The following is a 56696-nucleotide window of genomic DNA, read 5'->3' as shown; positions in this document are numbered from 1 at the left end:
AAGGACAAGGCAACGACCCGATGCAAAGTTCTGAAAGTGTTTATGGAAAACAAAATCAGTTCGATACGCCAGAACAAAGCATCGAACAAGGTGTTTCCTATTTAGCTGAGTTGATTGAAAAAGCCGAGCAAATGAACTGTGATCTTTGGACCGCCGTACAGGCGTATAATTTTGGTACAGATTATATTGATTATGTCGCTGCCCGAGGGGGAGTGAACACCTTAGAGTTAGCAGAAACATATTCCAGAGAGGTTTTATCTCCATTGTTAGGCAATGATACGGAACAAACCTATCGTTACTGGGGCATCCAATCCGTTTTTTATAATGGTGGTCACCTGTATCATAACGGCGGCAATTTATTCTACGCTGATTTAATAAAAATGAATCAATGGAAGATCAATGTTACGGCGCGTTTCTTTTCATAAGCGTTGTAAAATAACTGAAACAAAAAAGCTTGAAATACAAATAAAATATGGTAAAATCATTATGAGTGATTCTGTCTAATTATTCTTCGCACTGATATCTATTAGTGCGTTTTTTTACCTAGTAAACCGATGAATACTTACCAAATGGAGGTGAGTGGATGGCACGAATTCCTCAAACAGTCATTGACGACATTCGCGAACGTAGCAATATCGTCGATATCGTGGGACAGTATGTCCAGTTAAAGAAGTCTGGAAAAAATTATTTTGGTTTGTGTCCGTTCCATAATGAAAAATCACCTTCTTTTTCCGTTGCAGAGGACAAACAAATTTTTCATTGCTTTGGTTGTGGTCGTGGTGGAAATGTGTATGGTTTCTTGCAGGAGCTTGAAGGGATCAGTTTTCCAGAAGCAGTCGTCAAAGTAGCAGAAATGAATGATATTCCTCTTGATCCGCAATATCAGCAGTCTGAAGGCATCAATGAAGCGACCTCACAAACGAGTCAATTGATTGCGTTACATGAAAAAGCCGCCGAAGTCTATCATCACATGTTGGTGAATACGGCTGCTGGACAAGAAGCGCTTGATTATTTATTAGATCGTGGATTGACGATGGCACTGATCGAAGAGTTCAATATTGGCTTTGCACCGAATGAACGCTCGTTTTTGGAGAAAGTTTTTTTGAATGAAAAAGCCAAAGCAGAGTTTTTTCCTGATACAGGACTCTTTGTTCAGCGCAACGATGGCTCACTGGCGGATCGCTTTTACCAGCGAATCATGTTTCCGATCCGCAATCCTCAGGGGAAAACGATTGGTTTTTCTGGTCGGTGGTTAGCAAGCGAAAAAGTCGGTGATCAAGACCAACCAAAATATTTAAATAGTCCTGAAACGATTCTTTTCAATAAACGCGAGGTTCTTTTCAACTTTGACAAAGCGCGACGAGCGATGCGTAAAGATGGCCAAGTGTATTTATTTGAAGGATTTATGGACGTGATCGCCGCTTGGCAAGCAGGGATCGAAAATGGGATCGCCTCGATGGGGACCAGCCTGACCAATCAGCAGATCGCTCACATCGAGCGAGTGGCACAAGAAGTGATTCTTTGTTACGATGGAGATAGTGCAGGGGTTGAAGCCACGAACCGTGGGATCGATCTTTTGCAAAACAATAGCCGCTTGAAATTATCTGTGGTTCGAGTGCCGGAACGGATGGACCCAGATGACTATTTGCGCAAATATGGGACAGAAGCTTTTTATAAATTAGCTGTACATGGGAAAGAAACCGTCTTTGCTTTCAAAATGGATTACCATCGAGCAAATCGAAATTTGGCCAATGAGAAAGAGCAGCTAGATTATGTCCAAGTCGTTTTAAAGGAATTACAGCGGGTGGATTCTTTGCTGGAGCAAGACCGTTATTTGACTCAGTTGTCCACAGAGTTCAACTTGAGCCGTGAGACCTTGCAGCAGCAGCTCAAGCAAAACCGGCAAGAGCAGCAGCCGCGGCAAGATGCACCGCCGCCAGCGCCAACAACCAATAATCCTATGGTCTTTACGCCGCCAACGCGGCAGCAGCCCAAAACACAGGTAGAAAAAGCACAAGAATTATTATTGTACCGTTTGTTTCATGACAGTACGTTAAACCATCGCTTTCGAGCGAGTGGCATATCCTTTATCCATGATCGTTACCAACAGCTTTATCTGCTGTTTGATGCGTATATGGAAACAGAAGAACACTTTGTTTTAGCAAAGTTCTTAGATTTTTTAAAAGAAGATTCAATGAAAAAAATGGTGATCGATATTGCAGATCTTAAAGCTTCTGAGGAAGGGACTGAACAAGAATTTCAGGACATTCTGCAGGTATTTCAAAAGTCGGGCATTGCTGAAGAAATCAATCAAAAACGAATCCAGCAGCAAGAAGCAAGACAAAAAGGAAACCAGCAATTAGAACTTGAACTTGCGATCGAAATCATTGATTTAACCAAACGGTTGAAACAAGCTAAATAGCGAACTGAAAGGGGCTTTCTTTCATGGCAGAAGAAACAAAAAAAACGTATGACAAAGCAGTTGCCGAATACATCCGAGAAAACAAAACAAAGGGGCAAGTTGTTTACGATGACATTACGAATCGTTTAGCAACGCCGTATACTTTGGATGCTGATGCAATGGACAAATTAATTCAAAAACTGGAGGATTCAGGCATCAGTGTCGTGGATGAAAATGGAGAGCCTTCAGTCCATAGTCTAAAGAGCAATGAAAAACGACAAGAAACACAACCTCAAGAAGATCTGTCTGCACCAACTGGTGTGAAAATCAATGACCCCGTTCGGATGTACTTGAAAGAAATCGGTCGTGTGCCGTTATTGACCGCAGAAGAAGAAGTGGCGCTCGCACTGAAAATCGAAGAAGGCGATCAAGAGGCAAAACAGCGTTTGGCAGAAGCCAACCTACGTTTGGTCGTTAGTATTGCCAAACGTTATGTGGGTCGAGGAATGCAATTCCTTGATTTGATCCAAGAAGGAAACATGGGCTTGATGAAAGCCGTTGAGAAATTCGACTACCGCAAAGGGTTCAAATTCTCGACGTATGCGACCTGGTGGATCCGTCAAGCGATCACCCGTGCGATCGCTGACCAAGCGCGAACCATTCGTATTCCTGTGCATATGGTGGAAACCATCAACAAATTGATCCGTATTCAACGGCAATTGCTGCAAGACTTAGGGCGCGAACCGACACCAGAAGAAATCGGCGCAGAAATGGATCTGCCGACGGAAAAAGTTCGTGAAATCTTGAAGATCGCTCAAGAACCTGTTTCATTAGAAACACCGATCGGTGAAGAAGACGATTCTCATCTAGGTGATTTTATTGAAGACCAAGATGCCACAAGTCCAGCAGAGCATGCGGCTTATGAGCTGTTGAAAGAGCAGCTAGAAGATGTACTGGATACGTTGACTGACCGTGAAGAAAACGTGCTGCGCTTGCGTTTCGGAATCGATGATGGTCGTACTCGGACATTAGAAGAAGTCGGCAAAGTCTTTGGGGTAACGAGAGAACGGATTCGTCAGATCGAAGCAAAAGCATTACGGAAACTACGCCATCCATCTCGTTCAAAACAATTGAAAGATTTCTTAGAATAATCAAGGTTTATCGACTTTCCAAAGGAACCCTTTGGAAAGTCTTTTTTATTCAGATTCTGTCCTCTCGACACAAGATTGGTAAAGAACTTAATAAAAACGTAACCAAGCAAGTGTTGGCTAATTGCCAAGAATGTGATAAATTTAATTTTGTGCATCTGCATCAAAACGTAACAAACAACGAAGTGTCAAAAAAGACCCATTATTTGCTGGTCTAAAAAAAGAAGCAGTAGGTACAGCAAGCGTCTGATGAAAGAGGCGACTGCTTCATAAAAGGAAATGCAAAAAACAAAAGGAGTCAGTTTGAATCAATGAAGAAGACATGTCCTGAATGTGGATTTCAAGCAATAGAAGAAACACCCGTTTGTCCCAATTGCGGGTTCCAATGGAACCAGGCAAAGGAGAATGAACTGGAACCAACATCTGACTCTTCCGTTACGCCAGAAGAGCCACAGAATAAAAATGATGATATTCGCTGGTCAGACTTTAAAAACGTCCCGATCGGAAAAATGGAGGAGCACTTAGGTGATCGGCCATCCTCAAATGAAGAAACGATCGACCTCGCGCAGCAAGGGACTTTTTCCGATGAGCAACATGTAACCCCCACATCAGCCTCTAAGAAAGAAGCTGAGGAAAAAACGGAAGTAGAAAGTTCTAGCGCAACGCAAGAGCATGCGACATCAGCCAGTGAGGAAGCAAGTGAAACCGATGCACTAAGTACGGAGGAACAGCATGACGCTGATATTTTGGCTGCTTATATCCGCCAACACAAACTTGATGAAGAAGAAAAAGCCGCTGCTCTAGAAGCAGAAGCCGCCACTGATGATTTGTCTGCTACTGAAGAAGAAAGTCAGGAACAAGCCAGTGAGGAACCTCTACTGATAAGCGAAGATGAACCAGTGACGGATCCAGTCATTGAAGAAGCGAAGAAGCAGCCAGAACCAGTGATCGATCCAATTCCTGAGCCGATCACCGCAGCGGATGAAGCACCGAAAAAGGCGACTACTGAAGAAAAAACGTCGACGCCTAGCGAAAAAAAGAAGAGTCCTCGCAAAGCACTCTATATTACAGCGGCTTGTTTATTAGTGGCAGCTGGTGGCGGTTGGGCGTATTACTATCAACAGCAGCAACAAGAAACAGCCCGAGAAACGCAACTGGCGCAGGAAAACCGTACACTCGATCAAATTGAAAATGAGCTGAATGATTTTTATACAAATGATGAACGAGTGTTCATTAAAAACGACAAAACATCAGAACAGCTGACGGCTGTGACGAATCAGTTGGCAGAGTTTCAAGACCATGAACGGTACGATGCCTTGTCACAAGAAGCTGCGACGATCGCTGACAAACTAGCAACTTTGACCGAGATCAACAGCTATTTTAGCAGTCCTGCCGTTGTGGAAGATCAATTGGAAGAAGTCTCATTGAAAGAAGCGGCTGCCGTCACAATGGCGAAGCGTGAGAACGGGGATGCCTTTGATGAGTTGATCAATCAAGCCATCGACATGGGACAAAAAGAGTTCAGTGCGATCGAGGAAGTTCAAAATGCGGTGAAGAGCATGGTGGCTTTAAGTGGTGATGGTGAAGCACCTGCAAGTGTCACCCGTGAGAACTACAATGCCTTGATGAAAAAAGTTCAAGCTTTACCGATCGATTCATTGGTGGAAAGTCTCACTGCTGATCTGCGCAAAGTCGATACTGCGTTGACGAAGCGTGAAACCGCTACGCAAGAAGCAGCGGCACAACAACAAGCGGCCCAAGAAGCAGCACAAGCGGCGGCTTCTGAGAACAACGCTTCCGCTTCGAGCGGCGGTTCTACAAGCGCTGCGACGCCTGCACAAAGCACGTCTGAAGAAGAGTATGTGCTTTCGCCAAATACGCCAACAAATACCAATAATCAGCCAATTATTCCAGCCCGTCAAAGTGATTTGAATGATGTAAACAATAGCGCTTGGGTGTGGGCAGATGGTGTCCAAGAAAAAATCATTGCCACAGCGATTGCCCGTGGTTACGTGGTTGATGGTGGTTATACTTTTGAACGCGTGCGGATCGTCAACGGCGAAGGCTATTACAATTTTTATGCGACAAATGCCCAAGGCAGCTTGCTTAAAGGAACGGATGATTCAGCGTTCCCGCTATACTTATTTACGGTAAACGCCAAAACTGGCTATTTCAGAGGCAATGGGAACGATCACACCGTTCGCTAAGTCTCCTGAGTCACTAGAAAACTTTCAGAGTTATTACATGCACATGTGAAAAATACTTGTTTCCCCTCCCTGTTTTCGATATGATGAAAGATAATCGTTCACACAGGGAGGGTTTTTTGTGCAGAAAATAGAAAGATATGATCGCTTTGAAGATGGGGTCATTGCTTGTGTACCAACGATTCTTGGGTACTTAGGGATTGGTTTTGCGATGGGGGTCGTAGGAAAAGGTGTTGGGTTGTCGATTCTTGAAATTATTTTAATGTCTATTATTGTCTATGCAGGCAGTGCTCAATTTATTATTTGTGCATTACTCGCGATTCAAGCACCTTTCATGACGATCGTCGCAACCGTCTTTTTAGTGAATTTACGACATTTCTTAATGAGCTTATCAGTGGCTTCCTATTTTAAAAAGACTCCTTTGCTTTCTGCTATTGGGATTGGGACGCTTTTGACTGATGAGTCCTATGGCGTTTTGACGACGGCACTGCAACAAGACAAACCAGTCACAGCGAAATGGACCCATGGGTTGAACGTGATGGCGTATTTGAGTTGGATCTTCGCAACCTTTTTGGGCGGACTATTAGGCTCGTTTATTCCAGATCCAGAAGCGTTAGGCTTAGATTTTGCCTTGGTAGCCATGTTTGTTGGTCTTTTTTTATTTCAAGTAGAGCGACCCCTCAAGAAGAAAACCCAGCAAACGCTCTTAGTACTCGGGGCAGTTGTGGGGACATTGATTTTATTTATGCGTTTTTCTACTGCTGAGATCGCGGTAATTGCTGCGACATTGGCAGGATGTTTGGTTGGGACGGTGACACATCATGACTAATTTTGTTATACTAATGCTAGCATGTGGGTTGGTTACTTGGATTCCGCGGATCGTTCCTTTTTTATTTTCTAAAAAGCTCGTATTTCCGAAACCTTTCACCATCTTTTTGAGTTACTTGCCGTTGTGTATTTTGGCGGCATTGTTGGTTCAAAATTTGCTGATCTTTCGAGAAGGGCAATTTCCCATCTTGAAAGTCAAAGAAACTATTGCCTGTATCCCAGCATTGTTGGTGGGGTATTATACAAAAGATTTGATGAAGATCGTTATCACAGGCGTTATTGCTATGGCACTGCTGCGTTTCTTTTTCTAGCAACGGGCAGTTTTTATGAAGAAGGAGAGAATAGATGAAAGACTTATTAGCATCCGTATTTAGCGGATTGATCATTGATGAAAATGAACAGAATTATTTTGTTCAAAAAGGCGGGGTTACCTTCCGACTAGCCAAGGAAGAAGGTGAACATCATTTAGGTGAAGCCGTCGAAGGGTTTGGCTATCAAAACCAAAAGCAAGAAAATGTACTCACTACGAATATTCCGAAAAGCCGCAAAGGGCATTATGCCTTTGGTACAGTCACAGGAAGCCGTCGCGACTTAGGCGTTTTCGTCGATATCGGTTTAAAAGACAAGGACATGGTGGTCTCATTAGATGAATTGCCAACAATGCGGGAACTTTGGCCCAAAAAAGGCGATCGTTTGATGGTCAGCTTGCGCGTCGACGACAAAGAGCGTATATGGGCTTCGTTAGCAGATGAGAAAATCTTCAAGGCACTGAGTAAGAATGGTACGGAACAGATGAAGAATCAAGATGTTACAGGTACCGTGTATCGCTTAAAACTAGCGGGAACCTACTTATTGACGGATGATTTTTATATTGGCTTCGTCCACCCATCAGAGCGCTATCAAGAGCCGCGTCTTGGGGAAGTTGTCAAAGGACGAGTGATTGGGGTTCGTCCAGATGGGGTCTTGAACCTTTCGTTGAAACCAAGAGCTCACGAGGCGATTTCAAATGATGCCGCCATGGTCCTAACCTTTTTAGAACGAGCACCAGAAAATAAAATTCCTTTTACCGATAAATCAGCACCAGAAGAGATTTTACAAACGTTTGGTATTAGTAAAGGCCAATTTAAACGGGCGTTAGGAACCTTGATGAAACAGCGTTTGATTGAGCAAAAAGATGGCTTTACGATTCTTGTTAAAAAACCTAATTGAGAATACTTGTTTCTTTTGCTGTTCTAATTTATAATGATTACAATGTTTGTCTTGGGTGATTCTCACTCAAATTAGAATCGTTATAAATTAGCGGCATACGGAGGCAACTATGAACACAACAGCAGCGTTAAAAAAGACCAAGAAACAATTGCACGAGTCGGGGTTCAAATTAACTCCTCAGCGAGAAGCGACGTTGTTGGTCTTATTAGAAAATGAGAAAGATCATTTATCCGCCGAAGAGATTTTCTTCTTTGTGCGCAAAAAAAATTCTGAGATTGGCTTAGCAACCGTCTATCGAACATTGGAGATTTTGACGGATTTGAAAATCGTCGATAAAGTCAGTTTTAATGACGGTGTCGCTCGTTATGACCTACGTAAAGAAGGCGCCAAACATTTCCATCATCACTTGTTGTGTTTGGAATGCGGCAATATCGAAGAGGTTGAAGAGGATCTGTTGGGCACAGTCGAAGAGATCGTCGAACAAAAGTACCATTTTTTAGTAAAGGATCATCGGTTGACATTTCATGGTGTCTGCCAAAAATGCCAAAACAAAGCCTAGTGTCTGTAGCTGGGTAATTTGAAAAAAATTTGTTATCACCCGAATGATAGTCAGATGGTTTCGATAGGAAGAGTGCTCTTTTTTCCAATTTGAAAGAAACCAAAAAATCTGCTATGATTCGGGTGTTTCCTTGGGCAAAAGATACGGGTAGATGCCTCTTTTTTGTTGGCAAGCTACTATCTAAACGAGCCAGAATTTGATATGATAAAAAAGCTGAAAGTAGAGGAAGCCCCATGAACGAACAAATTATTGATTATCTTCATTATTTGACCATTGAGCGCGGGCTATCCCAAAATACCCGTGCCAGCTACCAGCGGGATCTGCAACAGTATCTTGCGTTTTTACAAAAAAAACAAGTGACGCAGTGGCAACAGATCGACCGAGTGATCGTTTTGTCTTTTTTGCAAAGTTTGCAAGAGGCGGGAAAATCCTCGGCAACCGTGATTCGGATGGTTTCCAGTTTGCGAAGATTCCATCAATATTTGCGTCAAGAACGGTTGACAGATCATGATCCGATGCAACATATTGATTCGCCGAAAAAACAGCAGAAGCTACCTGACACTTTGAGTTTGCAGGAAGTGGAGCGCTTGATCGAAACACCAGATACTCGAGCGGTGTTGGGCATTCGCGATCGAGCGATTTTGGAAGTGATGTATGCGACAGGTTTGCGCGTCAGCGAGTTGATCGGTTTGAAATTGAATGATTTGCATTTAAGTATGGGCTTGTTGCAAACAACTGGGAAAGGCGACAAAGAACGGATCGTCCCATTAGGGGATCTAGCGATTCAATGGATCGAAACGTATCTCAGCGATGCACGTCCGTATTTGACGAGAAAAACACCGGATGAAAGCCACCTGTTTGTAAACAACCATGGCACGCAGCTGTCTCGTCAAGGAATCTGGAAAAATTTAAAAGCCTTGGTTCGACAAGCTGGGATCACCAAAAATGTGACTCCCCATACGTTGCGCCATAGTTTTGCGACCCATCTATTAGAAAACGGGGCAGATCTGCGAACGGTTCAAGAGCTGTTAGGACACGCAGATATCTCGACCACTCAGATTTACACGCATATAACGAAGAAACGGATGACGGAAGTGTACAAGCAGCACTTTCCGCGCGCCTAGAAATCGAGGATGGAATGGAAGAAATCAAAATAAAATTAGCTGTCTTTGAAGGACCGTTGGATTTGCTGCTTCATTTGATCAAAAAACTGGAAATCGATGTTTATGACATTCCAGTTGCAACCATCACCGAACAATACATGCAGTATATCCATGCCATGAAAATTTTAGAATTAGAAGTCGCTGGTGAATATTTAGTCATGGCGGCAACTCTGATGGCGATCAAAAGTCAGATGCTGTTACCGAAACAAGAGCTGATTGCTGAAGTGGAAGAGTACGAAGAAGATCCACGGGATATGCTGGTGGCACAGCTGCTAGAATACCGCAAATTTAAGTATGCAGCCGAGCAGCTTTCCGAAAAAGCGGAAGAGCGAAGTTTGTATTATACGAAAGATCCGATGGATGTCGATGAATACAAAGAGGAAGAAGATCAGTTAAGAGCCAATCAATTCAATACGATCGATCTCTTTTTGGCTTTTCAAAAAATGATCGAGAAAAAGAAAAATCGCCAAGTACTAGAAACCAAAATTTCTCCTGATGAAAGCACCATCGATGAAAAGATGGCGGCGATTCAGCTGGAGATGCAACATGTCAGTGCTAAAAAAGGCCGCAGCTTTGATTCGTTTTTTACGACCTACAATAAAACAGAAGTTGTGGTAACTTTTATGGCACTGTTAGAATTAATGAAAAAAGGAACGATTCGAGTAGAGCAAACAGACAATTATGCGTCGATTCTGCTCTATCCAACAGGTAAAGAAGATGAGTAAATATAGTGAATTAGAAGCGATCTTATTCGTCGTCGGTGATGAGGGGATCGGACTTGAAGAATTGAGTTACTTAGTCAAAAGCAATACTGCCAGTGTCTATCAGCATTTGCAGGAACTAAATCAGCAATATGAAGAAAATGAACATACTGCGTTGCATATTCTTGAAGTGGGCAATCATTTTATTTTGACCACCAAGAAACAATTTGCCCCTTTATTGAAGAAATATGCTGAATCACCGATGGGCAGCTCGTTGTCTCAGGCCGCTTTAGAAACGTTGTCGATTATTGCTTACAAGCAGCCGATCACTCGGATGGAAGTAGAAGAGATCCGCGGCGTCCAATCTAGCGGATCGGTTCAAAAATTGGTGGCAAAACGACTGATTGAAGAAAAAGGCCGCGTTGACGGACCAGGACGAGCGATCCTATATGGTACGACGGAATACTTTATGGATTATTTTGGCTTAAAAAGTTTGGCTGAATTACCCGATATCCAATCCATGGAAGATGAACTTGAAGAAGATGCACCGTTTGATCTTTTTTACGACCGCTACAAACAAGCAGAAACAGAAGGAGAATGAAGATGGAACGTTTGCAAAAAGTGATTGCCCATGCTGGCATCACCTCAAGAAGAAAAGCTGAAGGATTGATAACCGAAGGCCGAGTGCGTGTCAACGGGCAAGTGATCAAAGAATTAGGGGTCCAAGTTAGCTCAAAAGATGTTGTTGAAGTCGATGGTGTACCAATCGAACAAGAACAACACGTCTATTATCTATTCTACAAACCTCGTGGTGTGATCTCAGCTGTAACGGATGATAAAAAGCGCAAAGTCGTTTTGGATTATTTTGCTGAAGTTCCTGAACGGGTGTATCCCGTCGGGCGCTTGGACTATGATACCTCTGGTTTGTTATTGCTGACAAATGATGGGGAACTGTCACAGACACTGATGCATCCGAAACACGAAGTCGACAAAGTGTACGTTGCCAAAGTCAAAGGGATTGCGGATAAAAAGCAGCTGCTCCCATTGACAAAAGGGATTCGGATCGAAGGTCGTAAGACGGCACCTGCTCGCTTTGAGATCTTGTCGACAGACCAAACAGCGCAATCTAGTATTGTGCAATTGACGATCCACGAAGGACGCAACCATCAAGTCAAAAATATGTTAAAAGCAGTTGGTTTGCCTGTGCAAAAATTAAAACGGGAAAATTATGGTCCGTTAGATTTGAAAGGTCTTCGTCCAGGGGAATACCGAGAGCTGACGAAGAAGGAAGTCAGCCAGCTGAAAAACAGTGCAAAATAATTGAAAAGTATCTGAAAACGTAACTATTGTTAATTTTTAGATTTTGTGTATAATAGAACATGTAATAAATAGAATAAAGGTTCGTCTTCAGGGGCAGGGTGCAATTCCCGACCGGTGGTTATAGTCCACGACCTATTTCTTCGGAAATAGCTGAATCGGTGAAATTCCGATACCGACAGTACAGTCTGGATAAAGAAGATAGAGCGTATTTGATTTGCTTATGGCTATTTCGAGTGCCCTCTTTTTTCCCTGTGGAAAAAAGAGGGTATTTTTTGTCTGGCGCCGACAAGAAAGCCGAGGAAATTTAATAGGTTCGTTTGAAGAGGAATCCTGAGCTTAGGAGGATTTATACTGATGAACAACAAAACAAGAAAAATGGTGACGATCGCCATGTGTGCTGCTATGGGAACAATTTTGCAATTTATCGCTTTTCCGATTTTCCCAGCATTCAGCTTTTTAAAGATCGATTTTAGTGATATTCCCGTGATGATCATGATGTTTTTATTTGGTCCTTGGAGCGGGGTATTGACTGCTTTCATTCGTTCGGTGCTGCATTTATTCTTATCTGGTTTTTCACCTGCTGATATGGTGGGGGATACGGCAAGCTTTTTAGCATCATGTGCCTTTACTTTGCCAATGTACTACTTTTTCCGCAAAGGTATTCACACCAAAAACAAAATGGTTGGTGTCATCAGCGGTATCTTGTCGGTAACGATTTTTATGAGTGTGGCGAACCTATTTGTGATCACACCGCTTTACCTGCGCTTTTTCGGGGTCACAGCCGATCAATTTTTAGGAATGTCTTTGCCGCAATATGTGGCGATCGGGATCTTACCTTTCAATTTGGTCAAAGGCGCAATCGTCAGTGCCGTTTTTTTAGCACTTCACGCCAAACTGCTGCCATGGTTGGCTCGTAAGCAGCCCCATCATTCTGCTATAGGAAAATAAAAAAATGAGCCGACTTGCTGTTGCAGACGAAAGGTCTGTTAATAGCAAGTCGGCTTTTTTTATTTTTCCATGATAATCGCACGGGTAGGGCATTTGCGATAAGCAGTTTTGACTTTTTCTTGTTGGTCTTCTATGATAAACTGTTGCCGAGCATTCGGTTCTTGGGCAAATAAAACGATCCCGTCTTCATCATAATCGAAGATCTCGGGGGCATAGATCGCACATAGGCCACAAGCAATGCAGCGCTCAGGAATAATTTTACAGCGTTGTGACATTTTTTAGTCCTTTCTGGAGGGGAAATATGGATTCTTTTATTTTAGCGCTGTTTTCTGATACTGACAAGCTGCGCCCATCAACACTTTATCAAATTCTCATTGGTAAGCGTACTAGCTCTGTCTTGAGTTATGCCTTTTTTTATGATCGCTTAGGTCTCTTTCAATCGTTGCCCCAGTTGAATGAGAAAGCGTATCAACAGACGCTCGCTGACTTGATCCAACGAGGGGCTCTAAGTCGAGATTCAGATGGTCTGCTGCTCAAAACGACCGCTAGAAACAGCCAGCAGCCAGGTGAACGATTGTTGCGTTATGCGAATTACTTTCGTTATGGACGAACGACGGAGGAGTCTTGGCGTTTTGTTCGGCTGCTGGTTCAAGCAGCTGCGTATCAAGGCGTGACCAATCAGTATATTCCCGTTGAAAACACGCCACTCTATACAGAACCTGTCCGTCAGCTGATCCGTCACAATCCTGAGATCAAAAAGTGCCTGTATCAAGAGCTATCAGCAATTTTTGACCAGCTTCCCGCAGAAGTGGCAGATTTTTTAGCGGGCACCTTATCGGGTCCAGATATTCTAGGGCAGGCGTTTTTTCAGCTTTTACCAGAAAATGTTCAAAGTAAGCCTTGGGACACTCTTTATGTAGGAGCTTCGATCCATCAATTTTTAACCTTGATCGAAAAAACGCCCCAGACGATCCTGTTTCGAGGATTGTCGCCTTTTCTGAAGAGAAATTTAAACCAAAGCATGGTGGAAAGCCGAGCATTGTTTTTGCGAGGCGATTCTGTCGAGCAGATTATGGAAAAAAGAAGGATCAAACGAGGAACTGTTAATGATCATTTGATTGAGTGGGCATTGCTTGATCCCACGTTTCCTTTTCAGCGCTTTGATACAGCGTTGTTGAAAAAGCTGCCAGAAGCTTCTTGGAAAAATAGCTATCAAGAATTACAGGCGCTTCTTACGACTGATTTTTTGACGATTCGTTTGTTACAGATTGCTCAGAAGCGGGGGATTCGATGTTAGAAGATGCACTGAATCAGTATTTTGGTTTCAAAACATTCCGCCAAGGACAAAAAGAAGTCATCGAAAGTGTTTTAGCACAGCAAGATACGTTAGCGATTCTACCTACTGGGAATGGCAAAAGTCTGTGCTATCAGCTGCCAGGGTACCTAGTAGACGGGATCGTGATCATTATCTCGCCGTTAGTCTCTTTGATGGAAGATCAAGTCTACGGCTTACAAAAGCAAGGGGAAAAACACGCGATTGCGTTTAATAGTCAATTGGACCTTGCTGATCGCCAGTATGTGATGCAGCATTTGCAGAAGTACAAGTTTTTGTTTTTAAGTCCAGAAATGATCGTACAAGAAGCTGTTTTGCATCAATTGGAACAGGTTAAGATCGCCATGCTCGTGGTGGATGAAGCCCATTGTGTTTCGCAATGGGGCATTGATTTTCGACCAGAGTACTTGCAGCTTGGTGAAGTAAAGAAACGCTTGAAGGCACCCGTCACATTAGCCTTGACGGCTACTGCAACAGCACAAGTGGAAGCAGACATACGGCAAGTATTATTAGCAAAGAACGCCAATGTCTACCGTTATTCGATGAACCGCAGCAATATCGGCTTGTTCGTAGAGCAAACGACAGACAAAGATGCGGCATTAGCAGACTATCTCAGCCGCTTAGGCGGGGCTGGGATCATCTACTGTTCCACAAGAAGCAAAGTCGAAGAAGTCTATAACAAACTGCGTCAGCGCTATTTGGTAGGCTATTATCATGGTGGTCTCGCGAGTGATCAAAGAAAAACGTTGCAGCAGCAGTTTTCTCAGAATAAATTAAAATTACTCGTTGCTACCAATGCGTTTGGGATGGGGATCAATAAGGAAGATATTCGCTTTGTGATCCATTATGATCTACCTGATTCGTTAGAGAATTACAGTCAAGAAATCGGGCGAGCTGGTCGTGATGGCAAACAAAGCAATGCGATTTTGCTTTATCAGGAACATGATGAGCAGATCCATTACTTCTTTCAGCGAGAAAATAAAGAAGAACGCCTTGCTTTAGAACGAATGATTCAGGAGAAGAGGAAAGAACCCTTGACACCGTTGCAAGAAAAGTGGCAGCAAAAAATGAAAGAGTTGGGGACTTCCTTTTGGCTGGAAACATTAAAACGCAATGAACAGCAAAAACAAGAACAATTACAGAAAATGTTGGCTTATATTCATTTTACAGGTTGTCGCCGACAATTTTTACTGGCGCATTTCGGAGAGGAAGCCCAGGAGAATCCTTATTGTTGCGACAATGACGGGATCGAAATAGCGGGTGAAGAACAGCTGCCCGAGAAAAAGGAAGCCCATCATTGGCAGGAACGTTTAATAAAAATTTTTAAAGATATAAATTGAATCGTATTTTGTAGGACAGTTTTTATTTACCTATGGTATAATACATCGGAAGGAAACTAGGAGGGAATACGAGTGAGCAAGAAAGACAATGACTACAATTCAGAAAATCAAGAACCGTGGGAACAACCAATCTATGATACAGAATACGATGATTCTGCATCAAGATCCCAACAAAGAAAACAAAAGCGTGGGAATTCACTCTTTTTGACGATCGTTTTAGTTTTGCTTTTCTTGATCGTGGCAATTCCGGTTGGTGCCGGTATTTGGGTATTGAACCATAACAATGATGCCCCAACCACAGCAAGTTCGAGCAGTACTGTAGATAGTACGACAGAGTCTTCAACAACCGAAGCATCAACGACGGAATCATCCACTACGGAATCGACAAGTGAAACGAGTTCGTCAACAAGTGAATCAAGTTCTTCTAGCAGTTTTTCTGCGCCAGCTTCATCAACACCTTCAAGCAGTGAGCCGGCACAAGAACAAAACAATGCTGGACAAGATACTACCCAAAATAACCAAGGGCAAGGCGCTGCTGGTACTGAACAGTATACCACTGTGCAAGCAGGTGAAGGTCCTGAACAAGTGGCAGCCCGTACAGGCATCTCAGTTGAAACCCTATATCAATTAAATGGGATTGATCCGAACAACTACATGCTTTACCCTGGCGACACGTTAAGAGTTAAATAAAAAACCGCTTTGGCGGTTTTTTTTCTTGAAAGAGATAAGCCAAGGTGGACGATAAGCAGAAACGATGAAGGAATACACATCGTTGGGAAACGAGGAGTAAGAAAAATGAAAAAAATCAACATCGCTATTGATGGTCCTGCGTCATCTGGGAAAAGCACAGTGGCAAAAATCATCGCGAATGACCTGGGATTTATTTATACGGATACTGGTGCCATGTATCGAAGCATCACGTATTTAGCTTTAAAAACGGGCTGTTCACTTGAAGATGAAGCGGCGATCGCTGCTTTGATCGATCAATACCCCATCACTTTTGAACCGACTGAACACGGTCAAGAGGTCTTTGCAGGAGGAGAGCAAGTCACCGAAGCGATCCGTCAGCCAGAAGTAACCAACGCAGTTTCGAAGGTGTCGGCATACCCTGCGATCCGTGAAAAACTCGTCCAACAACAGCAGTTGATCGCTAAAGATGGCGGTGTCGTGATGGATGGCCGCGATATTGGCACGGCGGTTTTACCACAAGCAGAAGTCAAGATTTTTCTGGTAGCAAGTGTGGAAGAACGCGCACAGCGCCGTTTTAAAGAAAATCAGCAAAAAGGGATCAAAACCGATTATGAGACGTTGAAAGAAGAGATCCAGCAAAGAGATTATCTGGATTCTCACAGAGAAGTCTCCCCTTTGAAACAAGCGGAGGATGCGGTTCGAATCGATACGTCTGGTTTAACGATCGAGCAAGTCGTCGAAGCAATCAAAAAAACCATCAAAGAAAAAATTGATTAACAAAAACAATGGGTGTTCCCCATTGTTTTTTTATTTTTTGAAACCAAAAGATGAAAGTGAGTAAGAAAACAGAGGTGAAAAGACTTTTTTAACGAAAAAACCGTAGTTTTTTAGGAAAATAAGAGAAATCGCTTTATTTTTTTTTCATTCTATTTTAAACTAAAAGATGTAGTGCAATTATTGCAGAATTGTTGGTTAGGAGGACATGAGAGATGACAGAATTTGAAAATAATCAGGTTGAGAGTGGAAATGAATCAATGGAAGCCGCTTTAGACAATTTCCAAGAAGTAAAAGTTGGAGATATCGTTAAAGGTGAGGTATTGGCCATTGAGGATAAACAAGCGATCGTAGGGATCGAAGGCGCCGGCGTTGAAGGCGTTGTTCCTGCAAAAGAATTATCAACTTTACCTGTTGAAGACATCAACGAAGCAGTCAAAGTTGGGGATGTCTTAGAATTGGTTGTGATTTCAGCAATTGGTAAAGACAAAGAAAACGGCAGCTATCTCCTTTCTAAACGTCGCTTAGACGCGAAAAAAGTTTGGGAAGATATCGAAAAAGATTTCCAAGAAGGAAAAATCATTGAAGCACCAGTCACCAACGTCGTTAAGGGCGGGTTAGTGGTTGATGTAGGTGTTCGTGGGTTTGTCCCAGCATCAATGGTCGAAGACCATTTTGTTGCGGATTTCGAAGATTACAAAGGGAAAACATTGACCTTCAAAATCGTTGAGATCGAGCCTTCAGAAAACCGTTTGATCCTTTCTCATAAAGCAGTTGTCGAAGCAGAAAAAGCAAAACAAAAAGAAGCTTTATTAGCTGATTTATATGAAGGACAAGAAGTAGAAGGAAAAGTAGCGCGTTTGACCGACTTTGGTGCCTTCGTAGACCTTGGCGGCATCGATGGACTTGTCCATGTCTCTGAAATTTCTCATGGACATGTTGGCAAACCGAGTGACGTTTTATCTGTTGGCGATACCGTCAATGTGCGTATCTTATCTGTTGATGCAGACAAAGAACGTGTGTCACTTTCGATCAAAGACACATTGCCTGGACCTTGGACCAATATTGAAGAGCAAGCGGCTGTTGGCAGTGTCTTGACAGGGACTGTTAAACGCTTGACAAGCTTCGGTGCGTTTGTGGAAGTCTCCCCAGGTGTTGAAGGGCTGATCCATATTTCACAAATCTCCCATAAACACATTGCGACACCACATGAAGTCTTACAAGAAGGTGATGAAGTGCAAGTGAAAGTGCTTGAAGTGAACCCTTCAGAACACCGAATCGCATTAAGTATCAAAGCATTAGAAAAAGCCGAAAACACCAATGAAACACAAGAGGTTTCAGAGGACGACTATCAATTGCCAGAAGAATCAACTGGTTTTACTATGGGTGATATCTTAGGTGATGCCTTAAAAGACAGCGACGAAGAGTAATTGTATGCCATCAGCTTATAACGATTCGATGTTTGAATTTGTTATAAGCTGGTTTTTTGTTTGCCAGGAAAGCTTGCAACTTTCCATGGCTTTAGGTAAACTAAGTAAGATTGAATACAAGAAGCAGCGTACAAGGACTGCTTTTTTAAATGGAGGGTAAAAAATGTCAAATCCAACAATAGCGATCGTTGGACGTCCGAATGTGGGGAAATCGACCATTTTCAACCGGATAGCTGGAGAACGAATTTCGATCGTTGAGGATACTCCAGGAGTGACCAGAGATCGTATTTATGCCACTGGTGAATGGCTAGGCCGTGAGTTTAGCGTGATCGATACAGGTGGGATCGATTTAAGTGATGAGCCGTTTATGGATCAAATCAAGCATCAAGCAGAAATCGCCATCGATGAAGCAGATGTCATTGTTTTTATTACGAGTGCTCGTGAAGGAGTAACCGATGCTGATGAGCTTGTGGCTCGTTTGCTGTACAAAAGCAACAAACCCGTGATTTTAGCCGTCAACAAAGTTGATAATCCCGAGATGCGTACCGACATCTATGAATTTTATGGTTTGGGTCTAGGCGATCCATACCCAATCTCAGGAAGTCATGGATTAGGGATCGGGGATGTTCTTGATGAAGCAGTCAAACACTTCACCAATGAAGCAGAAGAAGAAGATGATTCCATCATCAAGTTTAGTTTGATTGGTCGACCAAATGTCGGTAAATCCTCTTTGATCAATGCAATTCTAGGGGAAGAGCGAGTGATCGTTTCTGATATCGAAGGAACGACTCGTGATGCGATCGATACCCATTTTACCAGCGAAAGCGGTCAAGAGTTTACCATGATCGATACCGCCGGGATGCGTAAAAAAGGGAAGGTCTACGAGTCTACTGAAAAATACAGTGTGATGCGGGCGATGCGGGCCATTGAACGCTCAGACGTCGTCTTGATGGTCTTGAACGCCGAAGAAGGGATTCGCGAGCAAGACAAACGGATCGCTGGCTATGCCCATGAAGCAGGCCGAGGAATCATTATTGTTGTCAATAAATGGGATACATTGAAAAAAGAAACGAATACGATGCGTGATTTTGAAGAAGAAATCAGAGACGAATTCCAATATTTGGATTACGCGCCAATCATTTTTGTTTCCGCAGTGACGAAACAGCGCTTGAATAAGCTGCCGCAATTGATTGAAGAAGTCAGCATGAATCAAAACATGCGTATTCCATCTGCGTTGTTGAATGACGTCATTATGGACGCTGTGGCGATCAACCCAACCCCAACAGACAAAGGCAAACGTTTGAAGATTTTTTATGCGACGCAAGTAGCTGTCAAACCGCCAACTTTTGTTATTTTTGTCAACGAAGAAGAACTGATGCATTTCTCTTATGCACGTTTCTTAGAAAATCAAATCCGCAAGGCATTCACTTTTGAAGGAACGCCGATTCGGATCATTCCTCGCAGAAGAAAATAGAGATTTTATCATACTTTGTTTCTTTTTACAAAGAAATCTGTCCTTTTCTAGAAAAATGGGAAAAAACCAAAAAAAAACCCCCTAAAAACGTTAAAATCCTTGATATTACAAGGTTCTTATGATAACGTTATATCAGAATATTGATGGTAATCAATATTTGACAAAAACCTTGGACCACTCAAGATTTTTGTTGATGCATGACATCAAAAAAAATATCAGGAGGTGAAACCATCCATGGCAAATAAAGCAGAATTAATCGAAAAAGTTGCAGCAGCTACTGACTTAACTAAGAAAGACGCAACTGCAGCAGTAGACGCTGTATTCTCAACAATTCAAGACGCTTTAGCTAACGGTGAAAAAGTTCAATTGATCGGCTTTGGTAACTTTGAAGTTCGTTCTCGTGCAGAACGCAAAGGACGCAACCCACAAACTGGTGAAGAAATCAAGATCCCTGCTAGCAAAGTACCTGCATTCAAACCAGGTAAAGCTCTTAAAGACGCAGTGAAATAATTGAGTCTTGTAGAAACCCTTGAGTAATCAAGGGTTTTTTCTTTTGTCTAACTAGGGACTGCCACCATGCAGGCGGATCGCATGGGAAAAGAAACGGTTATTATTGTCAGAAAATTCAAAAATATTTTTTGTTTTTCTTTTGGTCTAAAAAAAACAAGGGTTGCGGGCACACTTTAATTCTCAAGCAAGAATAAAGGTGATTTAAAAGTCATTTTTATCAAAAGAAGCAAGCGATTAAATGACATCTAATGTGAGGAAGGGTTCCTTGGAATTGTCATTATTGAAAAAAAATTCAGAAAATTCGTTGACAAGTGTTTTTGCAAAGGGTATATTGGTAAACAATTACAAGAACGTTACTATTTCTAATGAAGGAGCCATTTTCTATGCGCAATTTTAATCAATATTTATTAGTCATTATTATTGATACCAGGACTTAGAACACGGAAGCAAAAATTATCCGTTTGTTTGAGTCCTATTTGCGTAAGTAAAATGGGATTCTGGCAAAGCATCCCAGTTTTTTATAACCGGGATGCTTTTTTTTATTCCAAAATGCAGGAGATGATGAGTGTGAGAAGTGATCAGATTAAAAAAGGGATCGATGCAGCGCCAGCTAGGAGTCTGCTCTATGCCACAGGACAAGTAAAAAATATCCATGACATGAACAAGCCATTTATTGCGATATGTAATTCCTATATCGATATTGTGCCTGGACATGTGCATTTACGGGAGTTAGCAGATATCGCTAAGGAAGCGATTCGTGAAGCTGGCGGCATCCCTTTTGAGTTCAATACGATCGGTGTGGATGATGGCATTGCGATGGGCCATATTGGCATGCGTTATTCGCTACCCAGCCGAGAATTGATCGCTGATTCCGCAGAAACCGTGATCAATGCTCACTGGTTTGACGGCGTATTTTATATCCCGAATTGCGACAAGATCACTCCTGGCATGATTTTAGCAGCGATGCGGACGAACGTACCGGGGATCTTTTGTTCTGGGGGTCCGATGAAAGCCGGTATTGATCCACGGGGCCACCAGATAACCTTGTCTTCCATGTTTGAAGCCGTGGGGACTTACAAGACTGGCAACATGACGAAAGAAGACTTTGAATTTATGGAGCAAAATGCCTGTCCGACTTGCGGTTCCTGTGCAGGGATGTTTACTGCCAATTCAATGAACTGTCTCTTAGAGATCTTAGGATTGGCAATGCCAGGCAATGGTACGATTCTTGCCGTGTCTGAAGAACGACGAGAACTAGTTAGACAAGCCGCCTTTAAGTTGATGGATCTTGTTGAAAAACAAGTGAAACCTCGAGACATCGTGACCAAAGAAGCTATTGATGATGCCTTCGCTTTAGACATGGCGATGGGGGGTTCCACCAACACAGTGTTGCATACCTTAGCGATCGCCAATGAAGCTGAGATCGATTATGACTTAAGACGGGTCAATGAAATCGCTAAAAGAGTGCCTTATCTCTCAAAAATCGCGCCATCATCAGCCTATTCGATGCACGATGTTCATGAAGCTGGCGGCGTTTCGGCAATCATAAGGGAGCTTTGTGATATCGAGGGAGCGATTCATCCTGATCGACCGACTGTCACAGGCAAGACGTTACGAGAAAATGTCGCTGAAGCGAAGATCCACAACGAAGAAGTTATTCATCCCAAAGAAAACCCTTATAGTCCTGTGGGTGGTCTATCGATCTTGTACGGTAATATCGCCCCAGAAGGCAGTGTCATCAAGGTCGGTGGGGTCGATCCAAGTGTCCAAGTGTTCAAAGGCAAAGCGATCTGTTTTGATTCACATGATGAAGCAGTTGCTGCCATCGACAATCATACCGTACAAAAAGGACATGTTGTAGTGATCCGCTATGAGGGACCAAAAGGAGGACCAGGTATGCCAGAAATGTTGGCGCCTACCTCAAGCATCGTTGGACGTGGGTTAGGCAAAGATGTCGCCTTGATCACCGATGGTCGCTTTTCAGGAGCGACCCGAGGAATCGCCGTTGGCCATATTTCGCCAGAAGCCGCTGCAGGGGGTCCATTAGGCCTTGTCAACGATGGCGATGAAATCATTATCGATTTACCAAATCGAACGCTGAATCTGCAAGTATCCGATGAAGAGCTTGCCCAGCGTGCGCAAGAACGACCGAAGTTTCGTTCAAAAGTGAAAAAAGGATGGCTTGCACGTTATACCGCTTTAGTGACTTCTGCCAATACGGGCGGGATTATGCGAGTACCTGATGAGGAGGAGTAGCAATGGAAAATATCGAGTATCAAGCATCGCATCTAAGGACTGGCGCACAAGTATTAGTGGACAGCTTACAAGAGCAAGGCGTCGAAATGATCTTTGGCTATCCGGGCGGCGCCGTCCTGCCGTTATATGATCAATTATATGATGCAGCGATTCCGAATATTTTGACGCGTCACGAGCAAGGCGCGATCCACGCCGCTGAAGGCTATGCCAAAGCTACTGGCAATGTTGGGGTCGTTTTAGTGACGAGCGGACCAGGTGCTACAAATGTCGTCACGGGCATTGCCGATGCTATGAGTGATTCCGTACCATTGGTAGTTATCACGGGACAAGTGGCGGTACCAGGAATTGGCAAAGATGCCTTCCAAGAGGCGGATATTCTGGGTATCACGTTGCCGATCACGAAGCACAACTACCAAGTCCGCTGTGTCGATGAGCTGCCAAAAGTGATCGCTGAAGCCTTCCATATCGCTTCCACAGGGCGAAAAGGGCCGGTTGTCATCGACCTTCCGAAAGATATTACATTACAAGAAACCGCTGAAACCTGCTCATTGCCGATCACAAGGAAAAGTTATCAGCCGACGGCAGAGCCATCCCGTCTGCAAATCGAAAAACTGATGCAAGTCTTGGAAAAAGCTCAGCGACCAGTGGTACTGGCGGGTGCAGGCGTGATCGCTGCTGCAGCTGCAGCTGAACTAAATGCATTTATTGCCAAGTACAAGTTGCCGACAGTGACAACGTTGCTTGGCTTAGGCTTACTGCCAAGTGATCATCAATTTTTCTTAGGCATGGGCGGTATGCATGGCACCTATGCGGCGAACATGGCTTTATCAGAAGCCGATTTGATTATCAATATCGGCTCTCGCTTCGATGATCGCCTAGCAACGGCCGGCAGTCAGTTCGGCAAGCAGGCGATCGTTGCTCATATCGATATTGACCCAGTGGAGATCGGAAAGATCGTAACGACAAAGATCCCAATCGTCGGCGATGCCAAGGCTGCTTTGCAGCAAATGCTGCGGTACCCACCAACAAGAGGAACCTGGACGACTTGGTTGGATCTATGCCAAAAACGGAAAAAGGAAAAACCTTATCGCTATGATCGCACTCAGACACAAGAGATCAAACCACAAAAAGTCATCGAAGAAGTAGGGCGTTTGACCAAAGGAGAGGCTTACGTCATCACCGATGTTGGTCAGCATCAAATGTGGGTCGCGCAGTATTATCCTTTTCGCTTTCCCAAACAATTGATCACCAGTGGCGGACTAGGGACGATGGGCTATGGCATCCCTGCAGGAATCGGCGTTCAATTTGCTCATCCAGAAAAAATGGTCGTGGTGTTCGTTGGCGATGGTGGATTTCAAATGACGAACCAAGAATTTGCGATTTTGAATGAGTATGGCTTGAATGTCAAATTTGTGTTATTGAACAACTGCTCTTTAGGAATGGTTCGCCAATGGCAAGAAACATTCCATGGCAAGCGGCGCTCTGCCTCCGTTTTTGCGCAGCAGCCTGATTTTGTCAAACTGGCACAGGCTTATGGCATTGAAGGCTGTCGGATCGATGCCCCAGAGCAACTGGTTGATCAATTGGCAGCAGCTTTTTCTCAAGCAGGGCCGCAGCTGATCGAAGTAATGGTCTCACCATCTGAGCATGTGCTGCCGATGATCCCACCGGGGAAAGCCAATCATGAAATGATGGGGGTCTAAGGGGATGAAACGGGTATTAGCAGCAATCGTCCATAATGAAGCAGGTGTTTTGAGCCGTATCACGAGTGTCTTGAACCGTCGTCAAGTCAATATCGAGAGTATCTCTGTCGGTACGACAGAACGACCAGAGTTTTCACGTATGACGATCATTGTCAACGTGAACGATTTGGCAGAAACAGAACAAGTGACTAAGCATCTGAACAAGCAGATCGATGTCTTGAAGGTTTCTGATATTACAGAAGTTCCTCATATCGAACGGGAGCTGGTGCTGATCAAAGTCAATGCGCCAACCACAAGCCGTTCGGAGATCCAAGCAGTGATCGATCCATTTCGAGCACACATTGTCGATGTGGCACTAAAAACAATCGTTGTGCAAGTTGCTGGCGATACGAAAAAGGTAGAAGCGTGCATCGAGGTTTTACGTCCATACGGCATCAAACAATTGGCACGGACGGGTGTCACTGGCTTTACAAGAGGGTAAGTGCAATTTTGAATTGCTTAAAATAAAGAAAGAATTCGGAGGAAACAAGTATGGTAAAAGTATATTACAACGAGGAAGTTACAGATAATTTAGGAGACAAGAAGATTGCGATCGTCGGCTACGGCTCTCAAGGGCACGCTCATGCGCAAAATTTACGGGACACAGGTCATGAAGTCTTTATCGGCATTCGTGAAGGAAAATCAGCGGAAGCCGCAAGAAACGATGGATTTGAGGTTTTCCCAGTAGCCGAAGCCGTTCAAAAAGCGGATGTAGTCATGATCTTGGCACCCGATGAGATCCAAAGATCGTTGTATAAAAATGAGATCGAACCGAATCTTTCTGCGGGCAATGCATTAGCATTTGCTCATGGTTTCAATATTCATTTTGATGTGATCGCGCCACCAAAAGAGGTGGATGTTTTTCTAGTTGCGCCAAAAGGACCAGGTCATTTGGTGCGTCGAACCTTTACCGAAGGGTTTGCGGTACCAGCCTTGTTTGCAGTTTATCAAGATGCGACTGGTAACGCACAAGCAACGGCTTTATCCTATGCAAAAGGCATCGGTGCCACACGGGTCGGCGTTTTGGAAACGACCTTTAAAGAAGAGACCGAAACCGATCTTTTCGGTGAGCAAGCCGTACTTTGTGGCGGTTTGACCAGTATGATCGAAGCGGGATTTGAAACATTGGTAGAAGCGGGGTACCAACCGGAATTGGCTTATTTTGAAGTTTGTCATGAATTGAAACTGATCGTTGACTTGATTTATGAAGGAGGCTTCAAAAAAATGCGCCATTCGATCTCGAATACGGCTGAGTATGGTGACTACGTTTCTGGTGCTCGGGTGATCACTGCACAAGCCAAAGAAAACATGAAAGCCGTATTGACAGACATCCAAAACGGCCAATTTGCGAAAGGATTCATTGAAGACAATCAAAACGGCTTCCCTGAATTCCATAAAATGCGTGAGGAAAACGGCAATCATCAAATTGAAAAAGTCGGCAGCGAGTTACGGAAAATGATGCCGTTTGTTGCGAAAGATTAGGAGGGACGCGTTTGTTGGTGACAGTTTCTGCAATCGAACAAGCCTACGAGCGACTGCGGGGAGCAGTTAGTCATACGCCGCTGCAGTATGATCGCTTTTTATCTGAGAAGTATCAAGCGACGGTCTTGTTGAAGCGAGAGGACTTGCAAAAAGTCCGCTCCTTCAAATTACGCGGTGCCTACTATGCGATCACCCAGGCAGATCCTGAACTGACTCGTCGTGGCGTCGTCTGTGCCAGTGCCGGAAACCATGCGCAAGGTGTTGCTTATACCTGTCAAGAACAGCAGATCCGAGCGGTTATTTTCATGCCGACAACGACGCCACAGCAAAAAATCGCGCAAGTCCTCTTTTTCGGTGGAGATTATGTCAAAATCGAATTGGTGGGAGATACGTTTGATGCGGCAGCCCAAGCGGCTAAACACTTTGCAAAAGAACAGCAAATGGCTTTCATTGCTCCCTTTGACGATCCTAATATTATCGCAGGACAAGGAACCGTTGCTGTGGAGATGCTGGCGGATGCTGAAAAAAAACAAGTAACGATCGATCTGGTCGTGGCAGCGATTGGCGGGGGCGGCTTGATCAGCGGAACCGCAGCCTATTTGAAAGAAAAGCAACCGAAGATAAAAGTTGTTGGAGCAGAACCTGTAGGGGCAGCCTCGATGCAAGCCGCCTTTGATCATCAAGGACCAGTGACACTGGAGCATATTGAAACCTTTGTGGATGGTGCAGCGGTCAAACAAGTCGGAGCTCAAACCTATGCCCATGCCAAACGCTACGTGGATCAATTGGTAGCTGTGGAAGAAGGCGCAATCTGTCAAACCATTCTGGAATTGTACAGCAAGCAAGCGATCGTCGCTGAACCAGCTGGTGCCTTGAGTGTGGCAGCTTTGGATCTGATCAAAGAGCAAATCAAAGGCAAAACAGTCGTCTGTATTGTGAGTGGCGGTAACAATGATAGTTCCCGTATGGCAGAGATCGAAGAGAAATCACTGATCTATCAAGGATTGAAACATTATTTTATCGTCAATTTCCCACAACGTCCCGGTGCGTTGAAGGAATTTGTTAGCCATGTATTAGGTCCCGATGATGATATCACTAGGTTTGAATATACAAAAAAAATCAATCGTGGAACAGGACCAGTAATGCTGGGAATCTTGTTGAAACACAAAAAAGATCTCCCCGCATTACTGTCACGAATTGAACAGTTTGACAAAAACTATATTAACCTTCAGCAAAATCAATCACTCTACTCACTTTTGGTTTAAGAAAAAACATGATTTTCCTTTGGAAGAAGAGGAAATCATGTTTTTTGCTTTTTATCGGATCGTTGAACCAATCACAGGAAAATACTTCCTAATCATTAGCGATTTAGTAGGTGTTTAAGCTCCTTCTTGTTATAATAGGAAGTAGTAGCAAAGGAGTGAGCCGATGGAAGCTGTTTTTTTCCGAAATGAACAAGAAACCCAAATTTCTTATGGTGAAACACTAGCATCGGTCATGAGAGAACAGTCGATCGAGCCGCAGCAGGTGATCATTTTGACGAATCAGCGCTATTATGACCGCTTTTCAGAAAAATTGACCCGCCTGTTTTTGCCACGAGAGGTCAATTGGTATATTTGTACCAATCAAATGTATTGCAACAACTTTAGCGAGTTTAAAGCTGCAATGGATTTCTTCGGTCGCTTTTCAAAACAAGAGCCGCTGTTGATCGTCGGTTTTGGGAATGAAGGTGTGTTGGCATTGAGCAGTTTTATCCACGCGACGTCGGTTCTGACGACACAGCTTTGGCTGATTCCCGTTTCCTTGCGGGCCTTAGCTAAAAGTGTGAAAGAAACAGCGATCGTTGTGAAAAAGCCAGATATCCCGATGCTGGAAAATCCTAATACACCCGAATTTGTTATTTACGATCAGACGATCGCAGAAAAACAGATCGATGGGAAATTGGTCGATTTTTTGACTCTGATTCGTTGTGGCGTGCTTGCCGATAGTGAGTTTTTAAAAGAGCTTTATCGAACCTATCCCAGTCATCAGGCGTTGATGAGACATTCGTTGGCTGCGTATACCGATCGGTTGATCCAACTATACCAGCAATCAGGCAGCGAATTGGAGGAGTTTGGCCAACTCTTTGCTGATGCTGCTTATCGAACGGAAAATGGGCACTTGCTGTCTGATGCGATGAAATTATTCTTTGGCTTTTTGTTTCATTTTATGTGGACCGTCCAGCAGCAGCAATTGACTGTCGATCTGCCCGTGTTCTGCCAATGGCTTGCCCGATTGGGTTTTCCTATCGAATTGCCCGAGTCTTTTTCATTAAGCGAATATTTCAGTCATGTACTGGAATTGCAGCAAAAAGAAAAAAAACTGTTATTTTTGGCAAAAGTTGGTACAATAGGGGGCAGAACAAAAATCGAGGAAAAAGATCTCGTCCAGACGATGGAGACTTATCAGCGATTAATCAATGAGATTCGAGGGGTTTAAATGGAAACATATAGTGAAAAAATGTTAAAAGCATTAGCCGCGGAAGAACTGGCTGAAGCACAATTAAATTTTACCGAAGCTCTGCAAAAAGATGATGATGAGACATTAGGCGCTTTAGGTGATGAACTATTGCAGATCGGCTTTTTGGAAGAGGCGAAAACGTTATTTGAAACCTTGCAGCAACGACATCCTGATAATGAAGCTTTGCTGCTTCCTTTAGCAGAAATTGCGATGGAAGAAGACCAGATCGAAACGGCTTTTGCCTATATTGATCAAATACCACCGACCAGTGAAGCGTATTTGCAAGCCTTGCTATTGAGTGCGGATCTTTACCAATTGATCGGTATCCCTGAAGTTAGTGAAGCCAAACTAAAAGAAGCGCAAAGCATTGTGCCAGATGAACCTTTGATACGGTTTGCCTTAGCTGAGTTAGCCTTTTCGACTGATCGCTATCAAGAAGCCGTTGACCTTTATCAAGGATTGCTGGAAGAAGAAATCACGGATATTTCGGGGATCTCGATCGTTGAACGGACTGGTACATCATTGAGTATGGCGGGCAAGTTTGAAGAGGCATTGGAATATTTTGAAGCAAGCCTAGAAGACGAACAGACCGATGAGCGTCTTTTTCAAACAGCTTTAGTCTATTTGCAGCTAAAAGAAAATGAACAAGCGATTCGCTACTTGCAGCAGTTGCGGGTCATGAATCCGCAATACCGTGCCTTGTATCTTTATCTTGCAGAAGCATTGCAAGAAGAAGAGCAGCTGGAAGAAGCGCAGCGTGTGATCGAAGAAGGGATTCATGAAGATCCATATCAAGTGGATTTCTATCATTTTGCTGCCGAGAATGCTTACCGACTTCATGACAGTGAAGCAGCAGAATCATTTTTACTAAAAGCATTGGAGACTGGTGACAAAGAAGATGATACGTTACTGACCTTAAGTAATTTATACTTGAATGAAGAGCGTTGGCAAGAAGCGATCTTGACCATCGAACGAATGGAAGACAATGAGCAGCCGCATGCCCTTTGGAATTTGGCGCAAGCGTATAATGCGCTGGAAGATTTTGACAAAGCAGCAAACTATTACGAAGAAGCCAATGCTGATTTGCACCATGAGCCAGCATTTATGAAAGAATATGGCATTTTCTTACGTGAAGAAGGGCGTTTACCTGAAGCACTTCATTTGCTGCAACATTATTTGGCGCATGAGCCAGGTGATTTAGAAGTACAGTCGATCGTGGAGGACTTATTAGAAAGATAGGTGAGAGAAATGAACATCAATGTACAAGAAAAGAAAAAGTTTCTTAATTGGTTAGTTTCGACCGTTTCCTTCAGCCGCCGAGAAGTCTCTTGGGTGTTAAACTATCTGGCGAACCATGAAGCGATCTTGACCAATGTTCATTTTGTAGAAGGGGCAGCCGCAGCCAAACGGGGCTTGAGTGTCCGCAGTACAGAAATTGGGGGCGAACCGTTTGTCTTGAGCATCGAAGGGCAGACCTTTTATGACATTGATCAGATTTTTCATGAGATTCGCATGAATTGGAAACAACCCTTGTATCTTGAATGTCTCTTCCCAGATTCTTGGTCGCAATCCTTTTATTTAGCAGTTTTAGAAGACAATCCTTATGAACGTTGGAACGACCACTTGGATCAAGAAATGACCCAACATGTTACTCAGTATCTTGAAAAAGAAGAAACAAAAACCAAAATCGATACCTTGTATCGGCAAATCGATCTAGCCTTGGAAAATGGGGATCGTGATGCCTTCTTAGAACTTTCCGATGAAGTAAATCGACACTTGCTCCAGCAAAAAGAAGAAAGCCGGTAACAAGCAAAAAGCAGCCCTTTAACCGGGGCTGCTTTTTTCAGTCTCTATTTTGTTTTAGAAACAGCGGTTTTGCGCTGTAAGAACCGCGACTTAGGTCTTAAGTAGGTAAAGCCTTCACCTTCGACTTCATGGACATTAATGACAGAAACAAACGCTTGCGGATCAAAGTCATGAACGATGCGCTTGACTTCAGAAATCTCCCGCCCGCTGACCACCATATAAATGATTTGTTTCGACACTCTTGAGTAAGCCCCTTCGCCCTGTAAAAACGTGACGCCTCGTTCTAATTCATCCATTAAAACAGGAGCCATCTCTTCGCTGTGATTGCTGATCACTAAGATCCCTTTGGCTGAATAGCCGCCATCTAGGATCGAATCGATCACGCGAGTGAAGACATAAGAAAAAATCAAGGTATACATCATGCGGTTCAAATCTATATAAGTCAAAGAAAGCAACAGGACGAACACATCAAAGATCAAAAGCGAACGACCGATCGTCACCCCAAAGTTTTTCTCTAAAATACGTGCCAATACATCGACTCCACCAGTCGTTCCCCCGACTTTGTAGACGATCCCACTACCGATCCCTGCAATCAAACCAGCCAAGAGCGCAACGATCAGCAGATCGTGCTGCAGATCGATCAACAGGGGAACACTCTGCCAAAATGCCAACCAAAAAGACAAACCAAAAGTTCCTAAAATCGTATACACTAATGAGCGTCGACCAAGAATTTTGCCACCGATCAAAATGATCGGAATATTTAAGATCAGTGTACTGATGGCAGGATTGATTCCCCATAAGGCTCGCAGGATCAAGGTGATCCCCGTCACACCGCCTTCTGCTAAGTCATTTGGGATATTTAGATAGACTAGACCGAAGCCATAGATACTTGTACCAAAAATAATCAAAACAATATCGCGAATCGTTCGCCATGAAAAAAATGCCCGCATCCTGTTTCCTCCGTTATTCAACTTCCACAAGTATCAATGTAGCACGAAATCATTGAATGCACAACAAATCCTGAAGGGGGCTCTATCTAGGCAGGCAGCCATTCTTTTGGTAAGATAAACGAGAAAGGGTGGAGAAAATGACAGAAAAACGTTCTTTGGCATCGATGCAAGAAGAAGTCGATGCGTATATTCAGCAATTCAAAACTGGCTATTTCAGCCCCCTCGCCCAAATGGCTCGTTTGACCGAAGAAGTCGGCGAATTGGCGCGAGAAGTGAATCACTATTACGGGGAAAAAAATAAAAAAAGCGATGAAGTTGAAAAAACAGTGGCAGAAGAACTCGGTGATGTACTCTTTGTGACGATGATCATGGCCAATTCACTTGACATCGACCTGACTGAAGTGTTTGAGGAAAATATGGCAAAATTCAATCAGCGGGATGCGTATCGTTTTGAAAGAAAAGATGGGAAAGTAAATGAAACTGACTAAACTACCAAAAGAATTTGCAGAAGCTGCACCGCTTTTAAAAAAAATCGAAGCCGCAGGCTATGAAGCATACTTTGTCGGTGGCAGCGTGCGAGACACAATCTTAGGCCAGCCGATTCATGATGTCGATATTGCTACCAGTGCATTTCCAGCCGAAATCAAGGCACTTTTTCCTCGAACCATTGACATTGGCATCGAGCATGGGACGGTGTTGGTTTTGTGGGAGCAGGCGCAGTATGAGATCACTACGTTTCGAACGGAAGCAGCCTATCAAGATTACCGCAGACCCGACAAAGTGGATTTTGTCCGTTCCCTGAAAGAAGATCTAAAACGGCGGGACTTTACCATCAATGCGTTGGCACTTCAAGAAGATGGTGTCATCATTGATCTTTTCGATGGTCTGGCAGATATCGATAATCAGATTTTACGAGCAGTGGGTCACCCCCAGGAACGTTTCCATGAGGACGCCCTACGAATGATGCGGGGGCTGCGTTTTGTCAGTCAATTGGGCTTTGTTTTAGAAACAGAAACATTGGCTGCTATCCATGCGAATCATGCCTTGTTGGGAAAAATCTCTGTTGAACGGATCATGATTGAATTCGTGAAATTGCTGTTAGGCAATCATCGGAACCAAGCACTACGGGCGCTAGTAGAAACCGAATGCTATATCTATTGCCCAGGCTTGCGGGAATACGGTGAGGCGTTACTGCGGATGGCAGACCTGCCAGCGATCCCATTAGAAAACGAAACGGCGGCCTGGGTTTTGCTCATTGACCAAATGGGTTTAGCGCCAGAGGCAGTCCGCAGCTTTTTAAAAGCTTGGAAATGTTCCAATGACTGCATCCGCCAAGTACACACGGCTTATCAAGCACTGCTCGCGCGTCGAAACGGCGAATGGAATGACCTAGTGTTGTATCAGTTCGGTCTAGAAGCAACCTGTTTAGCCGAAGGATTATTGCGTTATGACAATCAGCCCAACGATCCAGCAAAAATCAGTCAGCGCTATCAGCAGCTGCCGATCCATTCACTGAAGGAGTTGGCGATCAATGGACGTGATTTACTGCAAACGATCGATCGTTCTTCTGGTCCGTGGCTCAAAGAAGTCTTGACCGCTGCCGAAGCTGCAGTCATCACACGAAAAATCCCTAATGAAAAAGAAGCACTATTAGCGTTTGTCCAAGCGTATTTAGCAAAGGAGGGATAACTGAAGAATGGAAAGCAAAAAAGAATTTATCGTGGGACAGCAAGACACTGCGGCTGTTTTGGGTTCTGGAGGATTAGACGTTTTAGCAACCCCGCGATTGGTAGCAATGGTGGAAAACACCTGTTGGGAAGCCCTTGAGCCTACTTTAGATAAAGGGTTTACTACCGTCGGTACAAAGTTTTCGATCAATCATTTGAAGCCTTCACCAGTTGGAGCGACAATCACAGTTCTTGTGCAGTGGGAAAAAGAACAGGGGCTCCAATTTCATTATCAGGTAATAGACGCGAAACAACAGATCATTGCCAATGGGACGCATCAACGAGCAGCAGTGGAAATCTCTCGGTTCATGAAAAAAGTCAACGAAAAACAAAGTTAATTTGTGTCCCGATGGCGACTATGTGTTAGAATTAAAGTGTATTACTAATAAAAAGGAGCGTTTTGTCATGGCTAGAGAAATGAAAGCTTTAAAATTTTATTTCCGTAATGGAGAAACATGGACGATTGAGCGCCGTTACATCGGTGACTTGTGGATCAAACAAATCACGACCAGTTTTGGCCGCATCCACGGAAGCGAATTTGTTGAGATTCATCCATGTGCTGGGTTCAAAATTGAAATCTTCCAAGAAGGCGATCATGTGGCAACGCATGACATCAACTTAGGTGGGCTTGAATTAGGGATGTTTGCCCGTGCGTTGAAATATGAAGATATCGAACGGATGGAAATTCTTTACCGTAACGGTACACCGGATCTTGTGTATTTCCCATATAAGGACAAAGATACGGAAGGATTGGATAACGTATACCAATCAACAAAAATCAGTGAGAAAACGAAGAGCCTTTATATCGTAATCGACCCGAACCAGACAGTCGATGATGTTTATAAAGAACATTTCGAAGAATAAGAAAAACGCAGAACCAGTTGGTTCTGCGTTTTTTTTAGAATGATTCTTGGAACATATCCGTATACTTTTTTAATAAAAGATAATCTTCGGCATATTCATCTTTTAAAACGATCGTATCGCCAAAGAAACTCTTACGCGCATGTTGGATGATACGATGCTGAATATCTTTTTCTAAAAGGTAATCGATCTCAGACTGTTTCAGGTTTTGTGCAGCAGTCGCCCGATTCTTTTCTAAATATTGCAGCAAATCGTACTCAAGGTGTCCCGCACCGTTGATGACTCGTTTGTATTCGATTTTGTCAATTTTCATCTGCTCACACTCCTTGCTATTAAAGTACCTTAGAAAAGAACAAAGGGGGAGGTGGGCGAATCGAAATTACATAAATCTTTAAAAAATGGACCGTTTGTTAATGTTATCTTAAGATTTGTCAGCAAAAAGGAAAGAAAAACGAATCAAGTGCCAGTATTTTTCGAACCATCAGCAAACGGTTCTTTTTCCTTTTGCTGATGGACGGGTCCTATATTAGCGATCCCATCTAGACCACCGGCATGTCCGCCGACTAATTTGCTGCGAGCAATGGCGCGAGCGCCTTCCATTCGGCTTGTGGCATGAACGATCGAAGTGAAGCCATATTTCTCACGAATCTTATCGATGATCAAATCTAATTTACGCTGGCGCAACTGCGCTTCTGCTTGCTCAAAAAGATCCAGCTGGACATTTTCTGTATAAACCAATTTTGAATAGGTAATACCAATGTGGCGAACGACTTGCCCCGTATAAAATTTTCGAAAGAGAAACAGGCAATGAGCCACAAGTTTGCGGGTATTGTCAGTTGGCGGGATCTTCATTTGTCGGGAAAAACCAGAGGCAGTTTCACCAAAGGCTACGCCGATGTAAACATTGATACAAGCGGTCTGACAATGATGACGGCGAATCCGAGCGGCAACTTGCTCCGCCATTTCCTTGATGACGATCTCGATTTCTTCTTGTAAATAATAATTGCGATGTAGGACTTGGCTATTGCCGTAGCTTTTTTCCATCACTTGTGGTGTCGGTTCAGATAAAATCGTGCGATCAATGCCATGGGCGTGATGATAGAGCTGCTCGCCAATTATCCCCATGCGACTGCGTAAAAGATCAGGACTGGCGTGAGCCAATTGCTCGATCGTTTCAATCCCCATCAAGTGAAGTCGTTTTTCTGTGCGCCGACCGATCCCCCAAAACTCTGTCATAGGGGCGATCTGCCAAACTTTTGTCGGTACATCGTCATAGGTCCATTCAGCGATCAAGGAACGATTGTGTTTGGATTCGTTATCTAAAGCTAGTTTTGCTAACAATGGATTGTCGCCAATGCCGATGGTGACATACAATTTCGTTGTTTCGTAAATGTCTTTTTGAATTTGCTGGGCAATCAACCAACGTTTTTCTTCGCGAGAGATCGTTTTATCGGGAATGAAAAGATCCAATGTACGGGTCAGATCCATCATCGTTTCGTCGATCGAATAGAGCAGCAAGTCGTCTTGTCCAACATATTTGCGAAAGACATTATTGACTTTGGTATTTTCTTTGATATAAAAACTCATACGCGGCGATGCTTTGTACAAATCGGGATGTGTCGGCAGGTTGTCATTGCGAGTCACATTTGAAATCCCCAATACCGATTTTGCCTTTGGGGAAGCTGCTAAGACTAAGCCGTTACCAGTATTGTCAGAATGTGACATGACGACCAGCATCGCTTGGATAGGATCTAACCCGCGAGAGATGCATTCGACAGAAGCATAAAAACTTTTGACATCGATAAATAAGATATCGCGTTTTGGCTCGAGCGCATAATTAAAACCACCCATTTTTATCACTCCTTACCGAGATTATACGAACGTTTGTTCTTTTTTGTCAAGCGAACAGGAGCGGATGAGGGGGATTTGTTTTTTTATAGAGAAGTTATTTTTGTTTTATAATGATGGGAAACGTTGGTTTATAAGGAATACATTCATTTCAGATTATCAGAATTCGATTGGACATACATACGGGGTTTTGTCTTTTTACCCGAAAAACGGATAAAAAAACAGCCGATCCATTGGACCGACTGTCGTAGCTTAAATCAATTTTCGGCAGGTAGAGTTGCAAACAAACTTAAGAGATTGCCGTCTATGTCTTTGACAATGGCATAGCGTTGCCCCCAAAAGGCAGACCAAGGTTCTTTGAAAGACTGATACCCGGCAGCAATGACTTTTGCATGAAGGGCATCAACTTCTTCAGGAGAATCACATAAAAAGGCTAATTCAATCGTATCACCCACAGTCATTGGTGCATGTCCGTAGATCCCAGCAACCATCTGGCGGCTATTCAAGGAGATGCGAACCCCGTCGTTTGCTAATTCCATATAATCTTCTGAGTGCTGACCTAATGGCGTGAAGCCAAGTACTTGATAAAAAGCCAGTGCCTGTTCCATGTTTTTTGTGATAATACCGACCATATCTAGTTTCATTGTTTTCTTCCTTTCATGTGGGCGTTCTTTACATAACAGTCAATGCAGTTGCTAGCAATGAAGATCACCTCGTTTCTGTCCGACGGTAATGGTGCAACCGTTCAGCCAACGTACCAGTGTGTAGTTCAAACAAATGGTTGTCATCGTCATAAAAATAAATAGAAGCACCTTCGCCTTTGATGCGGGAACGATCTTTTTCGATCTTCAATCCTAGTCCTTGGATGCGCGTAATCAAGGAATCGATTTGAGCTTGATCGATTTTAAAGGCAATATGGTTATACGTTTTCGGCAGCTTCTGGGTGGCATCCTCCATAACAGCAAGCCATAAACCATCGATCAAAAAGAATTTTTCTGGGAAGTAAGAATGGGCCTGGTCTTGACTATCATAAACTTCCTCTGCATCAAACAATGTTTCCAGCATCGTTGTTGTCTTTGCTAAATTCTGTACGATCAACGTGATATGGGAAATCTCCATCGCATCAACACTCCTTTGTTATGACGAAATAGGGGAAAGAGAAACAATCAGTATCAAAAGAAGCACTATGTTAGTGATTGTGAAATACCAAGAGGAAGAGCAGAACATAAAACAGTGCATCTGTTGCGCAAGGAATAAGTTTCTTCGTGTATTTTGTCCAAAAGAAGACATTTATTAAGAAAAGGACAATCACCGTCGGTAGGCTAAAGGTCCAAGCAGGGTGTTTGATGAAAATGAAAAGCATATTTCCAATAAGAGCAAAAAGAAAAGCGCCATAAAACAGACGATAGTTACTAGGTAGATACGTAAAATTGCCAAGCATGGGTTCACCTCCTATAGGCAGTATAGCATGAAAGGGTCGGATGATACTCAAAGTATATTGAAAGGGCAGCTGGTTATATCAATTGTATCCATACTGAAATTTTCCATCTCGCTTCTCCTCTGGGAGTCACTCCGTATAGGGTGTGGTCGCTTTATTTGGCCGACAAAAATTCCTTCAAATTAATCTGGTTACCATATCTTTTCGAAGCTTCTTTATCTTTTTCTAATATTACGGAGGTTAAATCAATGTTAGCAACACTAGCAATAGCAATTGTGTAATGTAAAAACATCAGCAAGCTCTTTCTCAAGAGATGTATCCACTCCGTTTTTTCTTCCATTTGCTTGATTGAGGGCCTCAGCTACTTCTCCAATTTCTTCGACGAGTTTCATGAATAAACTTTCAGGTGTTCCTTTATCATTGTATTTATTTGACAGGTAATCTTGAATATCTTTGATTGATAAACTTTCCATTAAGCTCCTCCTCATTGAACTGAAATTTTTATTATCATTTATTAAAATCTTAGAAGTAGTATATTACTAGACAAAGTTTATAGCAACAGCTAATTGTAGTGAAAGAATTCGAAAAAAACATTGAAGAATAGATTTGGATCAAATACCAGCAAAATAGATCTGAAATTTTAGAGTATGTAGGTTTTAATCTCGTATAGGAGTGAATAAAATGAATGCAATTCAAAGCGGGGTCTATAAAAATAAGATGTCTTTGATTTTTGAGTTGTGCTTTTATCACTATTGCAACGTGGTTTACTTTATTTATGAGAGAAACTATCCAGTGGAAGAAGTTTTGTTAGGTAAAGATTCTATTTATAACTTATTGACAGTTAATACAATTTTTACACGGTTCTTGTATAGTATGATTGGTAATAAGGTTGCGTTTTCTGCCAGAGAAGATATTCAAGAATTAGACGCAGCTGGTTATATAGACTCTTGTTTTAGTCCTATGTACTTTGGTTTATTTTTCTTTCTTGTTTCAATCTTTATAGAATTGCTTCTAGTGTTTTTTGATATAAAGTGGCAATTGAATTTTTTAAATTATTTGCATCAGGCAGGCAGTTTATTAGGTTTATTTTTCTTTGCTAGAAGTACTTTGAAAATGCGTAAGAAAATTTGATTTTTTTTATTGATAAAGTGTCGAATCTATGTAGATGATGTAGAAATGACACAACTACTGTCAATATTGATAAAATCATATCTAAAAAGTCCTACCCTTAATTGGATAGGGCTTTTTTGCGTTTTTTTAACATGATGAAGGGGCAACTTACAGTTTACTCTATAGGTGCTACTAGGATGTAAACAATATGTTGCTATTGTTTTTGAGGGAGATATGCGATAGTTATTGTATAAATAAATTAAATTGGCACATCATGAATAGAGGTGATATTTATGAAAAAAATACTGTTATTTTTATTGGCCATTTTGGTTATGGGATCTTGTGTGACTTATGCATACCAGATTTCGTATAAAAAATATGTTGCTGAAAAAGAATTATATCGATTACTTGAAAATGAATATGGCTTAAAACCAGACGAAATCCATATTATTCAGGTAATTAAAGATATAAAAAGTGTACGGGGAGGTGTAGATATTAGATTTACCATAAGAAATAGTCCTGTGACGTATAGCTATGATTATTCGGTTACAAAAAAGAATTGGATTCGTGGATATGTAGAAAGAGGCTATTACCATAGTACTGACCAAATATTTTTAGAAGAGGAATGATTATGAAAAAAATCATTTGGATTTTGGGCTTTATCGGAATTCTTACTGTCGTAGTATTTAATGGTGAAAAAGTAATCGCAGATGAGATGAAAGACTTTTTGAGTAAATATGCCTTGACCGGAGAAGACCTAGATAAGTTTGAGGAAAACGAGTTAAGACAGAACCAACAGCGATCATCAAAAATTTTGATTTAGAGACGTTACGAGATCAATATGAACAGTACCGAGAATTAGGAATTTTCGACGAAGAAGTAACGTTTGAGATATATGTCCAATTAGCTACCACGTCTCCACCGACAGATACGGTTGCACCAGAATTCCGAAGTGTCGCTGGAAACCCACAGGCGGGTGATATTTTAATTACGAACGGAACCTCTCTAGGAGGATTGACTGGCCATGGAGGAATTTTTTTAGGTACATTAGGTAATGGCGGGATTTTATCTATCCAAGGTCCGGGATATAAACCGGAAGTAATTGGGATTTTTGAATGGATGAGACGCTACAGCGGAACAAATAGGTGGACTAAGTTGTATCATCCGACCTCACAATACCGACCAACAGATGCGGCTCGATGGGCTAAGAATAACTATGAATTCAAAAACTATAGTTACGGAATCAATATGAAGATCTTTGAAAAGGATCCTACGTATTGTTCAAAAATTGTCTGGCAGGCATATTGGTACTCATCCGCGGCTGCTCAAGTGGGCGGAATGTATCAACCTTTGATCGCATCACCATACGATTTACCTAATTATTTCGACAAACGACCAACGCATGTCGCTACATGGCAATAATATAGTCGATCGCAATATGACAATTCAAAAGCCCTGTCCTAAACTCGATAGGGCTTTTTGCGTTCTGCGATCAACTTCTCTAATTCCTGCAATTCTTCAAGAGATGCGTTTTTGATGTAACCCTTAGCTCCAGGGCGATTGCGGACGTGTTTCATTTGTTCTTTATTCTTTTCTTGCCATCTTCTCGATACTTTAAGTTGAGCATCAGATGTTTTCTTTTCAATCAACACTCGCTCTCCATCCTAAAAAAGTTGAATAAGTTTCATTACGATAGAGATGGCGATTAAAACCACAAGTATCACCAAGGCGGAATTTAGAATTTTCCTTCTTTTCATATTCTTCGACATTAGATTCATTCCTTTCATTTGCATCAAGATAAAGAGTAGTGACGATTGATGATGAACTGCAAAAAAAGTAGCACTAGTTTCAAAAGTCATGGTTGCTGTTTACGTCTGACGAGCTGGATCGGAGCAGTTGAAACCGTCGTTATTCGGCAGTAATCTAAGTCAATTACTGCAAAATTAACCCTTCATCCATGGAAAAGTCGGCGAGGGGTGTTTATGTTCGAATGGTAATCTTAAATCTACGGTGAAAGTATTGATTCAAAAAAGAAGTTCGCAAACGCCTTGGTTATCAGCGTTTGCGAACTTCTTAAATAGCATTATTTTGTTTCGCGGTGTAAAGTAACTTTTCTTTCGCGTGGGCAATATTTTTTCTTTTCCAAACGATCAGGATTGTTACGTTTGTTTTTGTTTGATAAGTAGTTGCGTTCTTTACAAGAAGTGCACTCTAATGTGATGTTTACGCGCATGATTTTCCCCCCTAACGATACAAGAATCCTCTAAGAAATCTCTCAGACTAAAATATAATAGCATGTTTCGTGAGGGAATGCTAGCTTTTTCCTGAAATTTGTTAAGTAGTTTTACTTGACGAATTTCTTGAAACGCATTAGTCCAATTTGCTCTGGATATCTTCGATCATTTTGGTATAGGCGATCGGACCGTTGTAGAGCCAGCTTGATTCAGGGCCGAATTCCCATAAACGATTGTTTTTGACTGCATCAAGATTTTGCCAGACTTGTTCGCTGAAAAAATCAGCGCCTTTATCACTATTCACTAAAATCAAGTAATCGGCATCCAATTCTGCTAATTTTTCCAGAGAAACGGCAGACCAGTCAGCAGTGGCACTTTCACTGATTTCCGAAACCAGTGAGGGAACTTTAAAACCGAGTTCGTGATACAGCAGCTGACCGCTTGATTTTGTTTCTGAAACCATGAAGACAGAGTTATTGACCACCCATAATACAGCGATCGACTTGCCTTGGATTTGATCAGCGTACGTTTCCTTGGTAGCAGCGACTAATTCATCATAATCAGCTTCTACTTGGGCAGCTTGCTCTTCTTTGTGTAACACCTTTGCGATATCTGTCAGACGTTCCCGCCAAGTCACGTCTTCGCCATTTGTGACCACATAGGTCGGCGCGATTTTACTGTATTGATCATATTTGTCGCCTTCCACCATGGAATTGCTATCCATCAGCAACAGGTCTGGCTCAAAGCTCAAGACATCTTCAAAGGGCAGATCGTAGTTGATCCTTGGAACCTCCGCCAGTTTGTCTTGCAAGTATGCTTGATCACTGTCATTGCCGACGGTCCATTGAGCAACCGGTGTTACCCCTAAAGCGACCAAATAATCTTCCAAATAACTACCAATCACCCGCTGTGGGTTTTCGGGAACAGTGACTTCATTTCCCATCGCATCGGTAAAGGTTGTTGCTATTTCTGAAGAAGTAGTGGCTGATCCACTGCTATCCGTTGAGTCATTATTCGTGCTGCAAGCACCCAGTAGGGTAAGGGAGCAGGCAGCTAGCAGGGTAAGCCAAGTACTTCTTTTTGACCATTGTTTCATAGAAACACTTCCTCCTTTGTTACATGTTGAGCACTTATTGTTTTAATTGAGAATAGTTCTCATTTGCTGATAGCTATTATCACGAAGAAACGCGCCTTTGTCAATCTTATTTTTTTATTTCCTTTTTTTAGAACTATTGACGAATAGTAGGATTACATTCATAATTGATAAGCATTATCAATCATTTATTTTGGGGACGAATATGGCGAAATTACGAACAGTTGACTTGAGTGTCGGCTATCAAAAACAAAAAATTGTGCAAAATCTAACAATTGAGATGCCAGAAGGGAAAATCATCGGCTTGATTGGTCCGAACGGCAGTGGGAAATCGACGTTTTTAAAGGCACTTGCCCGAATTTTACAGCCATTGTCTGGTGAGGTCCTCTTAGATGCACAAAACCTGCAAAACATCAAAACCAAAGAAGTAGCAAAAAAGATTGCGCTGCTCTCACAAGTTAGCGATTCATCGATTGGCTTGACGATTCGCGAAATTGTTTCTTATGGTCGTTTTCCCTATCAAAAAGGACTAAATAGTTTATCGGAACAAGATCTTGCGGCGATCGACTGGTCCTTGCAGGCAACGGGTTTGACAGCACTAGCAGATGAAACGATCAGCACGCTGTCAGGGGGACAAAAACAGCGCGTTTGGATCGCCATGGCACTTGCGCAAGATACGGATATCGTGATTTTAGATGAACCAACGACCTTTTTAGATCCAGCGCATCAATTAGAAATTTTGCTCTTATTACAGCAAATCAATAAAACCTACGGAAAAACGATCATTATGTCGATTCATGACCTGAATCATGCCTCACGTTTTTCTGATTATATTTATGCATTAAAAGGTGGAGAACTGTTGGTCTCTGGTACACCAGAAACAGTGCTGACCAAAGAGTGGCTACAGCGTTTGTTTGAGATCGACGCCATGTTAGGAACCTTTCCTAATAGCACAAAGCCATTGGTCTTGACCTATGAGTTAGGAGCCCAAGCATGAAAAAGTTTTCTTGGTTGCTGCTGCTTTTTAGCGGCTGCTTTATTATCTGTTTCTTTTTGGCGATCACCCAAGGCGCTGCAGACCTTTCCTTTGAAACGATCTGGGATGCTATCTTTGCTTTTGATTATGAGAATCAGCTGCATCAAGTCTTGCGCAATATTCGATTGCCCCGTGTGTTGGCTGCTTTTCTAGTAGGAAGTTGTTTTGCTGTTACGGGAGCTATCATGCAGGGAATTACGAAAAACGCTCTGGCAGATGGCGGTCTTTTAGGTGTCAACAGTGGGGCTGCGATGGGATTAGCGATCGCATTTATCCTATTTCCTAGTATTCAACCGAGACAAGCGGCGCTATTTTCGTTTTTTGGTGCCTTTGCGGCAACTGCGCTGCTTTTTTTATTGACTCGCTATGCCAAATTGGGTATGTCACCTACAGGTTTGATTTTGGCTGGTGTGGCACTAAGTTCTTTTTTCTCAGCCATCAGTCAGACCCTGTCACTGCAATTTGATTTAAATCAAGAGCTAGCCTTTTGGTTTATCGGTGGTGCCGCAAATGTGACTTGGCAGCAACTGCGTTTTGTGGGCCCCATCTATCTGATTGCCATCGTTTTTGTGCTACGTCTAGGAAAAGCGTTGAATCTGTTAGCGCTAGGAGATGACACCGTCATTTCATTAGGCAAGCACCCGCATCTGATTCGGGCATCTGCCTTACTGTTAGTCGTAGTTTTGGCGGGAATGGCGGTTTCGCTTGTTGGACCGGTCAGTTTTGTCGGCTTAATGGTTCCTCATGTCGTGCGGGGAATGGTGGGCAAAAACTATCAACTGATTTTGCCTTTGACGATTCTTGGAGGAGGAACACTGGTGATGGCCGCTGATCTGGCTGGCCGCCTGATCAATCCGCCCTTTGAGACACCTTTTGGGATACTGATGGCATTGATTGGTGTGCCTTTTCTATTGACCAAGATACGGAGGGAAGGCTGATGAAAAAAACACTCTCTGTTTTTTTTCTACTGCTGATGGTCGCTTTTTTAGGAAGTGTCATGGTGGGAAAAACAATTTTATCCTTTCAGGCATTAGGGGCAATCTTTCAAGGAACGGCATCTTCGAGTCAAGTACTGACGTTTACTGAGTTTCGACTACCACGGGCTTGTCTAGCGCTGATCGCTGGTGGTGCCTTTGGTTTTTCTGGGTTTGTCTTGCAAGGAGTAACGAGAAATGAGTTGGCTGATGCAAGTATCGTAGGAATCAACAATGGGGCAGGGCTCTTTGTGATGATCTACTTAGGTTTTTATACCCAAGGATCGCAGCTTTTGCCTGTCGTTGGGATCATCGGTGGTTTATTAGCTGCTGTACTGGTCTATTTGATTGCCTATAAGCACCGCCAATTGTTATCGATGGAGCGAGTACTGCTGGCGGGAATCGCCGTCAATGCAGGGCTGGCGGCGGCTACCTTACTCTTTACGGTGGACTTATCAAAAGACCGCTATCGCTTTGTAACAGCGTGGCTTTCTGGTTCGATTTGGGGTACTTCTTGGCAGCAAATCACCAGTCTGCTTCCTTGGGTCATCGTATTGTCTGTCGCAGCTTTCTGGACCGTACCAAGGCTTAACTTACTTGGCTTTGGCGAGGAGCAGGCAATTAGCTTAGGGGTTTCTTTGACCCGTTTGCGGACGTGGTTTTTAGTGATCGCGGTTGGTTTGGCTGCCAGTACGGTTGGCTATACTGGTAATTTAGCCTTTGTGGGCTTATTGGCGCCTCATATCGCTAAGGGACTCATCGGCAGAGAATCTCGCAGTGCCTTTTTCTTAGCGGGAATGATCGGCAGTCTGCTAGTCTTAGTCAGTGATACGATCGGTCGTTTGCTATTGACAAGCGGCGAGATCCCAGCTGGTATCATCATTTCTATCGTAGGGGCACCATACTTTGTCTTTTTGCTGATCCGACGTAAAGAAGGATGAGCAACTAGTCATGATCTTGTCAAGAAATCTGCGATTCTAGTTTGCTATTTGGACACAGTTTTTGGTACTATTTCTGAGAGGAGTGATCCAATGGAAAAACCAGTCATTAGAGAGCACATGATCCAAACATTAAAACAAATGCCAATCAAACAAAAGCAGCAGAAAGAAACGGTGATTTTGCAGTTGCTGTTTTCTTCTCAGATTTGGCAAACAGCTGAGTCAGTAGGTGTGATCCGTTCTTTGCCATTTGAATTTGACACAGCGGCTATTTTTGCTAAAGGATTTGAACAAAACAAACGAATCGCAGTGCCGAAAGCACAACAGAAAAAATTGCAGTTTTATCATGTGGAGCCGACAACGCGTTATGAAGCGTCGGCATTTGGGGTTGAAGAGCCGATCAGTGAGCAAGAAGCCCATCACTTGGATTTGCTGATTGTTCCCGGTTTGGCGTTTTCTAAAAACGGCTATCGCATCGGCTTTGGCGGCGGCTATTATGATCGTTTCTTGTCAGCTTTCGATGGCAAGACCGTTTCTTTGGTCTTCGGAGAGCAATTCAACGATCAATGGACACCAGATGTATTCGACATCCCAATCGATAAAATCTATACGGATTCTCTTATTCGCACGTAAAGGAGCACGTCAATGAATTCTCAAATGAAAAGATGGCTGAATCAGCCGGTCTTCACGTATCTGTTTTTAGCTATCCAAACAATTGTGTTTATCTTAGGTTATTTTAGTCCCTCTATTCAATCAGGCGGGGTGATGTTTGGTCCGTTTGTCGTTTATTTAAATGAATATTGGCGTTTCGTTACCCCGATCTTTCTACATTTCGGTTTGGCTCATTTTGCGATCAATTCTGTGATTCTGTATTATATGGGGCAGCAAGTAGAAGCCATCTATGGTCATAGCCGTTTTTTTGCCTTGTATTTGCTAAGCGGCATCATGGGCAATACCATGAGTTTTTCCTTCAACCAAATAGGGGTTCAATCAGCAGGCGCGAGTACTTCTTTATTCGGACTTTTCGGGGCATTTTTGATTTTAGGTTGGCATTTTAGAAATGATTACCGCATCCAAGCAATGGTACGGCAATTTGCCCTATTCGTTGGATTGAACCTGGTTTTTGGTGTGTTTGATCAAACAATCGATATGTGGGGACACATTGGGGGGATCCTCGGTGGGTTATTACTAGGGAATCTTTTGGCATTGCCAAAGAACTACGGAAAATATTCGATCCACACCAGAATCCTCTCTGGCGTACTCTTTGTTTTCTTATTGGCTATTTTTGTGATATATGGTTTTAAAAAATATTAATTACTTGTATAATAAGCAGGAAGTGGTTAAATGGAAACGTTATATGACGTACAACAATTACTGAAACAATTTGGTGTTTACGTATATGTCGGCAAGCGGATCTACGATATAGAACTGATGCAAATCGAGCTGAAAAACTTTTATGACAGTCGCTTGATAGATCGGGATGTATATCTGACTGCCCGGCGAATTCTTACGCGGGAGCATCGAATTGAAGAAAGCCGGGAGGAAAACAAGTGATGGACAAAAAAATCATCGGAATTGATTTAGGCGGAACAACGGTGAAATTCGCTATTTTAACGAGCGAAGGCGAGATTCAGCAAAAATGGAGTATTGACACCAATATTCTTGATGAAGGCTCACATATTGTGCCAGAAATCGTGGCATCGATCAATCATCGCCTAGAATTATATGGCTTACAGCCAGAAGCATTTATCGGTATTGGTATGGGGACACCAGGAAGTGTCGATCGTGACAAAGGAACCGTCATCGGTGCCTACAATCTGAACTGGAAAACACTTCAGCCAGTCAAAGAACTGATTGAAAAAGGCACAAAAATCCCCTTCGCCATCGATAACGATGCCAATGTAGCAGCTTTAGGTGAGCGCTGGAAAGGGGCAGGGGATAACAATCCTGATGTCATCTTTATCACACTAGGTACAGGTGTTGGCGGCGGTATCATCATGGAAGGGCAATTGCTTCATGGGGTTGCTGGTTGTGCTGGAGAAATCGGTCATATCACTGTTGATCCTGAAGGGTTTGAATGTACTTGCGGCAAACGTGGTTGTTTAGAAACGGTTTCTAGTGCGACGGGTGTTGTGCGAGTTGCTCGACAGTTGGCAGAAGAATATGCTGGCGATTCGGCATTGAAACAGCAGCTGGACAATGGGGAAGATGTTTCAAGTAAAGATATTTTTGAAGCGGCTCAAGCAAACGATCCATTTGGCTTGATGGTCGTTGATAAAGTGTGCTTCTACCTTGGGTTGGCATGCGGAAATTTAGGAAACACATTAAATCCATCAAGTATCGTTTTAGGTGGAGGCGTATCAGCAGCCGGTGAATTTTTACGTGAACGGGTTGCTGCCTACTTTGCTCAGTTTACCTTCCCACAGGTAACGGAAAGTACCGAAATCAAATTGGCAGAACTTGGGAATGATGCCGGTGTGATCGGGGCAGCATCATTAGCTTTGCAATTTGCAGCAAAAGCTTAGATGCCAAGCTGCTAGGCAATGATACATTCAAGCAGCATAAATCAAAAAAAGAATGATTGTTACAATAGAGAGGAATAGAAGAAATGACACCAATTATGTGGCTAAACTTGGTTTTGGGATTAATCATCTTAGCAATCGCTTTGAACTGGGCGTATTTTCAAATCATGGGACGCCGTTCAGCAACGATCATCTCAGAAGATGAATTCAAAGCAGGAATGAAGAAAGCCCAAGTGATCGATGTTCGGGAAAAAAATGAGTTTGACAGTGGACATATTTTAGGGGCGCGTAATATTCCTTTTACTGTTTTGACGAATTCCTTCAGCGCATTTCGTAAAGATCAACCGATCTACTTATATGACACGCGTAAATCGTTGAGTATTCGCGCAGCGAATAAATTACGTAAAGAAGGCTTTACCAATGTCTATATCCTAAAAGAAGGATATGAAGGCTGGAGCGGCAAGACGAAAAAGAAAAATAGTTTATAAAACAGAGAACTCAAGGCAAAAGAACACAAGCAAATTTGAATGAGTGACGAAACACCAAACGGCGTGTTTCAAGTAAGTCATTGTTCAATTTACATTGTGGGCTTTTGCCTTTATTTGAACTTAGGTCTATCAATAAGGAGAGTGTGCGTTGATCAAGCGAAAAAGAATTTATGAAGCGGCGGAAACGACAGATGGCTATCGGGTATTGGTGGATCGCATCTGGCCTAGAGGGATGAAAAAGGAAACAGCTCAGATCGATCTATGGCTCAAAGCAGTCGCACCAAGTACTGAATTGCGCAAATGGTTTGGGCATGATCCTGAACGTTTTGATGCGTTTAAAGACCGCTATCTACAAGAATTAGAGAAAGCGCCCGCAAAAGTTGCCCTGGCACAGTTAAACGCGTTGGTTGCTGAACAAGAGACCGTTACCTTACTATACGGAGCGAAAAATGAAGAACAAAATCAAGCCGTGATTTTGCAGGACTTACTGGAGAAGGAAGAATGATTACCTAAAAGAGCCGCCAGCCTATTGAAGGCTGACGGCTCTTTTGTAGCAAATGATTAACGGGCAACGCTTTTACGCATCGCACGTTTCCGTTTTTCATCATGATCCGCTTGTTGTTCATCAATTGGATCAATCACTTGTTTCTTGACCGTCATAACAACACTTGCAGCTGCAGCAACCGTTGCGACTGTTCCTACTAAAAATCCTGAAAGAAATCGTTTCATCATTAAACACCTCGCCTTTAGTTATAGGTTCATTATGAATGAAAACGGAAAAAATATCAAAAAAAATCACTTTTGGGATTGAAAACGCTTGAAATAATTTAGTAAATATTTTACAATAAGTTTACTAAAAAGAAAGTGGGAGTGAGAGAAATGGAGCAATTGCAACAGATATTTATTGATAAATTTGGAACAGAAGGCACAGGCATGTATTTTGCACCAGGGAGAATCAACTTGATCGGTGAACACACGGATTACAATGGCGGTTATGTTTTCCCGGCGGCGATCACATTAGGGACGTATGCAGTAGCGCGAAAACGTGAAGACCAGTTGATCCAACTTTATTCAGAGAACTTTCCAGAAAAAGGCGTGATCTCCTTTTCGTTAGATGAGCTGGATTACCGAAAAGAAGACGATTGGACAAACTATCCGAAAGGAGTCGTTCGTTTCCTAAAAGAAGCGGGGCAAGTGATCGATCGAGGCTTTGACCTCGCTTTTTATGGCAACATTCCGAATGGCGCAGGTCTTTCTTCTTCGGCATCGATTGAATTGCTGACGGGAGTTTGTCTAAAAGATCTCTTTGATTTAACCCTGACGACCTTGGACTTAGTTAAAATCGGCAAAAAAGTCGAAAATGAGTTTATTGGCGTTAACTCAGGGATCATGGATCAATTTGCAATCGGAATGGGCCAAAAAGACCATGCATTGCTTTTAGATACGAACACGTTAAATTATGAAGTCGTACCAGCGGCATTTGGCGATTATGTCGTAGCGATCATGAATACCAATAAGCGACGCGAATTGGCTGATTCTAAGTACAATGAACGACGTGCAGAATGTGAAGAAGCATTGGCTCGTTTGCAAAAATCATTAGCCATTGATTCATTGGGCGCATTAGACGAAGCAACCTTTTTTGCAAATACAGCATTGATCGATGATCCACGCTTGATCAAACGGGCGAAACATGCGGTGACGGAAAACCAACGGACATTGAAAGCAAAAGCTGCTTTGACTGCTGGTGATCTTGAAGAATTCGGCCAGTTATTAAATGCCTCCCATGCTTCATTGCGAGATGATTATGAAGTGACAGGGCATGAACTAGATACACTAGTCGCAGCCGCTCAAGCGCACCCTGCTGTTCTAGGTGCGCGGATGACTGGTGCGGGCTTTGGCGGTTGCGGGATCGCATTGGTCAAAGCAAGTGAATGGGCTGATTTCGAAGCGTCAGTCAAAGCAGCCTATTTAGCAGAAATCGGCTACGCAACCGACATTTATCAAGCAAGTATTGATGATGGTGCACGAAAACTGTAGAATAAGAAACGATGAAGGAATGAAGAAAGAAGGCTGAAAATATGGCGATTTTAGTATTAGGAGGAGCCGGCTATATCGGTTCTCATGCAGTCGATCAATTGATCGAACAAGGAAAACAAGTCGTTGTCGTTGACAATTTGCTGACAGGACATCGCCAAGCGATCCATCCAGCAGCAACCTTTTATGAAGGAGATATTCGCGACAAAGCATTTTTACAATCGGTATTTGAAAAAGAAACGATTGATGGCGTGATTCACTTTGCTGCCAGCTCTTTGGTGGGAGAATCTGTGGAAAAACCATTGAAGTATTTCAACAATAATGTGTATGGGATGCAGGTCCTCTTAGAAGTGATGAAGGAACATCAAGTGAAACATATCGTCTTTTCCTCTACAGCAGCAACTTATGGGGAACCTGACCATAGTCCAATCACGGAAGAAACCCCAACAAATCCTAAAAATCCATATGGCGAAAGCAAGTTGATCATGGAAAAAATGATGCGTTGGTGCGATGAAGCTTATGGAATGAAGTATGTCGCATTGCGTTATTTCAATGTGGCTGGCGCAAAGTCGGATGCTTCGATCGGTGAAGACCATGATCCAGAAACACACTTAGTACCGATCATCTTGCAAGCTGCTTTAGGACAACGCAAAGAGGTAGCGATTTTTGGGGAGGATTACGATACTCCAGATGGTACTTGTGTCCGCGATTATGTCCATGTTGAAGATCTGATCGCTGCTCACCTGTTGGCATTAGAATATTTACAAAAAGGCAATGAGAGCAATGTCTTCAATCTAGGCAGCAATCATGGGTACTCTGTGAAAGAAATGGTGGAAGCTGCTCGCAATGTAACGAAAAAAGAGATCCCAGCCAGAGTGGCGCCTCGCCGTGCCGGTGATCCAAGTACCTTAGTGGCATCGAGTGAAAAAGCACGAAAGGTTTTAGGCTGGAAACCAGTCTATACCGACGTCGAAGCAATCATCGAGACTGCTTGGAATTGGCATGTCAGCCATCCAAATGGGTATCAAGGGCAGGAGGAATAACCAATGACGATCAGCCAAACAATCAGCGATTTCGTCACTTTAGCAATCAAGGCTGGCGGCTGGATGGAAATGGATCGTATTTATTTGCAAAACCGAGTACTAGCCATGATCGGGGAAGCTGTTTTTGAGCCCAGCGAAATTCGTTCTGTCGATCGGTCCTCCATTGATTTGATGGACGAGCTGGTGGCATGCGCTTTGAGCAATCAGCAAATTGGCGATTCTCACGCAGAAAGAGAAATCTTTGAAGCACAGTTGATGGACTTTTTGACGCCACCGCCTTCAGTAGTCAATGCTTTTTTTGCGCAGCATTATGCCAATGATCCTAAAGAAGCGACGGATTATTTCTTTGAGCTGTGCCGTCAAAATGATTACATCAAGACTCGGGCCATCGCAAAGAATATCGTGTTCCCAGTTGATACCGAATATGGGGAGATCGAGATCACGATCAATTTATCAAAACCTGAAAAAGATCCCAAGCAAATAGCGAAAGAAGGAGCTGCTGCTTCTGTAGATTATCCGAAATGTCTGTTGTGTTTGGAAAATGAAGGCTACCAAGGACGAGTCAATTATCCAGCGCGGACCAACCATCGGATCATCCGTATGAATTTGGATAATGAAGCATGGGGCTTTCAATATTCGCCCTATGCCTACTACAATGAGCATTCGATTTTTCTCTCTTTAGACCATCGTCCTATGAAAATCAATTTGCAAACCTTCGCTCGCTTGTTGCAGATCATTGAAGTGATGCCGCATTATTTTGTCGGGTCCAATGCCGATCTGCCGATCGTTGGAGGTTCGATCTTGTCTCATGACCATTATCAAGGGGGACGGCACACGTTTGCCATGGCAAAAGCGCCGATCGAGCAACACTTTTCTTTAACTGGTTTTCCTGATGTCGCTGCGGGGATCGTGAAGTGGCCAATGTCGGTGATACGACTACAAGCGAAAAACAAACAAAAATTAGCCGCCGCTTGCCAATATGTGTTAGCCCAATGGCAACAGTACTCAGATCCAAGTGTTTCGATCAATGCCTTTTCAGAAGATGGAACGCCTCATCATACGGTGACACCGATCGCACGCAAGCAAGGAGAGCTGTTTGAAATGGACTTAGTCTTGCGGGATAATAATGTTTCCAAAGAACATCCTGACGGCATTTTTCATCCGCATCAAGAAGTGCAGCATATCAAAAAAGAAAATATCGGATTGATTGAAGTCATGGGCTTGGCAGTTTTACCGCCGCGTTTAGCTACGGAACTAGAAGAAGTGACTGCTTATCTATTGGATCAGCCCAATCAGATCGCGGCATACCATATTCCTTGGGCAGATGCGATCAAAGCCCAGCACCCAGAATGCAATGCCGATAACGTGTCGCAGATTTTACGTAATGCATTAGGGGAAGTCTTTACACAAGTATTGACGCATGCAGGTGTCTTCAAGCGAGACCAGACAGGGCAAGCGGCCTTTGCTCGCTTTATAGCTACTTTATAAAAAAGTTCCCCGCAAAAAAAGGAGGCTGGAAGATGGCAACGATCAAAGATATTGCACAACAGGCTGGCGTCTCGCCAGCCACTGTATCACGGGTGCTGAATTACGATTCAGAATTATCGGTCAGTTCTGAAACCAAAGAGAAAATTTTTAAAGCCGCAGAAGCACTCAATTACACAAAACATAAAAAGAAGAGTCAGCCAGAAACCAGTAGTATGCGCTTGATCCAATGGTTTGATACCGAGGAAGAATTAGCGGATCTTTACTACTTAGCGATCCGTATCGGGATTGAAAACAAAACCGAAGAATTAGGGATTCGTTTGCTGAAAGAACCCTACGAAGGATTGACTGATACCGCAGTCGATGGAACGATTGCACTAGGAAAATTCGATGATCACCAGATTAGACAATTGAAAAAAAGCCAAGCCAATTTGTTGATGGTCGATTTTGACGCATTGGCTCAAGGCGTCAATTCCCTGGTGGTGGACTTTCAACAAGCGGTGGATTTAGTGATCGATGACTTTATTGCAAAAGGCCACCAAAGGATCGGCTTGTTATCAGGCGTTGAGTTTACCAAGGATCATCACCAAGAAATCGAAGACCCTCGGCGCCGAATTTTTGAGGAACGGCTCCGTCGGTTGAAGCTGCACCACCCACAATATCATCTCAGCGCACCGTTTACAGTAGAGGGCGGTTATGAGGCGATGAAAGAGTATTTGCAGCAAAACAAAGAGTTGCCAAGTGCTTTATTTGCTTCCAGTGATGCCTTAGCGATTGGCGCTATGCGTGCTTTGCAAGAAAAAAACATCAAGATTCCTGAGGAGATCGCAATTATCGGCTTCAACGATGTCAGTGTTGCAAAGTACGTCTTTCCGACGCTGTCAACCATCAAAGTTCATACGGAATGGCTGGGGGAGCTGGCAGTGACGACCTTGCTGGATATCATTACGAATGCAGCCCCCGTTCCTCGCAAAGTTACGATCGCAACGGAACTGATCACGCGCCAATCCTCCTAGCAACCAGTTGAATCACCGAAGGATGTCGTTACACACGTCAACTGAGTTTTAATGGAATAACAAAAAAAATGACTATCGTCTTACCCGAACCTTTAAACAGCCTCGTCGGTTTGCAGCTGCAGCCGTGCTTGCTTTTTTCAAAGGTTCGGGTATTGTTGTCCTATTGCTTTTTTTCTAAACGCAGGCATCTTTTTGGAGACTTGGTTGGGCATTTGATTAGAATATGGTAGAATATGAGAGAGTTTTTTGAATGGGGAGAAGATAGATGAAAACATTAGCGATTGATACCTCAAACCAGACACTGGCGGTTGCGGTGGTCGATGGTCAAGAAGTGTTGGGACAAAGCCAGACGATGGCGATCAAAAACCACAGCACAGCATTGATGCCTGCCATTGATGGATTGATGCAAGCGGTGGGGATGGCACCTAAAGAGCTGGAGCAAATCGTTGTTGCGAAAGGTCCTGGTTCGTATACAGGTTTGCGAATCGGCGTCACAACAGCAAAAACGCTGGCGCAAACATTGAACATCCCGCTGATTGGTGTTTCTAGTTTGAAAGCAGTCGCTGCCAATTGTGTGGGCGTATCGCAAGTGATCGTGCCGTTGTTTGACGCTCGCCGTCAAAATGTCTACGCAGGTGCCTACCAATGGCATAATGGGACCTTAGAAACAAGGATCAAAGACCAGCATATCTCACTGTCTGAATTATTGACCCAGTTAAAAGCAGTCGATGGTCAAGAAGTGCTATTTGTCGGCGCCGATACCATCAAATTTAAAGACATGATCGAGGCGGAACTGCCGACAGCCCATATCAATCAAGTGTCGTTATGGAATTACCCGAATGGCGTTGCTTTAGCTGCTATTGCGAAAGAAGAAGCGCCGGTCGCTTCGATCCATGATTTTGTACCAGACTATTTAAAATTAGTTGAAGCCGAAGAAAAATGGTTAGCCTCGCATGAACCGGGAGTGGATGCCTATGTTGAAAAAATTTAAAACGATGACGGGAAAGCTGGCTCTTTTCCGTCAGATTCAATACCCAGAGCGTAAAAAAGAGATACGAGGGGAAACGTACGTTGTTCGTGAATTAGTCGGAGATGACATTAAAGAGCTGCTGCAGGTGGAGCGTCTCGTGTATGCTGGGGAACTGCCTTGGACTAAGAGCGCCTTTTTGTCAGAACTTTATTCACGGGTCAAACATCTTTATTTGGGCATCTTGCATAATGAGCGGATGATTGGGTTTATCGGGGTGCGGATTTTAGGCGCTGATGCCCATATCACCAATATCGCGATCATTCCTGATTATCAAGGAAAAGGGATCGGTTCTTTCTTGCTAGGAGAAATCGAACGTTATGCGAGGAAAAACAAATGTGACCGTTTGACATTAGAAGTTCGCCTGGGCAATCGTGATGCGCAACGTTTGTATCGGACCCTCGGGTTTGTTTCACAGGCGATCAAAACGGCGTACTACACCGAAGGCAATGAAGACGCATTGGATATGGTGAAATTTTTAAATGACTAACGAACAAGCAGATCAAACGATCCCGACACCGCAAATGCTCTGGTCATTGGCAGATCAGAGCTATCCCTTTGGCTCGCCTTGGAATGTGCAGCAATTTCAACAAGATTTGCAAAACAGCAACAGTCGCTATTTGTTCCGTTATGGAAAAACCAATCAAGAGCTGATTGGGTTTCTCTGTTTTCAGCAAGTGCTGGATGAAGCAGAGCTGTTTAATGTAGCGGTTTTACCAGCGTATCAAGGTCGTGGTTTGGCGAAAGAATTGTTGAAGCAAATGGAATCGCTCGTGGAACAAACCGATGGTCGGCGTATCTATCTTGAAGTGCGTGTGTCGAATTTGCAAGCACAAGCTCTTTATTTACGTATGGGTTATACAGTTATCGGTCGTAGAAAAAAATATTACAGTCATCCAGAAGAGGATGCGTTGATTATGGAAAAGAAAGTAGGCGGACAAAAATCAAATGAATGAATTGATTTTAGCCATTGAAAGCAGTTGTGATGAAACCAGTGTGGCAGTGATTAAAAACGGCGACACCATTTTAAGTAACATTGTTGCTTCGCAGATCAAGAGCCACCAGCGCTTCGGCGGTGTCGTACCAGAAGTCGCTAGTCGTCACCATGTCGAACAGATTACTTTATGCATCGAAGAAGCGTTGACACAGGCCGACACCCAACCTGAAGAGTTGTCAGCTGTTGCTGTTACCTATGGTCCAGGGTTGGTTGGGGCACTGTTGATTGGGCTTTCTGCAGCGAAAGCCTTTGCCTGGGCCCACAGTTTACCGCTGATTCCGGTCAATCACATGGCAGGACATATTTATGCAGCTCGCCTAGTGAAGCCATTGGTTTTTCCTTTAATGGCATTATTGGTCAGCGGTGGACACACCGAATTGGTGTATATGGCAGAAGATGGCTCTTTTGAGATCATCGGTGAAACGAGAGATGATGCCGCTGGTGAAGCCTATGACAAAGTCGGTCGTGTTCTGGGGTTGCCTTATCCTAGTGGGAAAGAAATTGATCGCCTTGCGCATCTAGGCAGTGATACGTATCACTTTCCTCGAGCAATGATACAAGAAGATAATTTTGATTTTAGTTTCAGCGGCTTAAAGAGTTCCTTTATCAATTTTGTGCATAATGCACAGCAAAGAGAGGAAGCTTTGTCAGTAGAAAATCTAGCAGCTAGTTTCCAAGCCAGCGTTGTCGAAGTATTGGTTCACAAAACGTTGCGGGCATGCCAAGCTTATCCTGTAAACCAGCTGATCGTTGCTGGGGGAGTCGCGGCGAATCAAGGCTTGCGTGACGCTTTACAAAAAGCGATGCAGGAATTGCCGGAAGTGGAATTGTTGATTCCACCGTTGCGTCTTTGCGGAGATAATGCGGCCATGATTGGAGCTTATGCCCATGTTGCGTTGAAAAAGCAACGCTTAGCAGATCTTTCATTGAATGCTGATCCAAGTGTCAGCTTTGCCCATACGATTTCTTAAGATGATTGCACCTAAGATCCGTTCTTAGGTGTTTTTTTTGGGTTTCTATATGAGTAAACAGAAGATTTTGTTGTATTTTATTTCATCATTTGATATTATCATGTATAATTATTAGTTAATTGAAGGGCGGGTATGCAATGACATCGGTTTTTAAAGGACGCAGTTTTTTAGCAGAAAAGGATTTTACAAAAGAAGAACTACAATATTTGATTGATTTTTCCCAGCACTTGAAAGGGATGAAGGCCAACAATCAACCACATCGCTACTTAGAAGGAAAAAATATTGCACTTTTGTTTGAAAAGAATTCGACACGGACGCGAGCAGCCTTTACGGTTGCAGCGGTGGATCTGGGGGCACATCCGGAATTTTTAGGGGCCAATGATATTCAGTTGGGGTCTAAAGAATCTGTTGAAGATACCGCCAAAGTATTCGGCCGCATGTTCGACGGGATCGAGTTTCGCGGCTTTAGTCAACAGGTTGTCGAAGATCTGGCCAACTATTCAGGTGTACCTGTTTGGAATGGCTTAACGGATGAATGGCATCCAACGCAAATGATTGCTGACTTTTTAACCATTCAAGAAAACTTCGGTGAGTTGACTGGCTTGACCATCGCATACTGTGGGGATGGGCGCAACAATGTCGCCAATTCTTTGTTAGTGACCAGTGCGATTTTAGGGGTCAATATTCATGTCGTCACTCCGAAATTCTTGCAGCCAGAAGCAACCATCATCGCACAGGCACAAGCCTATGCCAAGCAATCGGGCGCAAAGATTTTGGTGACTGATGATGTGGATCAAGGTGTTCTAGGCGCTGATGTCGTGTATACCGATGTTTGGGTATCAATGGGTGAAGAAGAAAAATTCCAAGAGCGGATCGAACAGCTGCTGCCGTATCAAGTCAACCAATCGTTGATGAAAAAAACACAAAACGATCAAGTGATTTTTATGCATTGTTTGCCAGCATTTCATGATGATCAGACCACGTATGGCAAAAAAGCAGCGCAGGCGTATGGAATTTCTGAGATGGAAGTCACTGATGAGGTCTTTCGCAGTAAGTATGCCCGTCAATTTGATCAAGCCGAAAATCG

At 43.2% G+C, this 56696-nt stretch carries 65 protein-coding genes, 1 pseudogene and 1 riboswitch (2 of these 67 only partly in view); of the genes and pseudogenes, 54 read left to right on the top strand and 12 right to left on the bottom strand.

Translation table 11 applies throughout. The features are described from left to right. The 13 genes from IGI77_RS12140 to IGI77_RS12080 all read left to right on the top strand — a co-directional run. On the top strand, positions 1-425 hold the 3' portion of the coding sequence (locus IGI77_RS12140) for a lysozyme family protein (protein ID WP_005229291.1). It extends 205 nt beyond the left edge of the window; 425 of the gene's 630 nt are visible here — the last part of the coding sequence; the start codon falls outside the window, past its left edge; it ends in the stop codon at positions 423-425. Between the two features lie 158 nt (positions 426-583). Continuing rightward, on the top strand, positions 584-2422 hold the full coding sequence (gene dnaG, locus IGI77_RS12135; RefSeq protein ID WP_015510081.1) for a DNA primase: 1839 nt from the start codon (positions 584-586) through the stop codon (positions 2420-2422). A gap of 23 nt (positions 2423-2445) precedes the next feature. Then, a complete protein-coding gene (gene rpoD / locus IGI77_RS12130) occupies positions 2446-3552 on the top strand; it encodes an RNA polymerase sigma factor RpoD (protein WP_005229298.1) in 1107 nt (368 codons plus the stop codon). 308 nt (positions 3553-3860) lie between these two features. Further along, on the top strand, positions 3861-5756 hold the full coding sequence (locus IGI77_RS12125; RefSeq protein ID WP_252704662.1) for a cell division site-positioning protein MapZ family protein: 1896 nt from the start codon (positions 3861-3863) through the stop codon (positions 5754-5756). A gap of 118 nt (positions 5757-5874) precedes the next feature. Then, a complete protein-coding gene (locus tag IGI77_RS12120) occupies positions 5875-6582 on the top strand; it encodes an AzlC family ABC transporter permease (RefSeq protein ID WP_081116294.1) in 708 nt (235 codons plus the stop codon). Beyond that, positions 6575-6892, top strand: a complete 318-nt coding sequence (locus IGI77_RS12115; protein WP_015510078.1) for an AzlD domain-containing protein — start codon at positions 6575-6577, stop codon at positions 6890-6892. Before IGI77_RS12120 ends, IGI77_RS12115 begins: the two co-directional genes overlap by 8 nt. 34 nt (positions 6893-6926) lie before the next feature. Then, complete coding sequence (locus IGI77_RS12110) at positions 6927-7790, top strand: CvfB family protein (protein ID WP_015510077.1); 864 nt, start codon at positions 6927-6929, stop codon at positions 7788-7790. 109 nt (positions 7791-7899) lie between these two features. After that, a complete protein-coding gene (gene fur / locus IGI77_RS12105; protein WP_015510076.1) occupies positions 7900-8349 on the top strand; it encodes a ferric iron uptake transcriptional regulator in 450 nt (149 codons plus the stop codon). Positions 8350-8582: 233 nt separating this feature from the next. Next, positions 8583-9473, top strand: coding sequence for a site-specific tyrosine recombinase XerD (gene xerD, locus IGI77_RS12100; RefSeq protein ID WP_015510075.1), 891 nt, complete (start codon positions 8583-8585; stop codon positions 9471-9473). A 14-nt stretch (positions 9474-9487) separates the two neighbouring features. Further along, positions 9488-10237, top strand: a complete 750-nt coding sequence (locus tag IGI77_RS12095; protein WP_005229314.1) for a segregation/condensation protein A — start codon at positions 9488-9490, stop codon at positions 10235-10237. After that, a complete protein-coding gene (gene scpB / locus IGI77_RS12090) occupies positions 10230-10814 on the top strand; it encodes an SMC-Scp complex subunit ScpB (RefSeq protein WP_005229316.1) in 585 nt (194 codons plus the stop codon). The genes IGI77_RS12095 and scpB overlap by 8 nt, the downstream gene beginning before the upstream one ends. 2 nt (positions 10815-10816) lie before the next feature. Beyond that, complete coding sequence (locus tag IGI77_RS12085; RefSeq protein WP_074536680.1) at positions 10817-11533, top strand: pseudouridine synthase; 717 nt, start codon at positions 10817-10819, stop codon at positions 11531-11533. A gap of 79 nt (positions 11534-11612) precedes the next feature. Beyond that, positions 11613-11737, top strand: a riboswitch (FMN riboswitch). 150 nt (positions 11738-11887) lie between these two features. After that, complete coding sequence (locus tag IGI77_RS12080; protein ID WP_010749232.1) at positions 11888-12481, top strand: ECF transporter S component; 594 nt, start codon at positions 11888-11890, stop codon at positions 12479-12481. A gap of 59 nt (positions 12482-12540) precedes the next feature. On the opposite strand, the gene IGI77_RS12075 is transcribed toward IGI77_RS12080, so the two are convergent. Next, the gene (locus tag IGI77_RS12075; RefSeq protein WP_005229322.1) at positions 12541-12756 is read right to left on the bottom strand and encodes a ferredoxin; all 216 of its coding nucleotides are present in this window, start codon (positions 12754-12756) and stop codon (positions 12541-12543) included. Between the two features lie 26 nt (positions 12757-12782). Here IGI77_RS12075 and IGI77_RS12070 point away from each other — a divergent pair, with 26 nt between their 5' ends. The 15 genes from IGI77_RS12070 (at position 12783) to IGI77_RS12000 (ending at position 29817) form a co-directional block, all read left to right on the top strand. Next, complete coding sequence (locus IGI77_RS12070; protein WP_438770146.1) at positions 12783-13778, top strand: helix-turn-helix domain-containing protein; 996 nt, start codon at positions 12783-12785, stop codon at positions 13776-13778. Beyond that, positions 13772-15154, top strand: coding sequence for a RecQ family ATP-dependent DNA helicase (locus tag IGI77_RS12065; protein ID WP_438770145.1), 1383 nt, complete (start codon positions 13772-13774; stop codon positions 15152-15154). The genes IGI77_RS12070 and IGI77_RS12065 overlap by 7 nt, the downstream gene beginning before the upstream one ends. 72 nt (positions 15155-15226) lie before the next feature. Beyond that, positions 15227-15844, top strand: a complete 618-nt coding sequence (locus tag IGI77_RS12060) for a LysM peptidoglycan-binding domain-containing protein (protein ID WP_438770144.1) — start codon at positions 15227-15229, stop codon at positions 15842-15844. Between the two features lie 105 nt (positions 15845-15949). Beyond that, positions 15950-16621, top strand: coding sequence for a (d)CMP kinase (gene cmk, locus IGI77_RS12055; RefSeq protein WP_034858340.1), 672 nt, complete (start codon positions 15950-15952; stop codon positions 16619-16621). Positions 16622-16833: 212 nt separating this feature from the next. Next, positions 16834-18048, top strand: coding sequence for a 30S ribosomal protein S1 (gene rpsA / locus IGI77_RS12050; RefSeq protein ID WP_438770143.1), 1215 nt, complete (start codon positions 16834-16836; stop codon positions 18046-18048). A gap of 163 nt (positions 18049-18211) precedes the next feature. Then, a complete protein-coding gene (gene der, locus IGI77_RS12045) occupies positions 18212-19522 on the top strand; it encodes a ribosome biogenesis GTPase Der (RefSeq protein WP_005231911.1) in 1311 nt (436 codons plus the stop codon). Positions 19523-19756: 234 nt separating this feature from the next. Further along, the gene (locus IGI77_RS12040) at positions 19757-20032 is read left to right on the top strand and encodes an HU family DNA-binding protein (RefSeq protein WP_003126821.1); all 276 of its coding nucleotides are present in this window, start codon (positions 19757-19759) and stop codon (positions 20030-20032) included. 567 nt (positions 20033-20599) lie between these two features. Then, positions 20600-22288, top strand: coding sequence for a dihydroxy-acid dehydratase (gene ilvD, locus IGI77_RS12035; RefSeq protein ID WP_015510070.1), 1689 nt, complete (start codon positions 20600-20602; stop codon positions 22286-22288). 2 nt (positions 22289-22290) lie between these two features. Beyond that, on the top strand, positions 22291-23991 hold the full coding sequence (gene ilvB, locus IGI77_RS12030) for a biosynthetic-type acetolactate synthase large subunit (protein ID WP_438770142.1): 1701 nt from the start codon (positions 22291-22293) through the stop codon (positions 23989-23991). Between the two features lie 4 nt (positions 23992-23995). Then, positions 23996-24472, top strand: coding sequence for an acetolactate synthase small subunit (ilvN, locus tag IGI77_RS12025; protein WP_005229349.1), 477 nt, complete (start codon positions 23996-23998; stop codon positions 24470-24472). Positions 24473-24522: 50 nt separating this feature from the next. Next, entirely contained in the window at positions 24523-25512 is a 990-nt protein-coding gene (gene ilvC / locus IGI77_RS12020; protein WP_438770141.1) for a ketol-acid reductoisomerase, read from the top strand. Between the two features lie 11 nt (positions 25513-25523). Next, positions 25524-26777, top strand: coding sequence for a threonine ammonia-lyase IlvA (gene ilvA, locus IGI77_RS12015; RefSeq protein ID WP_438770140.1), 1254 nt, complete (start codon positions 25524-25526; stop codon positions 26775-26777). Positions 26778-26940: 163 nt separating this feature from the next. Continuing rightward, complete coding sequence (locus IGI77_RS12010) at positions 26941-27990, top strand: hypothetical protein (RefSeq protein ID WP_005229354.1); 1050 nt, start codon at positions 26941-26943, stop codon at positions 27988-27990. Continuing rightward, positions 27991-29250, top strand: coding sequence for a tetratricopeptide repeat protein (locus IGI77_RS12005; protein ID WP_005229356.1), 1260 nt, complete (start codon positions 27991-27993; stop codon positions 29248-29250). 9 nt (positions 29251-29259) lie between these two features. Next, positions 29260-29817 carry a YpiB family protein gene (locus IGI77_RS12000; RefSeq protein WP_005229358.1) on the top strand — a complete coding sequence of 186 codons (558 nt, stop codon included), beginning with the start codon at positions 29260-29262 and terminating at the stop codon, positions 29815-29817. Between the two features lie 44 nt (positions 29818-29861). Here the strand turns inward: IGI77_RS12000 and IGI77_RS11995 are convergent, their stop codons facing one another. After that, positions 29862-30767, bottom strand: coding sequence for a YitT family protein (locus tag IGI77_RS11995; protein ID WP_010749295.1), 906 nt, complete (start codon positions 30765-30767; stop codon positions 29862-29864). Positions 30768-30904: 137 nt separating this feature from the next. Here IGI77_RS11995 and IGI77_RS11990 point away from each other — a divergent pair, with 137 nt between their 5' ends. The 4 genes from IGI77_RS11990 to IGI77_RS11975 all read left to right on the top strand — a co-directional run bounded on the left by IGI77_RS11990 (position 30905) and on the right by IGI77_RS11975 (position 33358). Beyond that, complete coding sequence (locus IGI77_RS11990; RefSeq protein WP_005231912.1) at positions 30905-31255, top strand: nucleotide pyrophosphohydrolase; 351 nt, start codon at positions 30905-30907, stop codon at positions 31253-31255. After that, positions 31242-32456 (top strand): CCA tRNA nucleotidyltransferase, encoded by a 1215-nt coding sequence (locus tag IGI77_RS11985; RefSeq protein WP_005229364.1) that lies wholly within the window; start codon positions 31242-31244, stop codon positions 32454-32456. The genes IGI77_RS11990 and IGI77_RS11985 overlap by 14 nt, the downstream gene beginning before the upstream one ends. Positions 32457-32463: 7 nt before the next feature. Continuing rightward, the gene (locus tag IGI77_RS11980; RefSeq protein ID WP_005229366.1) at positions 32464-32832 is read left to right on the top strand and encodes a thioesterase family protein; all 369 of its coding nucleotides are present in this window, start codon (positions 32464-32466) and stop codon (positions 32830-32832) included. A 67-nt stretch (positions 32833-32899) separates the two neighbouring features. Beyond that, entirely contained in the window at positions 32900-33358 is a 459-nt protein-coding gene (locus tag IGI77_RS11975) for a hypothetical protein (protein ID WP_005229368.1), read from the top strand. Positions 33359-33392: 34 nt separating this feature from the next. On the opposite strand, the gene IGI77_RS11970 is transcribed toward IGI77_RS11975, so the two are convergent. From IGI77_RS11970 to IGI77_RS11945, 6 genes and pseudogenes are all read right to left on the bottom strand, one after another. After that, on the bottom strand, positions 33393-33668 hold the full coding sequence (locus IGI77_RS11970) for a hypothetical protein (protein ID WP_005229370.1): 276 nt from the start codon (positions 33666-33668) through the stop codon (positions 33393-33395). A 143-nt stretch (positions 33669-33811) separates the two neighbouring features. Further along, on the bottom strand, positions 33812-35206 hold the full coding sequence (locus IGI77_RS11965; RefSeq protein WP_015510066.1) for a Y-family DNA polymerase: 1395 nt from the start codon (positions 35204-35206) through the stop codon (positions 33812-33814). Between the two features lie 254 nt (positions 35207-35460). After that, the gene (locus tag IGI77_RS11960; protein WP_438770139.1) at positions 35461-35847 is read right to left on the bottom strand and encodes a VOC family protein; all 387 of its coding nucleotides are present in this window, start codon (positions 35845-35847) and stop codon (positions 35461-35463) included. A 64-nt stretch (positions 35848-35911) separates the two neighbouring features. Next, positions 35912-36322, bottom strand: a complete 411-nt coding sequence (gene fosX / locus IGI77_RS11955; protein WP_284591883.1) for a FosX/FosE/FosI family fosfomycin resistance hydrolase — start codon at positions 36320-36322, stop codon at positions 35912-35914. A gap of 70 nt (positions 36323-36392) precedes the next feature. Continuing rightward, on the bottom strand, positions 36393-36644 hold the full coding sequence (locus IGI77_RS11950; RefSeq protein ID WP_087627764.1) for a hypothetical protein: 252 nt from the start codon (positions 36642-36644) through the stop codon (positions 36393-36395). 151 nt (positions 36645-36795) lie between these two features. Then, a pseudogene (locus IGI77_RS11945) lies at positions 36796-37114 on the bottom strand (MazG nucleotide pyrophosphohydrolase domain-containing protein). A gap of 208 nt (positions 37115-37322) precedes the next feature. On the opposite strand from IGI77_RS11945, the gene IGI77_RS11940 reads away from it, so the two are divergent. From IGI77_RS11940 to IGI77_RS11925, 4 genes are all read left to right on the top strand, one after another. After that, positions 37323-37772, top strand: coding sequence for a hypothetical protein (locus tag IGI77_RS11940; RefSeq protein ID WP_144809622.1), 450 nt, complete (start codon positions 37323-37325; stop codon positions 37770-37772). Positions 37773-38044: 272 nt separating this feature from the next. Next, on the top strand, positions 38045-38380 hold the full coding sequence (locus IGI77_RS11935; RefSeq protein WP_438770138.1) for a hypothetical protein: 336 nt from the start codon (positions 38045-38047) through the stop codon (positions 38378-38380). Between the two features lie 2 nt (positions 38381-38382). Beyond that, entirely contained in the window at positions 38383-38574 is a 192-nt protein-coding gene (locus tag IGI77_RS11930) for a hypothetical protein (protein ID WP_144809626.1), read from the top strand. 332 nt (positions 38575-38906) lie between these two features. Beyond that, entirely contained in the window at positions 38907-39173 is a 267-nt protein-coding gene (locus IGI77_RS11925) for a hypothetical protein (RefSeq protein ID WP_438770137.1), read from the top strand. 38 nt (positions 39174-39211) lie between these two features. Here the strand turns inward: IGI77_RS11925 and IGI77_RS11920 are convergent, their stop codons facing one another. The 3 genes from IGI77_RS11920 to IGI77_RS11910 all read right to left on the bottom strand — a co-directional run bounded on the left by IGI77_RS11920 (position 39212) and on the right by IGI77_RS11910 (position 41081). Continuing rightward, the gene (locus tag IGI77_RS11920; RefSeq protein ID WP_159160891.1) at positions 39212-39403 is read right to left on the bottom strand and encodes a hypothetical protein; all 192 of its coding nucleotides are present in this window, start codon (positions 39401-39403) and stop codon (positions 39212-39214) included. A 431-nt stretch (positions 39404-39834) separates the two neighbouring features. Next, positions 39835-39984 (bottom strand): 50S ribosomal protein L33, encoded by a 150-nt coding sequence (rpmG, locus tag IGI77_RS11915; RefSeq protein WP_005229384.1) that lies wholly within the window; start codon positions 39982-39984, stop codon positions 39835-39837. Positions 39985-40121: 137 nt separating this feature from the next. Next, on the bottom strand, positions 40122-41081 hold the full coding sequence (locus tag IGI77_RS11910; protein WP_016610721.1) for an ABC transporter substrate-binding protein: 960 nt from the start codon (positions 41079-41081) through the stop codon (positions 40122-40124). A gap of 202 nt (positions 41082-41283) precedes the next feature. Between IGI77_RS11910 and IGI77_RS11905 the strand changes: the two genes are divergently transcribed. The 9 genes from IGI77_RS11905 (at position 41284) to IGI77_RS11865 (ending at position 47541) form a co-directional block, all read left to right on the top strand. Further along, a complete protein-coding gene (locus IGI77_RS11905; RefSeq protein ID WP_015510060.1) occupies positions 41284-42075 on the top strand; it encodes an ABC transporter ATP-binding protein in 792 nt (263 codons plus the stop codon). Continuing rightward, positions 42072-43052, top strand: coding sequence for a FecCD family ABC transporter permease (locus IGI77_RS11900; RefSeq protein WP_438770136.1), 981 nt, complete (start codon positions 42072-42074; stop codon positions 43050-43052). The genes IGI77_RS11905 and IGI77_RS11900 overlap by 4 nt, the downstream gene beginning before the upstream one ends. Beyond that, positions 43052-44029: a FecCD family ABC transporter permease gene (locus IGI77_RS11895; protein ID WP_438770135.1), complete on the top strand. Its 978-nt coding sequence runs from the start codon at positions 43052-43054 to the stop codon at positions 44027-44029. The genes IGI77_RS11900 and IGI77_RS11895 overlap by 1 nt, the downstream gene beginning before the upstream one ends. Positions 44030-44119: 90 nt before the next feature. Continuing rightward, positions 44120-44659, top strand: coding sequence for a 5-formyltetrahydrofolate cyclo-ligase (locus IGI77_RS11890; protein WP_005229392.1), 540 nt, complete (start codon positions 44120-44122; stop codon positions 44657-44659). A 12-nt stretch (positions 44660-44671) separates the two neighbouring features. Beyond that, positions 44672-45340 carry a rhomboid family intramembrane serine protease gene (locus tag IGI77_RS11885; RefSeq protein WP_438770134.1) on the top strand — a complete coding sequence of 223 codons (669 nt, stop codon included), beginning with the start codon at positions 44672-44674 and terminating at the stop codon, positions 45338-45340. Between the two features lie 30 nt (positions 45341-45370). Continuing rightward, a complete protein-coding gene (locus tag IGI77_RS11880; protein WP_005229394.1) occupies positions 45371-45580 on the top strand; it encodes a YqgQ family protein in 210 nt (69 codons plus the stop codon). Beyond that, positions 45580-46551, top strand: a complete 972-nt coding sequence (locus IGI77_RS11875) for an ROK family glucokinase (RefSeq protein ID WP_005229395.1) — start codon at positions 45580-45582, stop codon at positions 46549-46551. The genes IGI77_RS11880 and IGI77_RS11875 overlap by 1 nt, the downstream gene beginning before the upstream one ends. A gap of 83 nt (positions 46552-46634) precedes the next feature. Next, a complete protein-coding gene (locus IGI77_RS11870; RefSeq protein WP_005229396.1) occupies positions 46635-47036 on the top strand; it encodes a rhodanese-like domain-containing protein in 402 nt (133 codons plus the stop codon). 148 nt (positions 47037-47184) lie between these two features. After that, a complete protein-coding gene (locus tag IGI77_RS11865; RefSeq protein ID WP_016610725.1) occupies positions 47185-47541 on the top strand; it encodes a DUF488 domain-containing protein in 357 nt (118 codons plus the stop codon). Between the two features lie 56 nt (positions 47542-47597). Here the strand turns inward: IGI77_RS11865 and IGI77_RS11860 are convergent, their stop codons facing one another. Continuing rightward, a complete protein-coding gene (locus IGI77_RS11860) occupies positions 47598-47765 on the bottom strand; it encodes a DUF3042 family protein (RefSeq protein WP_017144401.1) in 168 nt (55 codons plus the stop codon). 150 nt (positions 47766-47915) lie between these two features. Here IGI77_RS11860 and IGI77_RS11855 point away from each other — a divergent pair, with 150 nt between their 5' ends. The 9 genes from IGI77_RS11855 to argF all read left to right on the top strand — a co-directional run. Continuing rightward, positions 47916-49073, top strand: a complete 1158-nt coding sequence (locus tag IGI77_RS11855; protein WP_438770133.1) for a galactokinase — start codon at positions 47916-47918, stop codon at positions 49071-49073. 41 nt (positions 49074-49114) lie between these two features. Next, a complete protein-coding gene (galE, locus tag IGI77_RS11850; RefSeq protein WP_005229400.1) occupies positions 49115-50113 on the top strand; it encodes a UDP-glucose 4-epimerase GalE in 999 nt (332 codons plus the stop codon). Between the two features lie 3 nt (positions 50114-50116). Next, positions 50117-51601, top strand: a complete 1485-nt coding sequence (galT, locus tag IGI77_RS11845; RefSeq protein ID WP_325816504.1) for a UDP-glucose--hexose-1-phosphate uridylyltransferase — start codon at positions 50117-50119, stop codon at positions 51599-51601. 32 nt (positions 51602-51633) lie between these two features. Next, positions 51634-52614: a LacI family DNA-binding transcriptional regulator gene (locus IGI77_RS11840; protein ID WP_005229404.1), complete on the top strand. Its 981-nt coding sequence runs from the start codon at positions 51634-51636 to the stop codon at positions 52612-52614. A gap of 265 nt (positions 52615-52879) precedes the next feature. Further along, entirely contained in the window at positions 52880-53605 is a 726-nt protein-coding gene (gene tsaB / locus IGI77_RS11835) for a tRNA (adenosine(37)-N6)-threonylcarbamoyltransferase complex dimerization subunit type 1 TsaB (protein WP_438770132.1), read from the top strand. Continuing rightward, positions 53589-54131, top strand: coding sequence for a ribosomal protein S18-alanine N-acetyltransferase (gene rimI, locus IGI77_RS11830; protein WP_005237007.1), 543 nt, complete (start codon positions 53589-53591; stop codon positions 54129-54131). The genes tsaB and rimI (IGI77_RS11830) overlap by 17 nt, the downstream gene beginning before the upstream one ends. Further along, positions 54124-54597 carry a ribosomal protein S18-alanine N-acetyltransferase gene (gene rimI, locus IGI77_RS11825; RefSeq protein WP_005229417.1) on the top strand — a complete coding sequence of 158 codons (474 nt, stop codon included), beginning with the start codon at positions 54124-54126 and terminating at the stop codon, positions 54595-54597. The genes rimI (IGI77_RS11830) and rimI (IGI77_RS11825) overlap by 8 nt, the downstream gene beginning before the upstream one ends. Then, the gene (gene tsaD, locus IGI77_RS11820) at positions 54590-55609 is read left to right on the top strand and encodes a tRNA (adenosine(37)-N6)-threonylcarbamoyltransferase complex transferase subunit TsaD (RefSeq protein WP_015510054.1); all 1020 of its coding nucleotides are present in this window, start codon (positions 54590-54592) and stop codon (positions 55607-55609) included. Before rimI (IGI77_RS11825) ends, tsaD begins: the two co-directional genes overlap by 8 nt. 137 nt (positions 55610-55746) lie before the next feature. After that, on the top strand, positions 55747-56696 hold the 5' portion of the coding sequence (gene argF, locus IGI77_RS11815; RefSeq protein ID WP_438770131.1) for an ornithine carbamoyltransferase. 64 nt of this gene lie beyond the right edge of the window; only the first 950 of its 1014 coding nucleotides appear in the window; the start codon lies at positions 55747-55749; its stop codon lies off the right edge, out of view.

Origin of the sequence: Enterococcus sp. DIV0213h (assembly GCF_051711285.1) — a bacterium.
Lineage (GTDB): Bacteria > Bacillota > Bacilli > Lactobacillales > Enterococcaceae > Enterococcus_D > Enterococcus_D casseliflavus.
The sequence above is the reverse complement of the archived record's forward strand: the minus strand, read 5'-3'. Positions and strand labels throughout refer to the sequence as shown.

Coding starts and splice junctions, on each gene's coding strand:
- dnaG (WP_015510081.1), top strand. CDS start 584: ATGGCACGAATTCCTCAAACAGTCATTGACGACATTCGCGAACGTAGC.
- rpoD (WP_005229298.1), top strand. CDS start 2,446: ATGGCAGAAGAAACAAAAAAAACGTATGACAAAGCAGTTGCCGAATAC.
- IGI77_RS12125 (WP_252704662.1), top strand. CDS start 3,861: ATGAAGAAGACATGTCCTGAATGTGGATTTCAAGCAATAGAAGAAACA.
- IGI77_RS12115 (WP_015510078.1), top strand. CDS start 6,575: ATGACTAATTTTGTTATACTAATGCTAGCATGTGGGTTGGTTACTTGG.
- IGI77_RS12110 (WP_015510077.1), top strand. CDS start 6,927: ATGAAAGACTTATTAGCATCCGTATTTAGCGGATTGATCATTGATGAA.
- fur (WP_015510076.1), top strand. CDS start 7,900: ATGAACACAACAGCAGCGTTAAAAAAGACCAAGAAACAATTGCACGAG.
- xerD (WP_015510075.1), top strand. CDS start 8,583: ATGAACGAACAAATTATTGATTATCTTCATTATTTGACCATTGAGCGC.
- IGI77_RS12095 (WP_005229314.1), top strand. CDS start 9,488: ATGGAAGAAATCAAAATAAAATTAGCTGTCTTTGAAGGACCGTTGGAT.
- scpB (WP_005229316.1), top strand. CDS start 10,230: ATGAGTAAATATAGTGAATTAGAAGCGATCTTATTCGTCGTCGGTGAT.
- IGI77_RS12085 (WP_074536680.1), top strand. CDS start 10,817: ATGGAACGTTTGCAAAAAGTGATTGCCCATGCTGGCATCACCTCAAGA.
- IGI77_RS12080 (WP_010749232.1), top strand. CDS start 11,888: ATGAACAACAAAACAAGAAAAATGGTGACGATCGCCATGTGTGCTGCT.
- IGI77_RS12075 (WP_005229322.1), bottom strand. CDS start 12,756: ATGTCACAACGCTGTAAAATTATTCCTGAGCGCTGCATTGCTTGTGGC.
- IGI77_RS12070 (WP_438770146.1), top strand. CDS start 12,783: ATGGATTCTTTTATTTTAGCGCTGTTTTCTGATACTGACAAGCTGCGC.
- IGI77_RS12065 (WP_438770145.1), top strand. CDS start 13,772: ATGTTAGAAGATGCACTGAATCAGTATTTTGGTTTCAAAACATTCCGC.
- cmk (WP_034858340.1), top strand. CDS start 15,950: ATGAAAAAAATCAACATCGCTATTGATGGTCCTGCGTCATCTGGGAAA.
- rpsA (WP_438770143.1), top strand. CDS start 16,834: ATGACAGAATTTGAAAATAATCAGGTTGAGAGTGGAAATGAATCAATG.
- der (WP_005231911.1), top strand. CDS start 18,212: ATGTCAAATCCAACAATAGCGATCGTTGGACGTCCGAATGTGGGGAAA.
- IGI77_RS12040 (WP_003126821.1), top strand. CDS start 19,757: ATGGCAAATAAAGCAGAATTAATCGAAAAAGTTGCAGCAGCTACTGAC.
- ilvB (WP_438770142.1), top strand. CDS start 22,291: ATGGAAAATATCGAGTATCAAGCATCGCATCTAAGGACTGGCGCACAA.
- ilvN (WP_005229349.1), top strand. CDS start 23,996: ATGAAACGGGTATTAGCAGCAATCGTCCATAATGAAGCAGGTGTTTTG.
- ilvC (WP_438770141.1), top strand. CDS start 24,523: ATGGTAAAAGTATATTACAACGAGGAAGTTACAGATAATTTAGGAGAC.
- IGI77_RS12010 (WP_005229354.1), top strand. CDS start 26,941: ATGGAAGCTGTTTTTTTCCGAAATGAACAAGAAACCCAAATTTCTTAT.
- IGI77_RS12005 (WP_005229356.1), top strand. CDS start 27,991: ATGGAAACATATAGTGAAAAAATGTTAAAAGCATTAGCCGCGGAAGAA.
- IGI77_RS12000 (WP_005229358.1), top strand. CDS start 29,260: ATGAACATCAATGTACAAGAAAAGAAAAAGTTTCTTAATTGGTTAGTT.
- IGI77_RS11995 (WP_010749295.1), bottom strand. CDS start 30,767: ATGCGGGCATTTTTTTCATGGCGAACGATTCGCGATATTGTTTTGATT.
- IGI77_RS11990 (WP_005231912.1), top strand. CDS start 30,905: ATGACAGAAAAACGTTCTTTGGCATCGATGCAAGAAGAAGTCGATGCG.
- IGI77_RS11985 (WP_005229364.1), top strand. CDS start 31,242: ATGAAACTGACTAAACTACCAAAAGAATTTGCAGAAGCTGCACCGCTT.
- IGI77_RS11980 (WP_005229366.1), top strand. CDS start 32,464: ATGGAAAGCAAAAAAGAATTTATCGTGGGACAGCAAGACACTGCGGCT.
- IGI77_RS11975 (WP_005229368.1), top strand. CDS start 32,900: ATGGCTAGAGAAATGAAAGCTTTAAAATTTTATTTCCGTAATGGAGAA.
- IGI77_RS11970 (WP_005229370.1), bottom strand. CDS start 33,668: ATGAAAATTGACAAAATCGAATACAAACGAGTCATCAACGGTGCGGGA.
- IGI77_RS11965 (WP_015510066.1), bottom strand. CDS start 35,206: ATGGGTGGTTTTAATTATGCGCTCGAGCCAAAACGCGATATCTTATTT.
- IGI77_RS11960 (WP_438770139.1), bottom strand. CDS start 35,847: ATGAAACTAGATATGGTCGGTATTATCACAAAAAACATGGAACAGGCA.
- fosX (WP_284591883.1), bottom strand. CDS start 36,322: ATGGAGATTTCCCATATCACGTTGATCGTACAGAATTTAGCAAAGACA.
- IGI77_RS11950 (WP_087627764.1), bottom strand. CDS start 36,644: ATGCTTGGCAATTTTACGTATCTACCTAGTAACTATCGTCTGTTTTAT.
- IGI77_RS11940 (WP_144809622.1), top strand. CDS start 37,323: ATGAATGCAATTCAAAGCGGGGTCTATAAAAATAAGATGTCTTTGATT.
- IGI77_RS11935 (WP_438770138.1), top strand. CDS start 38,045: ATGAAAAAAATACTGTTATTTTTATTGGCCATTTTGGTTATGGGATCT.
- IGI77_RS11930 (WP_144809626.1), top strand. CDS start 38,383: ATGAAAAAAATCATTTGGATTTTGGGCTTTATCGGAATTCTTACTGTC.
- rpmG (WP_005229384.1), bottom strand. CDS start 39,984: ATGCGCGTAAACATCACATTAGAGTGCACTTCTTGTAAAGAACGCAAC.
- IGI77_RS11910 (WP_016610721.1), bottom strand. CDS start 41,081: ATGAAACAATGGTCAAAAAGAAGTACTTGGCTTACCCTGCTAGCTGCC.
- IGI77_RS11905 (WP_015510060.1), top strand. CDS start 41,284: ATGGCGAAATTACGAACAGTTGACTTGAGTGTCGGCTATCAAAAACAA.
- IGI77_RS11900 (WP_438770136.1), top strand. CDS start 42,072: ATGAAAAAGTTTTCTTGGTTGCTGCTGCTTTTTAGCGGCTGCTTTATT.
- IGI77_RS11895 (WP_438770135.1), top strand. CDS start 43,052: ATGAAAAAAACACTCTCTGTTTTTTTTCTACTGCTGATGGTCGCTTTT.
- IGI77_RS11890 (WP_005229392.1), top strand. CDS start 44,120: ATGGAAAAACCAGTCATTAGAGAGCACATGATCCAAACATTAAAACAA.
- IGI77_RS11885 (WP_438770134.1), top strand. CDS start 44,672: ATGAATTCTCAAATGAAAAGATGGCTGAATCAGCCGGTCTTCACGTAT.
- IGI77_RS11880 (WP_005229394.1), top strand. CDS start 45,371: ATGGAAACGTTATATGACGTACAACAATTACTGAAACAATTTGGTGTT.
- IGI77_RS11875 (WP_005229395.1), top strand. CDS start 45,580: ATGGACAAAAAAATCATCGGAATTGATTTAGGCGGAACAACGGTGAAA.
- IGI77_RS11870 (WP_005229396.1), top strand. CDS start 46,635: ATGACACCAATTATGTGGCTAAACTTGGTTTTGGGATTAATCATCTTA.
- IGI77_RS11860 (WP_017144401.1), bottom strand. CDS start 47,765: ATGAAACGATTTCTTTCAGGATTTTTAGTAGGAACAGTCGCAACGGTT.
- IGI77_RS11855 (WP_438770133.1), top strand. CDS start 47,916: ATGGAGCAATTGCAACAGATATTTATTGATAAATTTGGAACAGAAGGC.
- galE (WP_005229400.1), top strand. CDS start 49,115: ATGGCGATTTTAGTATTAGGAGGAGCCGGCTATATCGGTTCTCATGCA.
- galT (WP_325816504.1), top strand. CDS start 50,117: ATGACGATCAGCCAAACAATCAGCGATTTCGTCACTTTAGCAATCAAG.
- IGI77_RS11840 (WP_005229404.1), top strand. CDS start 51,634: ATGGCAACGATCAAAGATATTGCACAACAGGCTGGCGTCTCGCCAGCC.
- tsaB (WP_438770132.1), top strand. CDS start 52,880: ATGAAAACATTAGCGATTGATACCTCAAACCAGACACTGGCGGTTGCG.
- rimI (WP_005237007.1), top strand. CDS start 53,589: ATGTTGAAAAAATTTAAAACGATGACGGGAAAGCTGGCTCTTTTCCGT.
- rimI (WP_005229417.1), top strand. CDS start 54,124: ATGACTAACGAACAAGCAGATCAAACGATCCCGACACCGCAAATGCTC.
- tsaD (WP_015510054.1), top strand. CDS start 54,590: ATGAATGAATTGATTTTAGCCATTGAAAGCAGTTGTGATGAAACCAGT.